The sequence below is a fragment of the Janthinobacterium sp. PC23-8 genome (assembly GCF_002250505.1).
GTDB lineage: Bacteria > Pseudomonadota > Gammaproteobacteria > Burkholderiales > Burkholderiaceae_D > Janthinobacterium.
Genome location: NZ_NJGY01000001.1, coordinates 3,002,986 through 3,060,656, shown reverse-complemented (window position 1 = coordinate 3,060,656; position 57,671 = coordinate 3,002,986). Strand labels below are relative to the sequence as shown.

Annotated in this window: 47 protein-coding genes and 1 tRNA gene (1 of these 48 running past the window's edge); 13 read left to right on the top strand and 35 right to left on the bottom strand. The window is 63.1% G+C overall.

All coding sequences use genetic code 11. The features are described 5' to 3' along the window. The 3 genes in view from CD932_RS13150 to CD932_RS13140 are tightly spaced (at most 1 nt apart) and all read right to left on the bottom strand, a layout consistent with a single transcriptional unit that may run on beyond the window. Positions 1-287 carry the 5' end (the start) of an alpha/beta fold hydrolase gene (locus CD932_RS13150; RefSeq protein WP_094443016.1) on the bottom strand. It extends 940 nt beyond the left edge of the window, so the window shows 287 of its 1,227 coding nt (coding positions 1-287); the start codon lies at positions 285-287; its stop codon lies off the left edge, out of view. Beyond that, the gene (locus CD932_RS13145) at positions 280-1,584 is read right to left on the bottom strand and encodes an LLM class flavin-dependent oxidoreductase (RefSeq protein WP_094443015.1); all 1,305 of its coding nucleotides are present in this window, start codon (positions 1,582-1,584) and stop codon (positions 280-282) included. The genes CD932_RS13150 and CD932_RS13145 overlap by 8 nt, the downstream gene beginning before the upstream one ends. Position 1,585: 1 nt before the next feature. Beyond that, positions 1,586-3,847 carry a TonB-dependent receptor gene (locus tag CD932_RS13140; RefSeq protein ID WP_094443014.1) on the bottom strand — a complete coding sequence of 754 codons (2,262 nt, stop codon included), beginning with the start codon at positions 3,845-3,847 and terminating at the stop codon, positions 1,586-1,588. A 210-nt stretch (positions 3,848-4,057) separates the two neighbouring features. Here CD932_RS13140 and CD932_RS13135 point away from each other — a divergent pair, with 210 nt between their 5' ends. Together CD932_RS13135 and CD932_RS13130 are read left to right on the top strand one after the other, a co-directional pair. Further along, positions 4,058-5,101: a LacI family DNA-binding transcriptional regulator gene (locus CD932_RS13135; RefSeq protein WP_094443013.1), complete on the top strand. Its 1,044-nt coding sequence runs from the start codon at positions 4,058-4,060 to the stop codon at positions 5,099-5,101. 16 nt (positions 5,102-5,117) lie between these two features. Beyond that, complete coding sequence (locus CD932_RS13130) at positions 5,118-6,059, top strand: aliphatic sulfonate ABC transporter substrate-binding protein (RefSeq protein ID WP_094443012.1); 942 nt, start codon at positions 5,118-5,120, stop codon at positions 6,057-6,059. On the opposite strand, the gene CD932_RS13125 is transcribed toward CD932_RS13130, so the two are convergent. The 6 genes from CD932_RS13125 to CD932_RS13100 form a co-directional block, all read right to left on the bottom strand. After that, the gene (locus tag CD932_RS13125) at positions 6,056-7,291 is read right to left on the bottom strand and encodes an RNA polymerase sigma factor (RefSeq protein ID WP_094443011.1); all 1,236 of its coding nucleotides are present in this window, start codon (positions 7,289-7,291) and stop codon (positions 6,056-6,058) included. The genes CD932_RS13130 and CD932_RS13125 overlap by 4 nt on opposite strands. A 2-nt stretch (positions 7,292-7,293) precedes the next feature. Next, positions 7,294-7,641 (bottom strand): YciI family protein, encoded by a 348-nt coding sequence (locus tag CD932_RS13120; protein ID WP_217907260.1) that lies wholly within the window; start codon positions 7,639-7,641, stop codon positions 7,294-7,296. A 92-nt stretch (positions 7,642-7,733) separates the two neighbouring features. Further along, on the bottom strand, positions 7,734-8,177 hold the full coding sequence (locus tag CD932_RS13115) for a gamma-butyrobetaine hydroxylase-like domain-containing protein (RefSeq protein WP_094443009.1): 444 nt from the start codon (positions 8,175-8,177) through the stop codon (positions 7,734-7,736). 11 nt (positions 8,178-8,188) lie between these two features. Beyond that, positions 8,189-8,638: an HIT family protein gene (locus tag CD932_RS13110; RefSeq protein WP_094443008.1), complete on the bottom strand. Its 450-nt coding sequence runs from the start codon at positions 8,636-8,638 to the stop codon at positions 8,189-8,191. Beyond that, positions 8,638-12,678, bottom strand: a complete 4,041-nt coding sequence (locus CD932_RS13105; protein WP_094443007.1) for a DUF3683 domain-containing protein — start codon at positions 12,676-12,678, stop codon at positions 8,638-8,640. Before CD932_RS13105 ends, CD932_RS13110 begins: the two co-directional genes overlap by 1 nt. 268 nt (positions 12,679-12,946) lie before the next feature. Then, the gene (locus CD932_RS13100; protein ID WP_094443006.1) at positions 12,947-13,438 is read right to left on the bottom strand and encodes a YqaA family protein; all 492 of its coding nucleotides are present in this window, start codon (positions 13,436-13,438) and stop codon (positions 12,947-12,949) included. A 196-nt stretch (positions 13,439-13,634) separates the two neighbouring features. Between CD932_RS13100 and ilvA the strand changes: the two genes are divergently transcribed. The 5 genes from ilvA (at position 13,635) to rapZ (ending at position 19,023) form a co-directional block, all read left to right on the top strand. Then, positions 13,635-15,170, top strand: a complete 1,536-nt coding sequence (gene ilvA, locus CD932_RS13095) for a threonine ammonia-lyase, biosynthetic (RefSeq protein WP_094443005.1) — start codon at positions 13,635-13,637, stop codon at positions 15,168-15,170. Between the two features lie 87 nt (positions 15,171-15,257). Continuing rightward, complete coding sequence (gene queF / locus CD932_RS13090; RefSeq protein ID WP_094443004.1) at positions 15,258-16,100, top strand: NADPH-dependent 7-cyano-7-deazaguanine reductase QueF; 843 nt, start codon at positions 15,258-15,260, stop codon at positions 16,098-16,100. Positions 16,101-16,444: 344 nt separating this feature from the next. Further along, positions 16,445-16,927: a PTS sugar transporter subunit IIA gene (locus tag CD932_RS13085; protein WP_094443003.1), complete on the top strand. Its 483-nt coding sequence runs from the start codon at positions 16,445-16,447 to the stop codon at positions 16,925-16,927. Between the two features lie 36 nt (positions 16,928-16,963). Next, the gene (gene hprK, locus CD932_RS13080; RefSeq protein WP_094443002.1) at positions 16,964-17,899 is read left to right on the top strand and encodes an HPr(Ser) kinase/phosphatase; all 936 of its coding nucleotides are present in this window, start codon (positions 16,964-16,966) and stop codon (positions 17,897-17,899) included. Between the two features lie 260 nt (positions 17,900-18,159). Next, complete coding sequence (gene rapZ / locus CD932_RS13075) at positions 18,160-19,023, top strand: RNase adapter RapZ (RefSeq protein ID WP_094443001.1); 864 nt, start codon at positions 18,160-18,162, stop codon at positions 19,021-19,023. Positions 19,024-19,105: 82 nt separating this feature from the next. Here rapZ and raiA read toward each other — a convergent pair whose 3' ends face one another. The 6 genes from raiA to CD932_RS13045 all read right to left on the bottom strand — a co-directional run bounded on the left by raiA (position 19,106) and on the right by CD932_RS13045 (position 24,064). After that, entirely contained in the window at positions 19,106-19,462 is a 357-nt protein-coding gene (gene raiA / locus CD932_RS13070; RefSeq protein WP_094443000.1) for a ribosome-associated translation inhibitor RaiA, read from the bottom strand. Between the two features lie 68 nt (positions 19,463-19,530). Beyond that, positions 19,531-21,009, bottom strand: a complete 1,479-nt coding sequence (locus tag CD932_RS13065) for an RNA polymerase factor sigma-54 (protein WP_094442999.1) — start codon at positions 21,007-21,009, stop codon at positions 19,531-19,533. 4 nt (positions 21,010-21,013) lie between these two features. Then, a complete protein-coding gene (gene lptB / locus CD932_RS13060) occupies positions 21,014-21,772 on the bottom strand; it encodes an LPS export ABC transporter ATP-binding protein (protein WP_094442998.1) in 759 nt (252 codons plus the stop codon). Then, a complete protein-coding gene (gene lptA, locus CD932_RS13055; RefSeq protein WP_094442997.1) occupies positions 21,772-22,374 on the bottom strand; it encodes a lipopolysaccharide transport periplasmic protein LptA in 603 nt (200 codons plus the stop codon). Before lptA ends, lptB begins: the two co-directional genes overlap by 1 nt. Positions 22,375-22,394: 20 nt before the next feature. Next, positions 22,395-23,000, bottom strand: coding sequence for an LPS export ABC transporter periplasmic protein LptC (gene lptC / locus CD932_RS13050; RefSeq protein ID WP_254926569.1), 606 nt, complete (start codon positions 22,998-23,000; stop codon positions 22,395-22,397). 53 nt (positions 23,001-23,053) lie between these two features. Then, positions 23,054-24,064, bottom strand: a complete 1,011-nt coding sequence (locus CD932_RS13045; RefSeq protein ID WP_094442996.1) for an SIS domain-containing protein — start codon at positions 24,062-24,064, stop codon at positions 23,054-23,056. Between the two features lie 108 nt (positions 24,065-24,172). On the opposite strand from CD932_RS13045, the gene CD932_RS13040 reads away from it, so the two are divergent. Then, on the top strand, positions 24,173-26,152 hold the full coding sequence (locus tag CD932_RS13040) for a monovalent cation:proton antiporter family protein (protein WP_094442995.1): 1,980 nt from the start codon (positions 24,173-24,175) through the stop codon (positions 26,150-26,152). A gap of 1 nt (position 26,153) precedes the next feature. On the opposite strand, the gene CD932_RS13035 is transcribed toward CD932_RS13040, so the two are convergent. The 3 genes from CD932_RS13035 to CD932_RS13025 all read right to left on the bottom strand — a co-directional run bounded on the left by CD932_RS13035 (position 26,154) and on the right by CD932_RS13025 (position 29,408). Beyond that, complete coding sequence (locus tag CD932_RS13035; protein ID WP_094442994.1) at positions 26,154-27,308, bottom strand: diguanylate cyclase; 1,155 nt, start codon at positions 27,306-27,308, stop codon at positions 26,154-26,156. 34 nt (positions 27,309-27,342) lie between these two features. Next, entirely contained in the window at positions 27,343-28,194 is an 852-nt protein-coding gene (locus CD932_RS13030) for an MOSC domain-containing protein (RefSeq protein WP_094442993.1), read from the bottom strand. A gap of 119 nt (positions 28,195-28,313) precedes the next feature. Continuing rightward, on the bottom strand, positions 28,314-29,408 hold the full coding sequence (locus tag CD932_RS13025) for a type II asparaginase (protein ID WP_094442992.1): 1,095 nt from the start codon (positions 29,406-29,408) through the stop codon (positions 28,314-28,316). A 162-nt stretch (positions 29,409-29,570) separates the two neighbouring features. Here CD932_RS13025 and CD932_RS13020 point away from each other — a divergent pair, with 162 nt between their 5' ends. Then, entirely contained in the window at positions 29,571-30,398 is an 828-nt protein-coding gene (locus CD932_RS13020) for a MipA/OmpV family protein (RefSeq protein ID WP_094442991.1), read from the top strand. Positions 30,399-30,464: 66 nt separating this feature from the next. On the opposite strand, the gene CD932_RS13015 is transcribed toward CD932_RS13020, so the two are convergent. Genes CD932_RS13015 through CD932_RS13005 form a run of 3 tightly spaced genes read right to left on the bottom strand, consistent with a single transcriptional unit; the run spans position 30,465 to position 37,501 of the window. After that, on the bottom strand, positions 30,465-31,076 hold the full coding sequence (locus CD932_RS13015) for a hypothetical protein (RefSeq protein ID WP_254926568.1): 612 nt from the start codon (positions 31,074-31,076) through the stop codon (positions 30,465-30,467). Positions 31,077-31,096: 20 nt separating this feature from the next. Beyond that, entirely contained in the window at positions 31,097-35,767 is a 4,671-nt protein-coding gene (locus CD932_RS13010) for an MBG domain-containing protein (RefSeq protein ID WP_094443623.1), read from the bottom strand. Between the two features lie 60 nt (positions 35,768-35,827). Beyond that, positions 35,828-37,501, bottom strand: coding sequence for a ShlB/FhaC/HecB family hemolysin secretion/activation protein (locus tag CD932_RS13005; RefSeq protein WP_094443622.1), 1,674 nt, complete (start codon positions 37,499-37,501; stop codon positions 35,828-35,830). Positions 37,502-37,828: 327 nt separating this feature from the next. Between CD932_RS13005 and CD932_RS13000 the strand changes: the two genes are divergently transcribed. Further along, positions 37,829-39,520, top strand: a complete 1,692-nt coding sequence (locus CD932_RS13000) for a PAS domain-containing hybrid sensor histidine kinase/response regulator (protein ID WP_094442990.1) — start codon at positions 37,829-37,831, stop codon at positions 39,518-39,520. A gap of 120 nt (positions 39,521-39,640) precedes the next feature. On the opposite strand, the gene CD932_RS12995 is transcribed toward CD932_RS13000, so the two are convergent. The 11 genes from CD932_RS12995 to CD932_RS12945 form a co-directional block, all read right to left on the bottom strand. Beyond that, positions 39,641-40,027 carry a type II toxin-antitoxin system VapC family toxin gene (locus tag CD932_RS12995; protein ID WP_094442989.1) on the bottom strand — a complete coding sequence of 129 codons (387 nt, stop codon included), beginning with the start codon at positions 40,025-40,027 and terminating at the stop codon, positions 39,641-39,643. Continuing rightward, complete coding sequence (locus CD932_RS12990; protein WP_094442988.1) at positions 40,024-40,269, bottom strand: type II toxin-antitoxin system Phd/YefM family antitoxin; 246 nt, start codon at positions 40,267-40,269, stop codon at positions 40,024-40,026. The genes CD932_RS12995 and CD932_RS12990 overlap by 4 nt, the downstream gene beginning before the upstream one ends. Positions 40,270-40,334: 65 nt before the next feature. Beyond that, complete coding sequence (locus CD932_RS12985; protein WP_254926567.1) at positions 40,335-40,877, bottom strand: thioredoxin domain-containing protein; 543 nt, start codon at positions 40,875-40,877, stop codon at positions 40,335-40,337. A gap of 170 nt (positions 40,878-41,047) precedes the next feature. Further along, entirely contained in the window at positions 41,048-42,139 is a 1,092-nt protein-coding gene (ychF, locus tag CD932_RS12980) for a redox-regulated ATPase YchF (protein WP_094442987.1), read from the bottom strand. Positions 42,140-42,332: 193 nt separating this feature from the next. After that, positions 42,333-42,917: an aminoacyl-tRNA hydrolase gene (gene pth, locus CD932_RS12975; RefSeq protein ID WP_065310111.1), complete on the bottom strand. Its 585-nt coding sequence runs from the start codon at positions 42,915-42,917 to the stop codon at positions 42,333-42,335. A 113-nt stretch (positions 42,918-43,030) separates the two neighbouring features. After that, entirely contained in the window at positions 43,031-43,642 is a 612-nt protein-coding gene (locus tag CD932_RS12970; RefSeq protein ID WP_094442986.1) for a 50S ribosomal protein L25/general stress protein Ctc, read from the bottom strand. 180 nt (positions 43,643-43,822) lie between these two features. Further along, the gene (locus CD932_RS12965; protein ID WP_094442985.1) at positions 43,823-44,773 is read right to left on the bottom strand and encodes a ribose-phosphate pyrophosphokinase; all 951 of its coding nucleotides are present in this window, start codon (positions 44,771-44,773) and stop codon (positions 43,823-43,825) included. Positions 44,774-44,923: 150 nt separating this feature from the next. After that, positions 44,924-45,000 (bottom strand) — tRNA-Gln (locus CD932_RS12960). 54 nt (positions 45,001-45,054) lie between these two features. Next, a complete protein-coding gene (gene ispE / locus CD932_RS12955; RefSeq protein WP_094442984.1) occupies positions 45,055-45,969 on the bottom strand; it encodes a 4-(cytidine 5'-diphospho)-2-C-methyl-D-erythritol kinase in 915 nt (304 codons plus the stop codon). Next, positions 45,966-46,589 carry an outer membrane lipoprotein LolB gene (locus CD932_RS12950; RefSeq protein ID WP_094442983.1) on the bottom strand — a complete coding sequence of 208 codons (624 nt, stop codon included), beginning with the start codon at positions 46,587-46,589 and terminating at the stop codon, positions 45,966-45,968. Before CD932_RS12950 ends, ispE begins: the two co-directional genes overlap by 4 nt. A gap of 97 nt (positions 46,590-46,686) precedes the next feature. Further along, on the bottom strand, positions 46,687-48,483 hold the full coding sequence (locus CD932_RS12945) for a tetratricopeptide repeat protein (RefSeq protein WP_094443620.1): 1,797 nt from the start codon (positions 48,481-48,483) through the stop codon (positions 46,687-46,689). A 154-nt stretch (positions 48,484-48,637) separates the two neighbouring features. Between CD932_RS12945 and mutM the strand changes: the two genes are divergently transcribed. The 3 genes from mutM to mutY are packed head-to-tail and all read left to right on the top strand — an operon-like array spanning position 48,638 to position 52,587. Continuing rightward, positions 48,638-49,471 (top strand): bifunctional DNA-formamidopyrimidine glycosylase/DNA-(apurinic or apyrimidinic site) lyase, encoded by an 834-nt coding sequence (mutM, locus tag CD932_RS12940; RefSeq protein WP_094442982.1) that lies wholly within the window; start codon positions 48,638-48,640, stop codon positions 49,469-49,471. Positions 49,472-49,481: 10 nt separating this feature from the next. Next, the gene (locus CD932_RS12935) at positions 49,482-51,404 is read left to right on the top strand and encodes a dynamin family protein (protein WP_094442981.1); all 1,923 of its coding nucleotides are present in this window, start codon (positions 49,482-49,484) and stop codon (positions 51,402-51,404) included. A gap of 19 nt (positions 51,405-51,423) precedes the next feature. Further along, entirely contained in the window at positions 51,424-52,587 is a 1,164-nt protein-coding gene (gene mutY, locus CD932_RS12930; protein ID WP_094442980.1) for an A/G-specific adenine glycosylase, read from the top strand. A 5-nt stretch (positions 52,588-52,592) separates the two neighbouring features. Here mutY and CD932_RS12925 read toward each other — a convergent pair whose 3' ends face one another. The 3 genes from CD932_RS12925 to CD932_RS12915 are packed head-to-tail and all read right to left on the bottom strand — an operon-like array spanning position 52,593 to position 57,637. Then, a complete protein-coding gene (locus tag CD932_RS12925; RefSeq protein ID WP_094442979.1) occupies positions 52,593-53,729 on the bottom strand; it encodes a deoxyguanosinetriphosphate triphosphohydrolase in 1,137 nt (378 codons plus the stop codon). A gap of 2 nt (positions 53,730-53,731) precedes the next feature. Beyond that, positions 53,732-55,402, bottom strand: a complete 1,671-nt coding sequence (gene aroKB / locus CD932_RS12920) for a bifunctional shikimate kinase/3-dehydroquinate synthase AroKB (RefSeq protein WP_094442978.1) — start codon at positions 55,400-55,402, stop codon at positions 53,732-53,734. A gap of 48 nt (positions 55,403-55,450) precedes the next feature. Beyond that, entirely contained in the window at positions 55,451-57,637 is a 2,187-nt protein-coding gene (locus CD932_RS12915) for an Ig-like domain-containing protein (protein ID WP_176460944.1), read from the bottom strand. Positions 57,638-57,671: the final 34 nt, after the last annotated feature.

The window sequence follows — 57,671 nt, the reverse complement described above, 5'->3', positions numbered from 1 at the left end:
AGCACATCGGTGTAGACGACGGCTTCGCGCTCGCCGGCGGCCAGTCGCGCCGGATACCACACCTCTACCGTCAGGGCACGGTCGTAACGGGGCGCCGGGTTGGCCGCCGTGGCGCGCAGGATATCAAACTGGTCGCGGTGCACCAGCGACTCGGTACGCACGCCCACCGGGTAGGCGCCGCGCGCGGCCAGTGCCGGCGCGTCGGGCCGCGCGTCGCCGACCACCCAGCCGGCGGCGGCCGGCAGCGATACCGCCAGCAGCGCCAGCGACAACAGCAGCTTACCCATGCGCCCTCCCCGGCTTCGGCAATCCCAGGTGAGCACGCAAGGTCGTGCCCGCATATGCGGTGCGGAACAGGCCGCGCCGCTGCAGTTCCGGCACCACGCCTTGCAGGAAGTCGTCCAGCCCGCCTTGCAGATGCGGCGCCATGAAATTGAAACCGTCGGCCGCTTCTTCCTCGAACCATTGCTGCATCCGGTCGGCCACCGTCTGCTTTGTACCGATCACGGTAAAGTGGCCGCGCCCGCCGGCGATGCGCTGGTACAGCTGGCGGATGGTCAGGTTTTCTCCCTGCGCGAGATTGGTCAATAATTGCTGGCGGCTGCGCTGGCCATCGTTGGTCAGCGGCAGTTCGGGCAGCGGCCCATCGACGTCGTAGCCGGACAAATCGAAATTGCCGATCATGCGACCCAACAGCGCCAGCCCCACCTCGGGCTGCACCAGCTCCTGCAGCAGGCCGAATTTATCCTGCGCCTCGGCTTCGCTTGCGCCTACCACGGCGAACAGGCCGGGCATGATCTTCAGGGAAGCTGGATCGCGCCCGGCTGCCGCCACGCGCTGTTTCAGATCGCGGTAAAACGCCTGCGCGGACGGCAGCGCCGGATGGGCCGTAAACACCACGTCGGCGGTGGCGGCGGCCAGCGCGCGGCCCGGCTCGGAACTGCCGGCCTGCACCACCACCGGATGGCCCTGCGCGCTGCGCGCCACATTGAGCGGTCCCGCCACCGAAAAATGCGCGCCCTGGTGGTCCAGGCGGCGCACGGCGCCGGGCTTGTAAAGCTGCCCGCCCGCCTTGTCGTTGACGGCGGCGTCATCCTCCCAGCCGTTCCACAAGCCGGTCACCACATCGTAAAATTCGCGCGCCCGCGCATAGCGTTCGGCGTGGCCCACATGAGCATCGCGGCCGAAGTTCTGCGCTTCGATGGCGTTGTCGGACGTGACCAGGTTCCAGCCGGCGCGACCCTGCGAAATCGCATCGAGCGAGGCGAATTTGCGCGCCACGTGATACGGCTCGTTGTAGGTGGTGGTCGCCGTGCCGATCAGGCCGATATGCCCGGTGACGGCGGCCAGCGCCGACAGCAAGGTCAACGGTTCGAGCGCCGGCACGCCGTTGGTCAACGCCACGCTGTCGGCGAAGAACACGGCGTCCAGGCACGCCTTTTCGGCCGCCAGCACCTGGCGCTTGAAGACCTGGAACACATTGCCTTCGAGGTCGGTATCGGGGTGGCGCCAGGCCGCCACATGGTGGCCGTGGCGCATCAAAAAGGCACCGATGCTGAGCTGGCGTCTGGAGGGTGCATTCATCTTAAAACTCCTTGCGTGCGGTGACGCCAACATAACGGCTGTCGTCGCGCGGCACGCCGCGCGTCACGTAAGCGGTGGAGGCGACCAGGTTGGTCGCATACGATTTGTTGGCCAGGTTTTTCGCCACCAGCGCCACGCGCCAGCCGCCGTCCGTCGACGACAAAGTCACGCCCGCGTTGAGCAGGCCATAGGCACCCTGGATCGCGTCCGGCGACTGGAACAGATCGTACTGCGTGCGGCTCTGGTAGCTGTAGTCGGCCGACAGGTCCAGCAGCAAGCCATGGTCAAGCGGGATGCCGTAATTGGCGCGCACAAAGCTTTTCCATTTCGGCGAAAACGGCAAGGTCTTGCCATTGAGGTTGCACGAGGCGGCAGCGGCGGCCGGGCAGTTGAACCGGTCGATCTGCGCGTCCGTGTACGCGAGGGCCGCGTTCAGGCTCAGTTGCTGCGTGGGGCGCGCCATCACGTCCAGTTCCAGCCCGCGCGTGGACACTTCGCCCGCATTGATCAAGCGCGTGACGACGGTGCCGGCCACCGTGTCGTAGAAATTGGCCTGGTAGTCCTTGTACGCTGTGTGAAAGGCCGCCACATTGACCGTCAGGCGGCGCTGCAGCCAGCTCGACTTCAGGCCCAGTTCGAACGCATCGGAGGTTTCCGGTGTCAAGGCCAGCGTGTCGCGCGCGAGCATATTGAAAAACACATTGTAGGCCGGCCCCTTGTAGCCGCGCGAATAGGTGGCATAGGTGTTGATGCCGGGCGCCAGATCGTACTGCAGCCCCACCCTGCCAGAGTAGCCGTCCCTGGCGACCGAACCGTCGCTTTGCACGGCCGGCTGCACGCCGGCAAAGGCGGTCGCTTGCGTCGAGGTGCGCGCATGGTCGTAGGACAGTTCATCGCGGTTCCAGCGCGCGCCCAGAATGCCGCGCAGCCCGGGCGTGAAGTTCAGCGTCGCCTCGCCGAACACGGCATAGCTGTCGTTCTTCACGCCATAGTCGGCGCGGCCGCTATTGACGGTGTTGGTCGTGACGATGCGCTGGTAGAGTTCGCGGTCCTTGCCGTGCAAATAAAAGGCGCCGGCCACGTAGTCGACAAAACCGTCCTTGGGCGAGGCCACGCGCAGCTCCTGCGACAGCTGCGAAAACGCCACCGTGCCGATATCGCGCGTGGCCGGATAGGTCGCCGTGATGCGCGACGTTTCGGCACTGTTGCCGATCGCCGAAGTGCTCGTGTACTGCGCGTTGTCCCAGTCGCGCGCGGCGCTGATCGAAGTGAACGTGTAGCCATTGACGCGCCAGTCGACCTGGGCCGACACGCCGCGGTTGGTGTCGCCAATATCGCTGGGCCGGTCGACATTGACGCTGCGGTTGTCGGGCCGTGCCACCACCGGCGCGATCGCCTGCGAAAACGCGGCACTGGTTGATTTAGACGCCGTGAAACTGGGCGAGCCGGTACCGCGCAGGTAGTCCGCAATCAAGACGATATCGAGGTCCTCGCGCGGCGTGATATCGACCCGCGCGCGCAGGCCACGGCGCTCGTAGCCATTGACCTGGCCTCCTCCCGCGTGCACGTTATTGACATTGCCGTCGTAGTCGGCATACAGGGCGTTGAGCGACGCGGCGATCACGTTCGGCACCAGCGCGCCAGAGACCCCGGCGCGCAGCCGTTTTTCATTGCCTTCGTAGTAGCCGCCGTCAACAAAGCCGGCCAGCTGCTGGCCCGGTTTGCGGCTGACCACATTCAATACGCCCGACGAGGCATTCTTGCCGAACAGCGTGCCTTGCGGGCCGCGCAGCACTTCCACCCGGTCGATGTCGAGCAGGTCCAGCGTGGCCTGGCCGGGGCGCGCCAGCACCACGCCGTCGATCACGGTCGAGACGGTGGGCTCGACGCCGGGCGAGGTGGAAATGGTGCCGATGCCGCGCACGAAAATGGTCGAATCCTTGTTGCCGCCCTGCTGGCGAAACGTGGCGCTGGGGATCTCCTGCACGATGGACTCGATGCTGTTGCGGTTGGCCTGTTCCAGCCGTTCGCCATCGATCACGGTAATGGCCAGCGGCACCGACTGCAGGCTGGCGTTGCGGCGCGTGGCGCTGACCGTCACGCTCGGTACTTCATTGCCAGCCTGGACCGCGCCGATGGCGGCGTCGCCCTGGTCGGGCGCATCGGCGGCATGCACGCCGCCAGCGAGCAAGACGCCGCTCAATAACAAGCCCTGTTTCAATGCCGCCTGGCTGGCGGTGCGCTTGCTGTGCTTCTGTTGCATGGATTACCCCTGTAGTGTGCGTGGCAGCTTTTTGCCGGACCGTTCGCCTTATGCGAAAAGCGTCGGTGCTGCGTCATGAAATCAACTTTGTCCTGCCCGGCAACTCTGCTAGACTTTTTATGGTACCGGTACCGTTTGAAGTGTCTTTGATGGCCAGATTGAAGTCAAAGAATTAAAAAAACCTTGGTTATGTCTTTTGGGAATAAGCGCATGGCGGATGAAAAAACAGCAGCAAGCACGCGCAAGCGGCGTGGCTCGGGCCGCGCCACCATCCACGACGTGGCGCGCCTGGCGCAGGTCGGTTCGATCACGGTGTCGCGCTACCTGAAGCAACCGTCGCAGGTCTCGGGCAAACTGGGTGCGCGCATCGCCGCCGCCGTGGCGCAGCTGCACTATGTGCCCAACCTGGTGGCCGGTGGCCTGGCCTCGACGCACAGCCGCATCGTCGGCATGGTGATCCCGAATATCTCGGGTCCGATCTTTGCCAATACCATCGAGAGCTTCAGTGACACCTTGAGCACGCACGGCTACCAGCTGCTGCTGGCATCGAGCTATTTTTCGCAGGAACAGGAAGAAAGCGCGGTACGCGCCTTTCTCGGCTGGTCGCCGGCCGCGCTGGTGGTCACCGGCCCCTTCCACAGCAAGGCGACGGAAAAGATGCTGGCCCAAGCGCAGATCCCGGTGGTGGAAACCTGGGATTACCGGCCCCGCCGCAAAGCCATCCAGGTGGGATTTTCGAATGTGGAAGTGGGCGTGCAGCAGGCGCGCTACCTGATCGACAAGGGGTACCGCCGCATCGCCTTTGTGCAAAACAGCGTGGCGGGGGATTTGAGCGCGCTGGACCGGCGCGACGGCTATGCGCAGGCGATGCTGGAAGCGGGCCTGAAACCGTGGACCTTTATTCCGACCGAGGCGGCGCCGTTCGATGCCGGCCGCCAGGCGATCGAGGCGCTGGCGCTGCGCAAGAAACCGGCGCACGCCATCATTTTCGCCAACGACAACCTGGCCGCCGGAGCGCTCCTGGCAGGCCAGCGCATGCCGCATCAATGCGCGTTGATGGGCTTTGGCGACTATGCGATCTCGCCGCTGTTAATACCCAGCCTCACCACCATCCGCCCGCCGGCGCGCGAAATCGGCGAGCTTGCCGCCCTGCGCATCCTCGAAGCGCTGGGTGCCGTGCCGCTCGACGGCAAGAACGCCAATGCGCGCCTGAACCGCCTGGCGTGCGCAGTGATCGCGCGCGAAAGCGCCTGAATTGAGAAGGAATACCATGAAACGCATCAAGATAGTCGGATTGACCCTTGCGCTGGCAGCCGTTTCGCTGGCCCATGCGGCAGAGCCCATCAGCATCGGCTTTCAGAAAGGCAGTGGCCTGCTGGCCGTACTGAAAGCCCAGGGCACGCTGGAAAAAACCCTGGGCGCGCAGCAGCGCCAGGTGCGCTGGATCGAGTTTCCGGCCGGGCCGCAAATGCTCGAAGCGCTCAATACGGGCAGCATCGACTTTGGCAGCACCGGCGCGCCACCGCCGGTGTTCGGCCAGGCGGCTGGCGTCGACCTGCTGTATGTGGCGGCCGAACCGGCGCCCGTGTCCAGCGAGGCGATTTTCGTGGCCAGGGACTCGCCACTGAAAAACCTGAAAGACCTGAAGGGCAAACGGGTGGCGTTCCAGAAAGGCTCTGGTTCGCATTTTTTATTGCTGGTGGCGCTGCAGAAAGCGGGATTGAGCATGCGCGATATCGTGCCGATCTATCTGGGCCCGGCCGAAGCGCGCGCGGCCTTTGTCAGCGGCAAGATCGACGCCTGGGTGGTGTGGGACCCGTATTTTGCCTCGGCCCAGCAGGCCTATGCCGTGCGCGTGCTGGCCGACTACCAGGGCCTGCCGCAAGCGAACGGTTTTTACCTGGCTTCGCGCAAATTCGTGCAGCAGTCGCCGCAGCTTTTGTCAACCATGCTGGAGCAGATCCGCGCCACCGGTCAGTGGGCGGCCAGCCACCCGAAAGACATCGCTGCGTTGATCGGGCCGCTGACCGGCTTGCCGCCGGAGATCGTCGCCACCTGGCAGGGCCGCACGCGCTACGGCGCCGTGCCCGTCACGGCCGACATCGTCGCCAACCAGCAGCGCGTGGCCAACCTGTTTTACCAGCAGAAGCTGATCCCGAAAGCGGTGACGGTGGCGGGCAATGTGTGGCTGTGGAAACCGAAAGCCCCTTAAACCTCGCGCATTTCTTCATGACGGCGCAGCAGGTAGCGCCGCTCGACCGCATTCGACGCCAGCGCGGCCGCCTGCGCGTAGGCCGCGCGCGCGCCGCCAATGTCGCCCTGGCGGCGCAGCAGATCGGCCCGGGCCGCGTGCAGATAGTGCGATCGCGCCAGGCTGGGCAGTGCTTCGAGACGCGTCAGCCACGCCAGCCCGTGTTCGGCGCCGTAGGCCATGGCGCAGGCGATCACGGCGTTCAGCAAAATCACCGCTTCCGGCTTGTGCCGCAGCAAGGCGCCGTACAGGGCGTGGATCTGGCGCCAGTCGGTCTGGCTGGCGGTGGCGGCCTTGGCATGCAGGGCGGCAATCGCGGCCTGCAGCTGATAAGGGCCAGACTTGCGCGCGGCCATTGCCTGCGCCAGCAATGCCAGGCCTTCGGCGATCAGGTCGCCATGCCACAGGCGCCGGTCCTGCTCTTCCAGGGTCAACAAATCACCGTCAGACGACAGGCGGGCGGCGCCGCGCGAGGCCTGCAACAGCAACAAGGCAAGCAAACCCTGCACTTCGGCTTGATCGGGCAGCAAGCTGTTCAACAGCCGCGCCAGGCGCAGCGCTTCAAAGCACAGATCAAAGCGCAGCAGGGACTGGCCGCCGCTGGCGCAATAGCCTTCGCTGAACACCAGGTAGATCACATGCATCACCTGCGCCAGGCGCAGCGGCCACTGTTCGCTCGCCGGCAACTCGAAGGCGATACGTGCTTCCGAGATTTTGCGTTTGGCGCGCAGCAGGCGCTGGCTCAGGGCCGACTCGGCCACACCAAACGCGCGCGCAATCTCGGCCGTGGACAGGCCACACAGGGTACGCAGCGCCAGCGCCACCTGCGCCTCGGGCGCCAGCGCGGGATGGCAACAAATGAACAGCAGGCGCAAACGATCATCTTCGATGGGCTCGGCTTCCTGCATCGGCAGCGCCGGCAAGTGCGACAGCACGGCCTCGGCGTCTCGCACGTTCTTGCCGGCACGGCGCAACTGATCGATGGCCACATGGCGCGCCACCGTCGCCAGCCAGGCCGCGCCATTGTCGGGCACGCCCAGCCGCGGCCACAGCTCCAGTGCCTTGCGGCACGCTTCCTGCAGCACATCTTCCGCCAGCGACAAGTCGCCAAAGCGCCGCGTCAGGCCGGCCAGCAGCCTGCCGCCGTCCTGGCGAAACACCTGCTCGACAGCAAGCTGAGCTTCGCGCGCCATGGCTAGGCAGTGACGGGCCGCACTTCGATGGTGCCCAGCGATGCAGCGGGACAGCGCGCGGCCCAGGCCAGCGCCTCGTCCAGGTGCTCACAAGCAATCAAATAATAGCCGCCCAGTTGCTCCCTGGTTTCCGCAAATGGTCCATCGGTGACGACGACCTGGCCATCTTGCAGGCGCACGCAAGTGGCGCTGCGCACCGGCGCCAGTTCGCCGCCGCCGCGCAGCACGCCGGCCTCCTCCAGTGACTGCGTATAACGGGCAAAGTCGGCCATCAGGCTGGCCATCTGCCCTTCGGGCATGGTTTCATGGCGCGCCTCGTCGGCGTAGATCAGGATCATGTATTCCATCATCTTCTCCAAAAGAAAAATGCCCGCAAGCGCGGGCATCGATATGACGAATGGGGCGGCGGCGATCCGACAGCTTACCGCATTATTTTTTCAGCTCAATGTTTATGACCACAGCTGGGGCCGTGAACATGGCCCGATGACTGCTTGATGGTCATGTCGGCTTTCGCATCGCGCCCGCTGTCGCCGGGAAAACCGGCCGCCGCCAGCCTGTCCAGATATTGCTGCCACAGGGTGGCCTGCTCGGCACCCAGCTTGTACAGATAATTCCAGGTGTACAGGCCCGAATTGTGGCCGTCGCTGAAGGTGGGCTGGACCGCGTAGTTGCCGACCGGCTCCAGGCTGGTGATGCCCACCAGGCGCTTGCCCAGTTGCAGCGTTTCCTGGCCCTTGCCGTGGCCCTGCACTTCGGCCGACGGCGAGTACACGCGCAGGTATTCGAAGGGCAGCGAAAAGGCGGCGCCGTCGTCAAAGGTGATTTCCAGCAGGCGCGACTGGTTGCGCACGGTAATGCCGACAGGCTGGGGAGATGTTGTGCTCATGGATACACTCTTTATGCGGTCAAACGGTCGATAATGGCGGCGCGCAGGGCGGGAAGCCGCGCGCGGCGCGCGGCCAGTACCTCGGGCGGCGTTGCGCGCTGTACCACGGCCCAGCTCGGATTCGGGAAATGCGCGTCGTCCAGGTAGCGCGGGATCACATGCCAGTGCACATGCGGCGTCATGTTGCCGAAGCTGGCCACATTGACCTTTTCCGGCTGCATCACTTCGCGCACGGCCAGCTCGACCTGCCACACCACTTCCATCACATAGTTGCGCTCGCCTGGCGTCAGGTCCGTCATTTCCTTGACATGCTGGTTCCAGATCACGCGGCAAAAGCCGGGATAGTTCGGCTCATCGACGGCCACCACCGACAGGCGGTCGCTGCGCCACAGCAAGGCGTCAACACCCTGGCGGCTGGCAAAGCCGTCGAGCAAGCTGCACAGATCGCAAGGCGTGGACATCACACCAGCACCCGTTCGATGCCGCCATCGTTGGCGCGTTTCACGTAGTCCGGCATCCAGTTCTCTCCCAGCAAGTGTTTGGCGATCTCGACGACGATATAGTCGGCGGTGGTGCCCGAATCGTCATTGTAGCGCGACAGGCCTTGCAGGCAGGACGGGCAGCTGGTGAGGATCTTCACGTCGCCCGTAAAGCCGTCGCCGCGCAGCTTGTCGGCGCCCTTGACCATTTCTTCTTCCTTGCGGAAACGCACTTGCGTGGAAATGTCGGGGCGCGTGACAGCCAGCGAACCCGATTCGCCGCAGCAACGGTCGTTCTTCTCGATCTTCACGTTGTCGACCGTGCTGATCAGGGAGTTGATGGTCTTGCCCGACTCCTGCAGCTTCATTGGATTGTGGCAAGGCTCATGGTACATATAGCGCGTGCCGTTGACGCCTTCGAGCTTGACCTGTTTTTCCAGCAGATATTCATGGATATCCATGATGCGGCAGCCCGGGAAAATCTTCTCGAACTGGTACGTGGCCAGCTGGTCGTAACAGGTGCCGCACGACACCAGCACCGTCTTGATATCGAGGTAATTGAGCGTGTTGGCCATGCGGTGGAACAGCACGCGGTTATCGGTCATCATCTTTTCGGCCTTGTCGAATTCGCCGGCGCCCCGTTGCGGATAACCGCAGCACAGGTAGCCAGGCGGCAAGACCGTCTGCACGCCCACTTCCCACAGCATGGCCTGCGTGGCCAGGCCCACTTGCGAGAACAGGCGCTCGGAACCGCAGCCAGGGAAATAGAACACCGCTTCCGTATCGGCGGTGGTCGTCTTCGGATTGCGGATGATCGGGATCACCTTGTCGTCTTCGATATCGAGCAGCGCGCGCGCGGTTTTCTTCGGCAGGTTGCCCGGCATCTTTTTATTGATAAAGTGGATCACCTGCGCCTTGACGGGCGGCTTGCCGGTCGATGGCGGCGGCGCCTTGGTCTGCTTTTTGGCGAATTTCTTCAGCAGGTCGTGACCCAGGCGCTGCGCCTTGTAGCCCCAGCCGATCATGACCTGGCGCGTGGCGTTGATCGTCACCGGATCGGTGGCGTTCAAGAACATCATGGTGGCCTTGGTACCGGGATTGAAACTTTTCTTTTCCATCTTGCGCAGCAGGTTGCGCATGTTCATCGACACGTCGCCGAAGTCGATATTGACGGGGCAAGGCGTGACGCATTTATGGCAGACGGTGCAGTGATCGGCCACGTCCTCGAACTCTTCCCAATGCTTGATGGAAATGCCGCGCCGCGTCTGCTCTTCGTACAGGAACGCTTCGATCAGCGACGAGGTCGCCAGAATCTTGTCGCGCGGCGAGTACAGCAAGTTGGCGCGCGGCACGTGCGTCGCGCACACGGGTTTGCACTTGCCGCAGCGCAGGCAGTCCTTGACGCTGTCGGCAATCGCACCGATATCGCTTTGCTGCATGATCAAGGACTCGTGGCCCATCAGGCCGAACGATGGCGTATAGGCATTGCGCAAGTCGGCGCCCATGCCTGGCAGGTTCAGCAGTTTGCCCTTGTTGAAACGGCCTTCCGGATCGATGCGCAGTTTGTAGCTGCGGAAGTCGCCGATCTCTTCTTCGGTCAAAAATTCCAGCTTGGTAATGCCGATACCGTGTTCGCCGGAAATCACGCCATTGAGCGAGCGCGCCAGTATCATGATGCGGCCCACGGCCTGGTGGGCGTCCTGCAGCATTTCGTAGTTGTCCGAGTTGACCGGCAAATTGGTGTGCACATTGCCGTCGCCGGCGTGCATGTGCAGCGCCACGAACACGCGGCTACGCAGAATGCGCGCGTGGATGGCCGTCGCTTCGTCGAGAATCAGCTTGAAGGCGGCGCCGTTGAAGATCTGGCGCAGCTGGGCGCGGATTTCCTGCTTCCAGGTCACGCGCACGGTGCGGTCCTGCACCACGTCGAACAGGGTGGCGTCAGGCTGGGTTGCCAGGCGCGCATCGAACACGGGCAGCAAGCGCTCCATGCCCAGTGCGGCCAGCTCGTGTTTCACGGCCGCCAGCGGACGGTCCAGCTGGGCCAGTAAATAGGTCCAGCGGCTGGTCACTTGCGCCAGCAACTGCTGCGCCTGCTCTGCGCGGTCGCCCAGCATCTCGGCGTCGTCCACGCGGTCGTCCGAGGCGTCGTCGCTCTTGCCGATCGGCAGGTTACCCTTGACCAGGAAATCGGTCAGGGCCGCGGCCAGCTGCAGCTTGTTCTTGATCGACAGCTCGATATTGATGCGCTCGATGCCGTCCGTGTATTCACCCATGCGATTGAGCGGAATGACCACGTCTTCATTGATCTTGAAGGCATTGGTGTGCCTGGCAATCGCCGCCGTGCGCGCACGATCGAGCCAGAACTTCTTGCGCGCTTCGGGACTGACGGCGACAAAACCTTCGCCGACACGCGTGTTGGCGATGCGCACCACTTCCGAGGCCGCTTGCGCCACCGCGTTTTCGTCGTCGCCGACGATGTCGCCAAACAGCGCCATCTTCGGCAGCACGCCGCGTTTCGACTTGGTGGCGTAGCCGACCGCGCGCAGATAGCGCTCGTCCAGATGCTCCAGGCCCGCCAGGCGGATCGTCGTGTACTGCTCGCCCTTGGCCGGCAAGCCGTCCAGGTAGTCCTTGATTTCGACGATCGAAGGAATCGCGTCGCGCGCCTGGCCGAAGAACTCCAGGCAGACGGTGCGGGCGAACTTCGGCATCTTGTGCAAGATCCAGCGCGCCGACGTGATCAGGCCGTCGCAGCCTTCTTTCTGGATGCCCGGCAGGCCGGCCAGGAATTTGTCGGTCACGTCCTTGCCCAGGCCTTCCTTGCGGAATTTACGGCCGGGAATTTCCAGGATTTCCGTCTTGAACGGCGCGTTCGGTTTTGTCGCGTCGCGCGTGCTCGGGTGGCGCCATTCGAGCTGGAAGCGCGCCAGCGCGATATCGTGGATCTTGCCCAGGTTATGGTCCAGGCGCGTGACGTCGAGCCAGTCGCCATTCGGGTCGACCATGCGCCATGAGGCCAGGTTGTCGAGCGCCGTGCCCCACAGCACGGCTTTCTTGCCGCCCGCATTCATGGCGACGTTGCCGCCGATACACGAGGCATGCGCCGAGGTCGGGTCGACCGCAAACACGAAACCGGCCTTCTCCGCCGCTTCCGACACTTTATTGGTGATCACGCCGGCGCCCGAATAAATCGTCGCGTATGCGTGCGTGAGGCCAGGCAGGACCGTCATTTCGACCGCGCCCAGGGTGATCAGTTTTTCCGTGTTGATCACGGCCGACATCGGCGTCAGGGGAATCGCGCCGCCCGTGTAGCCGGTGCCGCCGCCGCGCGGGATGATCGTCAATCCCAGCTCGATACAGCCTTTGACCAGGCCGGCCATTTCCTCTTCCGTGTCGGGCGTCAGCACGACAAACGGATATTCGACGCGCCAGTCGGTGGCGTCCGTCACGTGCGAGACGCGCGTCATGCCGTCGAAGCGGACGTTATGTTTTTCCGTGTAGCGGCCCAGCACCTTGACGGTGCGCTTGCGCAGGTCATAGGTCTTGCGGAATTCGTCGCCAAAATCGGCCACCGCCTTGCTGGCCGCCTTCAACAGCAGTTCGACATTGTGGCTGCGCGCCTGCGCCACGTCGGGCGATTCGCCGGAAGCGGCCACGTCGCCGCCGGCCGCGTCGATCGACAGGCGGCGCTTGTCGACCTCGGCCAGGCGGTGATGCAGGGCATCGATCAGGCCCTGGCGGCGCTTGGGATTGTCGAGCAGGTCGTCCTGCAAATAGGGATTGCGGCGCACCACCCAGATGTCGCCGAGCACCTCATACAGCATGCGGGCCGAGCGCCCCGTCTGGCGCGCGCCGCGCAACTCGTCGAGCAAACGCCACGAGTCCTCCCCCAACAGGCGGATCACGATCTCGCGATCGGAAAACGACGTGTAGTTATACGGGATTTCGCGCAGGCGGCTGGCTGCGGGGCCATTGGGCGTTTCTGCCAATAAAGCTTGGATGTGTGCGGGAGCGTTCATGGAATATGGTGACGATGAGGACTGGACCCTAAAGGGGCATTTTATCTTATTGCGTCGCACCATGCGGGAACAGCCTTAGACCGCCCAAGGTTTAATCAACATGACGACCACAAAAGCAAATACGGTCGAGCCTGCATTTGAATGAATAAAAGTTTCAGATGGCAGCATTTCCCGACGGAAAATGCCAACTTTTAGCGACTGCTGCAAATTATCAGGCCGCCCCACGCTGGGGCAATCCGGCGTTGCAAACGGCCCGGCTTGGCACGTTTCAGGACAGCATTTGCCCAATCCGGTGCCATACGCCATCGGGCACGTACAGCAGCAAGGTGGTCATGGTGAGATAGCGCGCGCACTTGCCCACCGCCATATAGGCCACGCTGGGCCAGAACGGCAGCTTGAGCCAGCCGGCCAGGGTGCACAGCGGGTCGCCGACGCCGGGCAGCCAGGCCAGCAGCATGGTCTTGGCGCCGTAGCGGGCCAGCCAGCGGAACCAGCGCGTGTCGCGTTCCCTGGCAAACGCCTGCTTGGCGCGGTAGCCGATCCAGTAATCGACGGCGCCGCCCAGGGTGTTGCCGACGGTGGCGACAAAGATGGCGGACCAGAACAGCGCGGGATTGGCCTTGATGACGGCGAATACGGCCGGCTCTGAGCCGAGCGGCAGCAAGGTGGCGGAAATAAAGCTGATCAGAAAGACCGATGTCAGCCCGACCTCCGGCGCCGCGATCAGTTGCAGCAGCCAGGTGATTGCAGATTCGATCATTGAACACTTCGGCATGGGCAAGGCTCTCCATTATAATGAAGAGCAGCTTGCGCGCCACAAGAACCGTGCGGCGCACCAGGGCTCACCGGCCCGCAGTTCCAAGAACATGCTGCCGCCCCGCTATCGGCCCGGGCACGGCATGCCGACGTACACGCTCCAGTGCACTTCCTGGCCCAGAATCACTCGCTTGCAGACTATGAACATCGACTACCTCAAGAAAATCCTGACCGCCCGCGTCTATGACGTCGCTTCCGAAACGCCGCTGGAACTGGCGCCGAACCTGTCGCAGCGTCTCGGCAACCAGATTTACTTCAAGCGCGAGGACATGCAAAGCGTGTTCAGCTTCAAGGTGCGCGGCGCCTACAACAAGATGGCCCATCTGAGCGAAGCGCAACTGAAGCGCGGCGTCATTTGCGCCTCGGCCGGCAACCATGCGCAAGGCGTGGCGCTGTCGGCCGCGCGCCTCGGTTGCCGCGCGCTGATCGTCATGCCGACCACCACCCCGCCGTTGAAAATCGAAGCGGTCAGGGCGCGCGGCGGCAACAGCGTGGAAATCGTGCTGCATGGCGACTCGTACACGGACGCCTACAACCATGCGCTGACCCTGGAACAGGAACAAAAGCTGACGTTTGTGCACCCGTTCGACGACCCGGACGTGATCGCCGGCCAGGGCACGATCGGCATGGAAATCCTGCGCCAGCACGCCGGCCCGATCCACGCCATTTTCATCGCCATCGGCGGCGGCGGCCTGATCGCCGGCGTGGCGGCGTATGTCAAACAGATACGCCCCGATATCAAGATCATCGGCGTACAGACGGTCGACTCGGACGCCATGGCGCGTTCGCTGAAAGCAAAAGAACGCGTGACCCTGCCCGATGTCGGCCTGTTCTCCGACGGCACGGCGGTGCGCCTGGTAGGCGAGGAAACCTTCCGCCTGGCCCAGCAATACGTGGATGAGGTGATCATCGTCGACACCGACGCCATCTGCGCCGCCATCAAGGACGTCTTTACCGACACGCGTTCGATCCTGGAACCGGCCGGCGCGCTGGCCATTGCCGGCGCCAAGGCGTATGTGGAACGGGCCAGCCTGACCAAGCACCCCATCGTCAACCAGACCCTGGTGACGATCGCCTGCGGCGCGAACATGAATTTCGACCGACTGCGTTTCGTGGCTGAACGAGCCGAGCTGGGCGAGTTCCGCGAAGCCGTGTTCGCCGTCACCATGCGCGAACAGCGCGGCAGCTTCAAGCGTTTCTGCTCGCTGATCGGCGCGCGCAATGTGACAGAATTCAACTACCGCATCAGCGACGAAAAAGACGCCCACGTATTTGTCGGCATCCAGATCGCCGACCGCCACGAGTCCGGCGCCATGGCCAAACGCTTCGAGGAACACGACTTCCGCGCCCTCGACCTGACCCACGACGAACTGGCCAAGTCGCATATCCGCCACCTGGTGGGCGGCAAGAGCCGGCTGGCGCAGGACGAGCTGCTGTACCGCTTCGAGTTCCCCGAGCGCCCGGGCGCGCTGATGCGCTTTCTCGACAGCATGGCGCCGAACTGGAATATTTCGCTGTGCCATTACCGCAGCCAGGGCGGCGATGTCGGCCGCATCCTGATCGGCCTGCAGGTGCCACCCGATGAGATGGTCGAGTTTGGCCGTTTTCTCGATACTCTGGGGTATCGGTATTGGGATGAGACGAGCAATCCCGTGTATAAATTATTCCTGGGATAAACGCATCCCTCACCGGCGGCAGGCTCGACACTCGCCGCCGGGGGATTTAGGCTACCATTCGTGCTTGACCGAATTGACGCCATCATCATGACCACTACCCTAGACCTCGCCGAACTGTCTCCCCTGGGCAAAAGCTCGGCCTACCGCAGCGACTATGCGCCGGAGCTGCTGTTCCCGATTCCGCGCCAGGGCAAGCGCGACGAGCTGGCATTGCACGGCACCTTGCCCTTCTTTGGCCTCGATATCTGGAACGCCTACGAATTGTCGTGGCTGAACCTGCGCGGCAAGCCGCAAGTGGCCATCGCCAAGGTCAGCGCGCCGGCCGACTCGCCCAATATCATCGAATCGAAGTCGTTCAAGCTCTACCTGAACTCCTTCAACCAGACCAAACTGGACGGTCCCGAAGCGCTGCTGGCCCTGCTGAAACAGGATCTGTCGGCCGGCTTTGGCGCGCCGGTGCGGGTGGAGCTGACCTTGCAGGAAGACTTCGGCAAGCTGAAGATGGGCGAATTCGACGGCGTGCTGCTCGACCGCCTGGACCTGGACATCACCGACTACACGCCGTCGCCGCAGTTGCTCAAAGCGGCGCTGGACGAGGCGCCGGTGGAAGAAAAGCTGGTATCGCACCTGCTCAAATCGAATTGCCTGGTCACCGGCCAGCCGGACTGGGGCAGCGTGCAGATCGAGTATGCGGGACCGCAGATCGACCAGGAAAGCCTGTTGCGCTACCTGATCGGTTTCCGTGAACATAATGAATTCCATGAGCAGTGCGTCGAACGCATCTTTGTCGACATCTTGCGCCAATGCAAGCCACAAAAACTGTCGGTCTATGCGCGCTATACACGCCGCGGCGGCCTGGACATCAACCCCTGGCGCAGCAACTACAGTTCCGGCAAGCTGCCGGGCAACCTGCGCAACGCGCGCCAATAAGTGCTGGTCATGGCCGCCGGAAGCGCGCAGAATAATGCTTTCTGGAACGCTGGCTGTGTTTTAAAACAACGCCAGCGTACATGCGGCAAGCAACACAAAACGCTGAAAAGTCGGAAAATCGGCATTCGGCAACGAAAAAACCGGCAGGAGATTCGTTTTCAATCAAGAAATAGCTAATTCCCTTTGACGTTATTTTTTTGATAAAATGCTTGCTTGCCCCGCCAGAGTGTCCACTGCGCCGGCAGCGAGCTTATACTGTTGAGAATTGGCGTTACAGGCCACAAAAACAGGCCTATAATTCGGCTCGCAAGCCCTCTGCGCATTGCACCATTTCATTGAGTGTCATGACTAATCTTAGCAAAATACTATCCCTCGAAAACGTCCTGCTGGACCTGGAAGTGTCCAGCAAAAAGCGCGCTTTCGAGCAAGCCGGCCTGATCTTCGAAAACAACTACGGCATCGCCCGCTCCACCGTGTCGGACAATCTGTTCGCCCGCGAACGCCTGGGCTCGACCGGCCTGGGCCATGGTGTAGCCGTGCCGCATGGCCGCATCAAGGGTGCCAAGACCTTGAAAGCGCCGCTGGGCGCCTTTGTGCGCCTGGCCGAGCCGATTCCGTTCGAGTCGCCCGACGGCAAGCCGGTCAGCCTGTTGTTTTTCCTGCTGATCCCCGATCATGTGACCCAGCAACACCTGGAAATCCTGTCGGAAATCGCCGAAATGTTTTCCGACGACGCCTTCCGCACGGCGCTGGCCACCGATCCGGAGCCGAAATCAGTGCACTCGCGCATCGTCAATTGGCAACCCAGTCTGCAAGCGGCGGGTTAAACTTCAGGTATTGATCCACTCCTGAAGAAAACTGCCATGTTGCAAACGCCGCTGACGATACAACGCCTGTACGACGACAATCGCGAAAATCTGCAACTGGGCTGGTTCGCCGGCTTTCCCGGCGGCGAACGCCTGATCTCGGGCGACGTCTCGTCGGCCGCCGACCAGGTCGGCCATTTGAACCTGATCCACCCGGGCCGCATCCAGGTGTTCGGTCACCAGGAAATCAATTACTATCAGCGCCTGAAGGTCAGTACGCGCACCCACGTGATCGGCGAACTGATCGCCGGCGGCCCGCCGGCGCTGATCATCGCGCAAGGACTGGAAACGCCGCCCGACATCCTCGCCATCTGCGACGAGCAGAATATCCCCCTGTTTTCCACGCCGCTGCCGGCCGCGCAAGTGATCGACTTCCTGCGCGTCTACCTGTCGAAAAAGCTGGCGCAGCGCATCATCATGCATGGCGTGTTCATGGACGTGCTGGGCGTGGGCGTGCTGATCACCGGCGACTCCGGCCTGGGCAAGAGCGAGCTGGGACTGGAACTGATTTCGCGCAGCCACGGCCTGGTGGCCGACGACGCCGTCGAGTTCTCGCGCATCGCCCCCAACATGATCGAAGGACGCTGCCCGCCCCTGCTGCAGAACCTGCTCGAAGTGCGCGGCCTGGGCCTGCTCGACATCAAGGCCATCTTTGGCGAAACGGCCGTGCGCCGCAAGATGCGATTGAAACTGATCGTGCACCTGGTGCGCCGCAACGCGCTGGAAGAAGAAGTCGAGCGCCTGCCCTTCCTGTTCCCCACCGAAGACGTGCTGGGCCTGCCCGTGCGCAAGGTCGTCATCCCCGTCGCTGCCGGCCGCAATATCGCCGTACTGCTCGAAGCGGCCGTGCGCAATACCATCTTGCAACTGCGCGGGATTGATACCTTGCAGGAATTTATGGAACGGCAACGACTCGCCATGAGCGGCGATTAATGTTGCCAGGGAGTTCGCCCTTGCAAGGGCGAACCGTTACGCAGGCACGAAGCGATGCTTCGTGAATTCCCTGCTACACCAACGACTCGCCATGAGCGGCGATTAGTCGGGGTCAGACCCTTCGGGCCTGCTTCCGGCACTTGCTTGGGGTAAAAGATTTGACATGAAATTGTTTAACCAGCACCACACAATCAATTGCAATAATTTGTAGACCAGGCTGCCACGGGGCGCTTACGCAGCCTTTATTGTATGATTGCCGCATGCATATCATCCTTATTACCGGTATATCCGGCTCCGGCAAATCCGTGGCACTCAAGGTGCTGGAAGATACCGGCTACTACTGCGTCGACAACCTGCCGCCAGCCTTGTTGCCCAGCCTGGTGCAAACCCTGCTGGAAGAAGGCACGGACCGCTTGGGCGTGGCCGTCGATGCGCGTAGCGCCGAGTCGCTGGCCAACCTGCCGCACAGTGTGGCGCTGCTGCGCGATCAGGGGCATGACGTCAAGGTGATGTTCCTGACGGCCACCACGCACTCGCTGGTGGCGCGTTTCTCGGAAACCCGGCGCAGCCATCCGCTGTCGCATGAATTGCGCCCTGACCAGAATCCGGCCAGCCGCCGCACGCTGATCGAATGCATTTCGGAAGAGCGCGAACGGCTGTCGGCGATCGAACAGCTCGGCCATGTCATCGACACATCAGAATTGCGAGCCAACAAGCTACGCGAATGGATCAAGGATATCCTCGCCTCCGAGCGCGCGCCGCTGACCCTGTTTTTCGAATCATTCGCCTTCAAGCTCGGCGTGCCGCTCGACGCCGACTTCGTGTTCGACGTGCGCGCGCTGCCCAATCCGTATTACGACCTGGCGTTGCGGCAGCTCGATGGCCGCGATGCACCCGTGATCGCCTTCCTGGACGCCCAGCCCAGTGCGGTCGAACTGTTGACCGACATCCGCAATTTCATCGAAAAATGGCTGCCGTCGTTCAAGTCCGACAACCGCAGCTATCTGACGGTGGCGCTCGGCTGCACGGGAGGGCAGCATCGTTCGGTGTATATGGCCGAGCATCTGGCGCAGTATTTTGCCGACCGCGAACGGGTCGTGCTGCGCCACCGCGAACGTAACTAAGCAGGAAAAAATGGACGCAAAAAAGGGCGCGAAGTGTACACAGCGCGCCCTTAGTTGATCACAACAATCCGCAGCGCAGGCCTCAGGCGGCGGCTTCTTCGGGACTGTTGTCTGGCAGATGCTTGATCGCCTCTTTACCGTGCCCTTGCACTTTGGTTTTGTATTTCATCACTTGCCGGTCCAGCTTGTCGATCAGGCTGTCGATCGCGGCATACAGGTCTTGCGCCAGGCTTTCCACGTAGACGGTCTTGCCGCTCAGTCGCAGATTCACTTCGGCCTTCTGGCGTTTTTCTTTCTCTTTGAGGTTGTCGACGGTCAGAATCACGGCAATATCGATTACATGATCGAAATGGCGTTTCACGCGCTCCAGTTTGGTTTGTACGTATTCACGGATGGCTGGTGTCACTTCGAGATGATGTCCGCTGATGGTGAGATTCATACACACTCCTAAAGATGATCGGGTTCGTGCGGTGTCCATCGTTCCGGCCCGCAGAGGAACCGAAAAAACTACAAAGACTTACGCAGACTCACTGGCGGTATTTTCAACGCTTCCCGGTATTTGGCAACAGTACGTCGCGCAATCACCATGCCTTGTTCCCCCAGCATGTCCGCAATCTTACTGTCGGATAAAGGATTTTTAGGGTTCTCTGCTCCTGTCAATTGCACGATCAAGGCCCGTATCGCCGTCGATGACGCCTCCCCTCCTGCTTCGGTGGCGACGTGGCTGCCAAAGAAATACTTCAACTCAAACATTCCATGCGGGGTCAGCATGTACTTTTGGGTTGTTACCCGCGAGATAGTACTCTCGTGTAAACCCAGTGTATCAGCTATTTCGCGAAGCACAAGTGGCCGCATGGCAACTGCACCGTGCGAGAAAAAATCCTTTTGCCGTTCTACTATCGCCTGCGCCACGCGCAGGATGGTGTCGAAGCGCTGGCGCATGTTCTTGATCAGCCACTTGGCTTCCTGCAGCTGCGCGCCCATGCCGCCTTCACCCTTGCCCTGCTTGAGCAGGTTGGCGTACATGGCGTTCACGCGCAGGCGCGGCATCACGTCATTGTTGAGCGAGACCTGCCAGCCATTGCGCGCGCGCTTGACCACCACGTCCGGCACCACATAGTCCGACACATCGGAAGCGAACACGGCGCCCGGATGCGGGTTGCACAGGCGAATCACGGTCTGCGCTTCGCGCAAGTCTTCGTCGTCGCAATCGAGGACTTTTTTCAGCTTGTTGAAGTCGCGCTGGGCAAACCATGTCAGGTGTTTTTCAACGATGGTCAAGGCCATGCGGCGCGTCACCAGCGCCACCTGTGGCAGGCGCCTGATCTGCAGCGCCAGGCATTCGGACGCATTGCGCGCGCCCACGCCGGCCGGATCGAAACTTTGCAGCAGCGACAGGGCCGTGCGCATCTCGTCGGCATCGACTTCCAGTTCCTCGGGCAGGCGCGCCAGGATATCGTCGAGCGGCTCTTCCAGATAGCCATTGTCGTCAAGCGCATCGATGATCAGTTCGACCAGCGCGCGGTCGCGCAGTTCCAGCACCGTCACGCGCATCTGTTCCATCAGGTACTCGCGCAGGGTGCAGTGGTGGGCTTCGAGTTGTGGGCGGGAATCTTCATCGTCGGGCGCCTTGCCGCGGCTCGCTTCATTCCAGTCGTTGTCGCCGCCCTCGGGCGCGGCCGTGCTCTCGCCGGCGTCGCCATCGAAGGTTTCCGCTTCGGCCGCCGGCGCCGGCGCTTCCTGGCCCGGCGGCGCCGGTGGCGCTTCAGCGGGCGCCGCCGTCGAACTCAGGGCGCCATCGGACAGCAGGCGCAGCGAACGGTCGAGCGGATCGTCGAGCCGCTCCAGCAAGGGATTGTCGGTCAGCAATTGCTCCAGCTCCTGGTGCAATTCCAGCGTGGACAATTGCAACAGGCGTATCGATTGCTGTAATTGCGGCGTCAGTGCCAGGTGCTGCGAAGTGCGCAGCTGCAGTGATTGTTTCATCGGCTTACATGCGGAAGTGTTCGCCCAGATAGACCCGGCGGACCGACTCGTTGGCGATGATGTCGTCGGGCCGGCCCGACGCCAGCACCGAGCCCTGATTGATGATGTAGGCGCGGTCGCAGATGCCCAGCGTTTCGCGCACATTATGGTCGGTGATCAGCACGCCGATATTGCGTTCCTTCAAAAAACGCACAATGCGCTGGATTTCGATCACGGCGATCGGATCGACGCCGGCGAACGGCTCGTCGAGCAGCACGAAACGCGGATCGGTGGCCAGCGCGCGCGCAATTTCCACGCGGCGGCGCTCGCCGCCGGACAGCGACAGCGCCTGGTTTTCGCGCAGCTTTTCAATCTGCAAGTCGGCCAGCAATTTATCGAGCCGTGCTTCGATTTCGGGTTTTTTCAGGGGCCGGCCATCGACGGTCTGGATTTCCAGCACGGCGCGGATATTATCTTCCACCGTCAGCTTGCGAAACACCGACGCCTCCTGCGGCAGGTAGGACAAGCCCATCTGCGCGCGGCGGTGGATCGGCAGGCTGGAAATATCGACGCCGCTGATATCGATGGTGCCACCGTCCGACGGCACCAGGCCGACGATCATGTAGAACGAGGTGGTCTTGCCGGCGCCGTTCGGCCCCAGGAGGCCCACCACTTCACCGCATTCGACTTGCAGCGAGACATCATGCACGACTTGCCGCTTGCCATAGGTTTTCTGCAGCCCACGCACGATCAGGGTGCTGCCACAACGTAAATTGTTATCCATTATTTCTTTCCTGGCGTGGGCACTGGCGTGGGCACCGGCGCAGGCGCGGCGGGAGTTTTCTCCGCCGCCGGCTTGTTCTTCGGCTGGATCACCATGCGCACGCTGCCGGCGCCCGGGGCGCTGGTGCCGCTGTCACTGTTTTCCATGTTGAATAATTCATTGCGGCTGTCATAGGAAATGAAGGCGCCGTTAGCCACGTCGGTCGGCTTGCTGCCTTGCAGGCGCGTGAGCTTGGCCTTGGAAAACAATTTCACCACTTCCGTCTTGTTATTGTATTCAACCCGCTCCGCCTCGCCTTCCACCCACAGGTCGCCAGCGCCATCGCGCTTCTGGCGGAAGGTGGCCAGCTTGCCCGCCTCGCCCCAGAAAGTGATGAACTGGTAGCCCTGCGGATCTTCGGTGATCAGGGCGCGGCCTGCCTTCATGGTCAGGGTGCCCTTGACCAGCACCACGTCGCCGGTCAGGGTGCGGATTTGCTTGATGTCATCGACCTGGCCGCGCTGGGCGGTGATGACGGCTTCCTTTTCCGAGTCGGCCTTTTCGGCATGGGCCGCGCCCATCACGGCCAGGGAAAACAAACTGAGCAGCAATATTTTTTTCATGTTGATAGTGTCCTCTTTATTTATTTGGCCGGCGCGGCTTTGCGCGGCGGAATCACGATGCGTACCGAATTGGGCACTTCCACCACGCTGGAGGCATTGTCGGCCTTCAGGCCCACGCCGGTCACGTGCGAACGCCCCGACACCAGGTCGACCGGCACGGCTGACTCCATCCGTTCTTCATCGGGAAAGATCGTCAACGCCTCGGTTTTCAGCGTCATGTTCTGCGTTTTGGGACCGGCCACGCGGTCGATCACGACATTGCGCGACAAGTGCAGCCGCGTATTGCCCTGGTCGATATGGGCCAGCTCCGCCGTCATGTTCAGCGGCGGCACGTCCGGGCTGATCTTGCGCACGAAGGGCTGGTCGATATCGGAAGAATCGTCGGCCGGATAGTGCGTGAGCTTGGCGCCGGACACGATATAGCTCGGCTTGCCCTGCAAGTCCATGCGCACCAGGCTGAAATTGGTGACGAAGTAATCGGGTTCGTCCAGCTTTTTGGCGCCATTGACGTCCAGGCTGCCCTTGTTTATCAATTCAAGCAGCCAGAAGCTGCCCAGCGCCACCGCGACGGCGCCCAGCACGGTAAAGATCATGCGCCAGCGATGGGCGCCTTCTGGCTTACGCATAGGGTTTCACTTTCAAAAAATAGGGCCGCCACCCAGGCCTGATGCAGCGGGCATCAGATGACCTTGGCCTGCGTCAGGTCATGGATATGCAAGGCGCCGACCAGCTTGCCATCAAGGTCGACCACCAGCATCTGGTTGATGCGGTGCTGTTCCATCACGGCCACCGCATCGACTGCGAGGCGTTCGGGCGCGATGCTGCGCGGGCTGGCATGCATCACGTCGCGGATCGCCACTTGCGTGAAGTCCTGCACGCGCTCGAACATGCGGCGCAAGTCGCCATCGGTAAACACGCCCACCGGGCGGTTCTGCGCGTCCACCACGGCCGTCATGCCCATGCCCTTCCTCGTCATTTCTTCCAGCGCCTGCAACAACGACGCCTCGAGCGCTACTTTCGGCACCTGCTCGCCGCTGCGCATCACGTCACGCACATGCGTGAGCAGGCGGCGGCCCAGGGCGCCACCGGGATGCGAACGGGCAAAATCTTCTTCCTTGAAACCACGCAAGTCCAGCAGCGCCACGGCCAGCGCGTCGCCCAGCGCCAGCGTGACGGTGGTGCTGGCGGTCGGCGCCAGGTTCAGCGGGCACGCTTCTTTTTCCACAGAAATATCGAGGTGCACATCGGCCAGTTGCGCCAGGCTCGATTGCGGCTTGCCCGTCATGGCGATCAACAGGCCACCCATGCGCTTGACGACCGGCATGATGGCCATCAGTTCGGCCGATTCGCCCGAATACGAGATGGCGATAAAGGCATCGTCCGAGGTGACCATGCCCAGGTCGCCATGGGCCGCTTCGGCCGGATGCACGAACATGGCCGGCGTGCCGGTCGAGGCCAGGGTGGCGGCGATCTTGCGCGCGATATGGCCGGACTTGCCGATACCCGACACCACCACGCGGCCCTTGCATTCGAGCAGCAGGGCCACGGCGCGGCCCACACTGTCGTCCGTTGCCAGGCGTGCGTGCAGCGCAACGATGGCGTCCGCCTCGATCCGCAAGGCGGTGCGCGCCAGCGCCACGGCGCGCTCGCTTGTGGCTTTCATGTCACTTCGATCAAAAGCTTTCTGCATTGTTTTTTCATGGGTTACACTCATGCCCAAAGTATAAACGAATTAGGAAAGCAAAAAACTTGCCAGTCACAACAAACAACGATTTCCACTGACCACCCCGGGCAACCCATGTTTTCCTCGCTAGAACTGACCCTGATGTTACTCGGCAGCGCCGTGCTTGGCGTGGTCGCTTTCAGAATGTTGCACTTGCCCCCCATGCTCGGCTACCTGGCCGTCGGCATCGTCATCGGCCCGCATGCGCTGGGCCTGGCCGCCGAGAATGAAGCAAGCCATACCCTGGCCGAATTCGGCGTCGTCTTCCTGATGTTTTCCATCGGGCTCGAGTTTTCCCTTCCCAAGTTTCTCGCCATGCGGCGCATCGTCTTCGGCTTGGGGCTGGCGCAGGTGGTCACCACCATCGTCGCCACCGTCGTTTTCGGGGCGCTGGTGGGGCGCTATCTGTCGGCCTACTTTCACCTGAGCTGGCAGGCCGCGTTTGCGCTCGGCGGCGCGCTGGCCATGTCGTCGACCGCCATCGTGTCAAAAATGCTGACAGAACGGCTCGAACTCGAAAGCGAACACGGCCGCAAGATCATCGGCATCCTGCTGTTCCAGGACCTGGCCGTGGTGCCGCTGTTGATCCTGATCCCGGCGCTGACCAAAGACTCGGAGAACCTGGCCGAAACGCTGGCCTGGGCCGGCGCCAAGGCGGTCGTCGTATTGATCCTGCTGCTGTTCCTCGGGCAAAAAATGGTGCGCGGCTGGCTGACCATCGTCGCCAAGCGCCGCTCGCAGGAACTGTTCATGCTCAACCTGCTGTTGATTACCCTGGGTGCGGCCTGGATCACCGAGCGCGCCGGCCTGTCGCTGGCACTGGGCGCCTTTGTGGCCGGCATGCTCATTTCCGAGACCGAATTCAAGCACCAGGTGGAAGAGGATATCAAACCTTTCCGCGACGTGCTGCTGGGCCTGTTTTTCATCACGGTCGGCATGCTGCTCAATATCCGCGTGGTGTTTGAGAACTGGTGGCTCGTCTTGCTGCTGCTGTGCGCGCCCGTGCTGCTCAAATTCGCCCTGATCGCCGGCCTGGCCCGGCTGTTCGGCGCCTCCCAGGGGGTGGCCCTGCGCACCGGGCTGGGACTGGCGCAGGCCGGCGAATTCGGCTTCGTGCTGCTCAATTTGGCCGGCGGCATCAAGCTGATGGACCCCTTCGTGGTGCAGGTGGTGCTGGCGGCGATGGTGCTGTCGATGCTGATCGCGCCGCTGATGATCGCCAAGTCCGACGCCATCGTCATGAAGCTGGCCGCCAACGACTGGATGATGCAGTCGCTGGCGCTGACGAAGATCGCCACGCGCACCATGGCGGCCCAGAGACACGTGCTGATCGCCGGCTTCGGGCGCAGCGGGCAAAGCCTGGCGACCCTGCTGACGGAAGAAAAGATCGAATACCATGCGCTGGACCTGGACCCGGAACGGGTACAGGAAGCGCAACTGGCCGGCGCCCATGTCTCGTATGGCGACGCAGGCCGGCGCGAAAGCCTGGTGGCGGCCGGCATTTACCGGGCCAGCGCCGTGGTGATTACCTACGCCAACACACCGGCGGCCCTGCGCTTGCTACATCTGGTCAATGAACTGGCGCCGACGCTGCCTGTCATCGTGCGCAGCTACGACGACAGCGACCTGGACCAGTTGCGCGACGCGGGCGCCACCGAAGTGGTGCCGGAATTGATGGAAGGCAGCCTGATGCTGGCCTCGCACGCCCTGATCATGATGGGCGTGCCGCTGCGCCGCGTGGTGCACCGGGTGCAGGCCGCGCGCGAAAAACGCTACGCCTCGCTGCGCGGCTATTTCCATGGCACCAGCGACGCCGGCGACGACGCCGAGCTCGAACGCCTGCATTCGGTTACCGTCGGCGACAGCGCGCGCTGCATCGGCGTGGCCTTGAGCAGCATCGACATGGCAGGCTGCGGCGCGCAGGTAGCCAGCATCCGCCGCGGACGCAGCAGCCTGGCCGTCACGCCCGAGCTCGAATTGTCGAGCGGCGACGTGGTGGTGCTGCGCGGCAGCGCCGATGCGGTGGCGAAAGCGGAAAACCTGCTGCGCAAGTAAGTCAGCCCACTGCGCTGACCACCCGGTTGCGCCCGCCCGCCTTGGCCTGGTACAAGGCCTGGTCCGCATGGGCCACCAGTTGCTGTGCCACCACGTCGATCGGCAACGCGTTCGCCTGCGACGGCAGGCTGGCCACGCCGATCGACACGCTGACCGATGCCTGCACGGCGCCCGGCAGGTCGAACGGCGCGTCGGCGATGCTGGCGCGGATGCGCTCGGCAACAACCGTAGCGCTGGCCAGGTCCGCATCGATCAGCAGCACGACAAATTCCTCGCCGCCAAAACGCCCCAGCGCATCGGAGCGGCGCAATTCGTGGCGAATGCGCGCCGCCACTTCGCGCAGCACCTCGTCGCCGCCCTGGTGGCCGTGGGTGTCGTTGACGCGCTTGAAATGGTCAATATCGATATACATGCAGGTGATGCAATACTGCTGGCGCCGCGCGCGGGCGATTTCTTCGAGCAGGCGCCGGTCGATATAGCGGCGGTTGTAGACGCCCGTCAGCGCATCGGTCAGGCCGATATATTTGAGCATTTCATTGCTGATCACGTTTTCCAGGCAGATCGCGATAATCGAGGCCATGTGCTTGATGAAGTCGGTGCCCAGCGCCGGTGTAAAGCGCGCGGCATCGCTGCTGGCCAGGTTCAGGCTGCCGATCAGCCGCCGGTTGCGCAGCAAGGGCACCAGCGCCACGCTGCGCAGCACGACGTCGCTGGCCGGAAAGCGCACGCCATGCACGGCCGCATCGAACGGACCGAGCAGCGGCAGGGGCGGCGCGCCTTCGGCGGCCGGCATGAAGCCCAGTTCGCCGGGACCATGCACGAACAGCATCTGCGGAAAGGCGCTGAAATCGACGCCCAGCTTTTCCATCACCACCAGGATATCGTCGCCCTCGTCAACCAGGCTCAGGGTCACGCCGTCGAGCCCGGAGACCACGGGCAGGGTGCGAAAGATAGTGCCGATCAGTTCGGGAAAGGTCGAGGCGCCGACGATTTCCAGGTCGAACGCCTGGTGGCGGCCCATGATGTCGTGGTTGCGCTCGAGCTGTTCGGTCAAATACGCCAGGTGCGCGCGCAAGGCCTGGTTTTCCGCTTCCAGGCGGGTGATGGCCGCAGCCTGGCTGGCGGGGCCTGACCCTGACGATATCGGTTGACTCATAGACACCTCAAACCCTTCTGTGCGGCCACCACGCTTAAAACGCCAGCTCGAAACCAACTTCCTGGCCTACCACGATGCGTTCGTCGCCCCCCTGGATGACGATGGCGTTCATGCCGAAGCAGATCGCGCCGTCGAGTTCAGGCTTGGCGCGGTAGCCGTGCATGACATCGAGCGGGTCAGGTCCCGGCACGCCCGTTTCCTGGTCGACCGAGGGAATCGGGCAGCGCGGACACGGCTTGACGGGTTTCAGGGTGGTGGCGCCGAACTGCAGCGCTTCGGCATAATCTTCCTCGAAAGCGCCGATGCCGTCGAGTACCAGATTGGGCCGAAAACGGTTCATCGGCAACGGCGCGCGGCCGGCCGCGCGCAGTTTCTCGTTCACATCATCGAGCGAGGCCACGCTGGCCACCAGCAGCGGATAACCGTCGGAAAACAGGGTGGGCGCGGCAATGCCGCCGGTCCAGGTAGTGCCGGTGGTGCGCACCACATCCGGATGAAAGCGTACCAGCCGGCATGGCGTGCCGATGGCGTTGGAAAACCAGGCCGCCGTCACGTCGTCGCAATCATAGGCGCGCACCTGCTCGTCCCACAACTGGACTTCCTGCATGGGCGAGCGTTGCGGGTGCGGCAAGCCCAGTTCGATTTCCAGGCGCAGCATGCCGGGCGCGCGCACTTCCAGGGTGCTCGCCTTGATGGTGGGCACGATCAGCGCCATGCGCGGATAGTCGCGCTGGGTCAGGAAGCGGCCATCGGCGTCGACCACCATCCACTCGCGGTCATACACGTGTTCGCTCATCAGGCCGCAGTCGGTCAGCACGGCCTCGCGCAAGGCGATGCCGGCGCACGATTTGATGGGATAAAGGGTAATGCCGGACAGGATAGCCATGCGCCATGGGCAGCGCCGCAGCCGCTGCCGATTCATTGTTCAGAGGCGCAGTATGGCAGCAAAGCGGGCCAGCGTAAATCTGCCTGATGAGGCAAAAAGCACGCCAGCGCGCAGCAGCATCAGTAGGTGTAGAAAATACGCTGGATTTCTTGCGTGCTATTGGTCTTGGTCAGGGCCAGCATCAGCAGGATGCGGGCTTTTTGCGGGTTCAGCGTATCGGACACAACGCTGTCGAGTTCGTCGTCATTGGCTTCGCCATTGCGCGCCACGATGCCCTGGCCTACGCGGCTCGAACGCACGATCAGCACGCCCTTCTGGCGCGCCTCGACCAGTGCCGGCTTCATTTGCGCGGCCACGCTGCCGTCGCCCACGCCGGCGTGGATGATGCCCTTGGCGCCAGCGGCGATAAAGGCGTCCATGCCCACCCGGTTCATGTTGGCGTAGCCATAGACGATGTCCACTTGCGGCAGGGAATCGAGCTTGCTGACGTCAAATTCCGCTTCCAGCGTGTGCTTGCGCGTCGACTGGCGATAAAAGAAGGGTTTGCTGCCCTGGATATAGCCGAGCATGCCCAGTTCGGTCGACTTGAAGGTGTCGGTGGTCGAGGTATTGGTCTTGGTCACTTCGCGCGCGGCATTGATCTGGTCGTTCAAGGCCACCAGCACGCCCTTGCCGACGGCTTCCTTGCTGCCAGCGAGCAGAACCGCGTTGTACAGATTGATCGGGCCATCGGCCGAGATCGCCGTCGATGGCCGCATGGCGCCCACCACCACCACCGGCTTGTTGCTCTTGACGGTGAGGTTCAGGAAGTAGGCGGTTTCTTCGATGGTATCGGTGCCGTGCGTGACGACCACGCCATCGACGTCTTGCGAAGCGAGCAGCACATTGATGCGCTTGGCCAGGGTCAACCAGTGTTGATTGGTCATGCTTTCGCTGGCGATCTGGAATACCTGCTCGCCTTTCACGTTCGCCACTTTCTTCAGTTCCGGCACGGCGGCGATCAGGCGCTCGACGCCCACGGTGGCCGAGGTATAGCCGACGGTGGTGGTGCTGTCGGCGCCGCTGCCGGCGATGGTGCCGCCGGTCGCCAGGATCACCACGTTCGGCAGTTTGACGGCCGCCTGCTGCGCGCGCGCGGGCGCGGTGGCGACAAAGCTCATCATCAAGGTGGCCAGCATCAGCTGTGCACAAGATTGGATTTTGCGTGAAAACATGGTACTCCTGTCTGGTGATATGGTGAAAATAACAAAGTGTTCGACAAATTATATGTCATCAAACCACCATCGCAGGATGATTTATTGCATGGGCGCCATGCGCGAGGCGTGCGTGCCCGATACTGCGCTACAGTAGCCTGCTCAATCTTGCGGAGCACAAGCATGAACACCATCAAATTGCTGGCCACGGCCGGTATCGTCCTGGCGCCGGCGTGCGCCGCCGGGCAGGCCCTGCCCTTGTGGGAAGCGGGCGTGTTCGGCGGCACGGCCGTGACCCCGTCTTATCCGGGCTCAAACGAGCGCTCGACGCGCACCCTGGCCCTGCCCTTCCTGATTTACCGCGGCGAGGTGCTGCGCGCCGACCGCTCGGGCGTGGGCGCGCGCCTGCTCAATACCGACCAGGTGGAACTCGACGTCGGCTTTGCGCTGTCGCTGCCAGCGCGGTCGAGCGAGGTGCCGGCGCGGCGCGGCATGCCGGATTTGGGTTCCCTGGTGGAATTTGGCCCGCGCGTCAAGATCAAGCTCTTTGATCCCTCGCCGAACAGCCGTGTACGGCTGGAACTGCCGCTGCGCGCCGTGATCGAAGCACGCGGCGGCCTGCGCCGCCAGGGCGCCACGTTCGAACCGCGCCTGGCCTACGCCCTGGCCGACCCGCAAGGGCGCTGGCATATGGAGACTTACGCCAGCGCGGTGCTGGGCAACGCCACCATCAACGATTATTTTTATGGCGTTGGGCAAGCCTATGCCACGCCGCAGCGCCCCGCCTACGCGGCCAGAAGCGGCTTGATGCTGACCCGCCTGGGCCTGGGTGGCTCGTATCTGCTGCACCGCGACTGGCGCGCCTTTGCCTTCTTACGCTACGACAATTACGCCGGCGCCGCCAACCGCGACAGCCCGCTGCTACGCCAGCACAGCGGCACCTCGGCCGGCATCGGGCTGATGTGGACGTGGCGGCGCTCGGGCCAGGCAGCGCGCAGCGGCGAGGAGTGATTTACAGATAGTCGTCTTCCAGCTGGTGCCGCACGGCCAGTAGCGTCACTGTCCGCGCTTTCTCCATCATGGTGAACCAGGAAAGACCGTACTGGCCGGCCGGGTTTCTGGAAGAATATACACGATGCCGTCCGATTGCTTGAACGACGGACTGACGACGCCCTCATAAAACTTGGGCGGCACATTGATGCAGCCATATGAAATCCGGTTGTCGAGCGGCGTGGCGCTGGCCAGGCGCTGCAGCCGCTGTTCCCGCGGATTGCTGGTGACCACCGGATGCAGGGAGATGGCGGCGTCGTAATCGACCCACAAGATTTCGCCGCCGTGCAAATTATGGCCCAGCGACGCGACAAAACGGCCAGCCGGCGTGGTGCGCTCCTCGGGCCGGATGTCGGCCAGCTTGCGCGTGCCGATGCCAGGCACCGAATCGTCTCCCGACGACTGTCCCAGCAAGGCGGCCGAGGCGCCGCGCAGGACGCCGTCGGCATTGAATACAAACACCTTGGCGCCGCGCTTGTCGACGATGACAAACGGCAGCCGACCGTTATCGCCGGAATCGACGATCCAGTCCGCCAGCTTGCTCGTTTCGGCAGAGGCCGGCTCCAGCTTGAAGTCGGCCCGGCCCCCGGCCGCCAGCGCACAAGGCGCCGCAGCCAGGGCGCTCAGGGCCAACAGCATACACCCCAAACGCGCAACCATCAGTTGCGATCCTGCTTGCGCGGATGCGCTACCGGCACGTAAGGCGCTGGCGGCGCTTCCACCGGGGTGACAGGCGGCGCTGGCGGCACCACGACTGGCACCGGCGGCAACACCGGAGGTACCGGCGGCGGCAACACGAATGGCGTACCAGGCGGCAAGGCCGGCGGCACCACCACCAATGTCGTGATCGGCGGCGGCAAAGGCGTCACGTTATTGGGCGGCACGACCACTGGCGGTACGTCCCGTGGTGGCACCAGGACTGGAGGTATCACCACGACGGGTGGCACGACCACCGGCGGCACTACCACCACGGGTGGCGTCACCACGGGAGGAACGACGACCACCGGCGGCACCACAGGTGGCGTCACCACGGGCGGAACGACCACCGGCGGCACCACCACGGGCGGAGTCACCACAGGCGGCGTCACCACGGGCGGAACGACGACTGGCGGCACCACCACGGGTGGCGTCACCACGGGCGGAACGACCACCGGCGGCACCACCACGGGTGGCGTTACCACGGGTGGAACGACCACCGGCGGCACCACCACAGGCGGAGTCACCACAGGTGGCGTCACCACGGGCGGAACAACCACCGGCGGAACAACCACAGGTGGCGTCACCACGGGCGGAACGACGACCGGCGGCACCACCACGGGCGGCGTCACCACGGGCGGAACGACCACCGGCGGCACCACCACGGGTGGCGTTACCACGGGTGGAACGACGACCGGCGGCACCACCACAGGCGGAGTCACCACGGGTGGCGTCACCACGGGTGGAACGACGACCGGCGGTACCACCACGGGTGGCGTCACCACGGGCGGAACAACGACCGGCGGAACAACCACAGGTGGCGTCACCACGGGCGGAACAACCACCGGCGGCACCACCACAGGTGGCGTCACCACGGGCGGAACGACGACCGGCGGCACCACCACGGGTGGCTCGACGACCGGCGGTACCACCACAGGAGGGACAACCACCACTGGCGGGACAACCACGGGCGGTACCACCACGGGTGGGTCAATCACCACCGGTGGCACCACCACGGGCGGCACGACCACGGGCGGATCAACCACCACCGGCGGGGCGACGATCACCGGCGGCACCACCACCGCAGGGGTCACGACCAATGCACCAGGCATATAGGTAATTGCATAATTCGACGGCATGAAGGTGCCGCCTGCGGCATTGCTGGGCATAATCGCGTACGGTCCGGGCGCGGCGGCGTCCGCAGCGGCGCCGGGGCTGGCGCCGGTGACGCGGCCGATGCTCTCGCCATTTTGCAGCGCGCTCGAGGTAAAGCCGCTCAGGTCCGGCGTCTCGCCGTAAGCCTTGGTGACGTTATTGGCGGTGATGCTCAACGGCGCCGGCGTCACCGTCAGCGCGCCATTGAGATAGGTAATCGCATAGTTCGATGGCGTAAAGGTACCGCCCTTCGCATCGCTTGGAATGATGGGGTACGGCCCCGGCACCGGCGCGGTGGCCAGTGTGCCGGTGCTGGTCTCGGTGACGCTGCCGATGGTCTCGCCATTTTGCAGCGCGGTGGAAGTAAAGGCGGACAAGGTCGGCGTCTGGCCATAAACCTTGCTCGCATCCGTCGCCGTGATCCTCAGCAGCGCCGGCGTCACCGTCAGCGCGCCATTGACATAGTTGATGGTGTAGTTCGATGGCGTGAAGGTACCGCCCTTCGCATCGCTTGGAATGATGGGGTACGGCCCCGGCACCGGCGCGGTGGCCAGCGTGCCGGTGCTGGTCTCGGTGACGCTGCCGATGGTCTCGCCATTTTGCAGCGCGGTGGAAGTAAAGGCGGACAAGGTCGGCGTCTGGCCATAAACCTTGCTCGCATCCGTCGCCGTGATCCTCAGCAGCGCCGGCGTCACCGTCAGCGCGCCATTGACATAGTTGATGGTGTAGTTCGATGGCGTGAAGGTGCCGCCGCCGGCAGCGCTCGGCACGATGGCGTACGGTCCGCCGGCGACCGACGCGGTGGTGGCGGCGCCGATGCTGTTTTCAGTCACATTGCCGACTGTTTCGCCGTTTTGCATGCCCGCAGCATCGAACTGCGTCAGCACCGCCGTCTGGCCGTAGACCTTGCTGACACTGGTCGCCGTCACCGTCATGGGAGCCGGCGTGATATTGGCGGCGGTGAACGCGGTCGCATTGACCGTGTAGTTGCCGGCGCTCGCCCCGGTCAGGCCCAGGCCGGTGCCCAGCACCGCCTTGTTGTTGCCGGCATTCTGGTCGGCAAAGGCGGCCGAGCCGCCGGTGTAGCTGACGGTCGCCGCATCGGCCGCCAGCACGCCGTTCAGGCTGCGACTGGTGATGACGGCGCTCTGCTTGCCGTCGTAGACCTTGTTGGCGGCATTGATCGAACCAACGATGGCCAATGCGGTAATGTTGGCCGAACTGCTGCCGCTGCCGTTGCCGAACAGCGCGAAGCGCGCCACATCGGCGCCGCCCAGGTTATAGCCGCTGTAGGCAACAGCCTTGCCGACACCCACATTCTTGTCGCTGAACGTGGCGATGCCGGGTACCAGGGTAACGTCGCCGCCGGCGCGCGGATCGGCAATGAAGCCCAGGCTGGCGCCATTGGTGGCGTCGTACACCTTGTTCTCGGCGCGGGCGAAAACCCAGGCGCGCGCGTCGAGCGCACCGACCACCTTGGTGCCGTAGGCAGCGATCTCGGCGGCCGTGTTGGCATAGCCGTTCGGGTTGAACAGGATCACCGTGTTGGCGCCGCTGACCTTGCCGATGCCGGCAAACACCACGGTGCCGCCGGATACGCCGGGGCCGGTGCCGTCATTGTCGGCACGCAATGTTACCAGGCCGCCATCGGCGCTGACCGCGCTGTTGATGGTGATGGTCTTGTCGGCGATCAGGCTCAGGGCGCCGCCGCCATTGGCGCTGAGCGCGCCATTGATATCGATATTATTGGTCGCGCGCATGGCCGTCGAACCGCCGCCGTCGGTCGTCAGCGCGCCATCGATGACGATGTTGCGCCCGGCGTCCAGGCTGACTTTCGAACCGCTGCCGCTAGCCGTGATGGCCGCCGCCGAATTGAGCACCACATCGTTGAGCGCAATGAGCTTGAGGCCGGAACCGGCCGTGCTGGCGGTAATCGCCGCATTGATCAGCACATCGTGGCCGGCGTTCAATTCCAGCGTTTGCGGGGTGGTCCAGGTCAGCGCGCTGCCCACCGTGATGTCATTCGTCGCGGTGATCTCGCGGTTGCTGCTGGCCAGGCTCTTGGCCACCTGCGCCGGCGTTTCGTCGCCGCCAGCCAGTGCGATCGTGTAGTTGACCGGATCGAGCAGCCAGGTGCCGGTCTTGCCTTGCGGCGCCAGCGTGTTGACATAAGCGTCCGCGCCGCGCACCACGGTCTTGCCCGAGGTCTCAATCAGGCCGCCATTGCCGGAGCGCGCACCGCCGCGCGCCGTCAGCGTGCCGCCGAAAGTAGTCGTGCCATCGGACCAGACGACGATCTGGCCGCCATTGCCCTGGCTGACCGCATCGGCGTGGACCACTGCGCCGCTGTCGACGCTGGTCGAGAGCGCGTGCGCTTCGGCACCCTTGCCCTGGTAATTGCCGCCGATCAGCACCGTACCGCCGCCGGCGTCACCGGCGGCGTCGATGGCCGCCGTGCCGGTCAGCGCGATGTGCTGGCCCAGCACGGTCACCTGGCCGCCGCGTTCGCCCGCGCCACGGCCCGATGCATCGAGCGTGCCGGACTGCGTGACGCTGCCGCCGGCCGTATCGCCAAGCAGGCGGATCACGCCATTGTGGTTTTCCAGCGTACGGGCGCGTATCACGCCGCTATTGTTGACGGCGCTGCCCAGCAGGCTGCCGGCGCCTTGTGCGCTGAGCATGACCTGGCCGCCATCGGCCTGGATCAGGCCGCCGTTTTGCGCCAGCGCACCGAGGGCGCCGCGATCGACCGTGACATTGAGCAACTGCCCACCCAGCACATCGAGCGTGACGGCGCTGCCGGCGGCCAGCGCCACCATGCCGCGGTTGGCGACGATGCTGCCCTGGTTATCGACCTTGCCGCCGACCAGCGCCACATAGCCGCCATCGGCCGCGATCGTGCCCTGGTTGACGATGGCGCCATTGGCATTGCCGCTGAACTGATAGCGCCCGGCCATGAAGTCGCCGTCGCTCAGGCCCAGGGTCGAGCCGACCAGGCCGCCGACATTGACCGACGCGCCCTTGCCGAACAGGATACCGTTCGGGTTGATCAGGAAGACCTTGCCGTTGGCGCTGAGGTTGCCCAGGATGCTGGACGGATCGCTGCCGATGACGCGATTGAGCGCCACCGAATTGCTGTTCGGCTGCACGAATTGCACGCTTTCGCCAGCGGCGATATTAAAACTCTGCCAGTTGATCGCCACGTTCTGCGTCGACTGATTGATCACCATGCTGCCTGGCCGGGTGGTGTTGATGGTGGCGCCGCCGGCAGTCACGGTGCCGGCGGGCGGCAGCGCATACACATTGGCGCCCAGCGCCAGCATCAGCGATACCGACAAGGTCTTCAGGGCGAACAAGGCGGCGCCGGCGGTGCTGCCGCGCACGGAGGAGCTGGCCTTGCCGGCACTGCTGGTGTTTTCGGAAACGGCGACATAGGCGCCGGTCTTTTCATTCCATATCGAGCGGTAAATGTGGTTCATTGTTTCTTTCTGTTCTGTGTCGGGCGTGATGGATGGGACTGTGCGTGGATGGCCGCAGGCTTAGAAATACTTCACCGCCTGGATCCAGAAGCGGCCGCCCTTGTCGGGTGCCGAGGTGGCCATGGCGCCGCCCAGCTTGTGTGCGTAATACGTGCGCACCACGAAATCGTTGTTGTTGGCCCAGGTCAGGCCAATGCCGGCGCCACTCAGGGTGCGCTTGTTGTCGCCTGCCGCCCATTGGTTCTTGTTCAGCGATACGGTGCCGGTATCGACAAAACCGATCAGCTGCATCTGCCCCGGCATGCTGGCCGGCAGCGGCGGCAGACGCAGCCGCGCTTCCAGGTTCAGCACATAGCCCTGGTCGGCATACGCCTCGCCTTCGGGATAGGCACGCACGCCGTTGACGCCGCCAAGCTCCATGCGCTCGGACACATCGAGGTTTTTCGACGCCAGCTGGCCATTGATCGCCGCATACAGCGACACCGAATCGCTGACGCTTTGCAAGCGCGACGCATTGAACGCCAGCTTGCGATAGCCGCCATTGCTGCGCGCCGTCAAGGCGTCAAACGCGCGCACGTCGGCCGTGCGCAGATCGACGTCGCCGCTGGTCAGCGCCAGCGCATAGTTGCTCATGCCACCGCCGCCGAGATTGTCGCGATGGTCGCCGACCAAGCCAACGGTGACGGCGCGCACTTTCTTGTTATTGACGATGGAGGCTGCCCGGACCTTGTCCTGGAAGGTCTTGTCGTCGTACGACAGCTGTGCATACAGATTGCTGTCGCGCGAACGGATCAGCGGATAACTGCCATAGACGCCGGCAATTTTCGCCGTGCCGCTGGCGTCGAGGCTGTCGAATTCCTTGCCCAGCTTGTAGTCGAGCCGGCTGTACGCGGCGCCCACCGTGGCGCGGCCCACCTGCAGCTGGTACGAGGCGCGCGCATATTTCAGGCCGTCGCCGGAAGTGAGCACGCGCAGGCTGGCGACGTCGCCAAGGCCGAACGGCTGGTTCAGGTTGACGGTCGCGCCGACACGGTACTCGCCCGTGTAGCGGCTGCCGGCATTGTCGGCGTCGACGCTGCCGGTGACTCTTTGACCGGGCTGGACATCAACCAGCAGGTCGGACGTGCCGGGCGTGGCGCCAGGCGCCAGGGTCGACTTGACGATGACGCCAGGCAAGTCCGACAGCAGCAGCAGGCGCTGCTCCAGCGGTTCGCGCATGACCGTGTCGCCGCTTTCAATGCCGGCCAGCAGCGCACCGACCCTGCCGTCGGACATACTGGTCTGGTTCTTCAGGCCGATCTGGCCATATAGCCCTTCCAGCACCACGATGGTCACCTCGCCCTGCGCGATATCCTGCGCGGGCAGGTAGGCCTGAGCGACAAAATAGCCGTTGCGGCGATACTCCTGTTCGATGGTCAAGGCCATGGCGTTCAGTTCGGCCACCGTCAGCGCGCTACCAGGCTGGAATCCCGTCAGGGCCAGCAGCGCCGCTTCCGGATAGGCCACGGCCCCGGTCACGCGCAAGCGCCTGACCTCGATGCTGGCGCTGGACGCTGGCGCGGCGGCCACCGGCTCGGCGCTTTGCTCGACGCGCAGGCGCGGCAGTTCCTGCTGCGGCGCCGGCGCTGGCGGAATCTGGCGCAGCTGGCTGCCGGCGCTCGGTACCTGCTGCGCCAGGGCGATGCTCTGCGTCAGTGCCAACACGGCGAATGGTAAAAATTTGATATGGGACATGCTGGCCTCGATTTGGATGTTCTGTAAACGATAAAATTTCATGAGGCTGATATTGCCTATTAGAAAAATGAACATCTGCCGGTTACCGCACATAGGGATTTTTTGCGTGATGCGGCAGAAAACCCCCGCTGAACGAGGCCAGCTGGCCCTCCTGGGCCTGCCAGGCGCGCGCGGCGGCAAAAAAAATTTTGCTAAAATGTCGTTTGTCATGTGATTTTGCAACATAGACAGCAGCGTCTTTCACCAGACAACAGCGCCTGTCGCTCAACAATGTGCAGCCCGCCCGATCTGACCAGAAACGGCCGTTGCGAACCAAGGGCAGTAAGCATGAACGACATCTACCGCGCCGGCGCCGCCGCGCGCGCAGCCCATCCTGCGCTCCTGCAAGCGGACGTGTTGCAAGAAGCGATCTTCAGCAGTCCCTATTTTTCCTGCATCGCCACCGATGCCCAGGGCGTGATCCAGTTATTCAATGTCGGCGCCGAGCGCATGCTGGGCTATCAGGCGGACGATGTGATCAACCGCATCACGCCGGCCGGCATTTCCGATACGGCCGAGGCCATCGTCCGCGCCGCCGCCCTCTCGCAACAATTCGATACGCCGATCAGCCCCGGTTTCGAGGCGCTGGTCTACAAGGCCTCGCGCGGCATCGAAGACAGCTATGAGCTGACGTATGTGCGCAAGGACGGCAGCCGCTTCCCGGCGATCGTGTCGGTCACGGCGCTGCGTGATGGGAGCCAGGCCATCATCGGCTATCTGCTGATCGGCACCGACAACACCGTGCGCAAGCATGCGGAGCAAGAGCGCGAGCTGCTCAATCGCGTGCTGAGCGACAATAGCGTCGAGCTGGAAAATGCGCGCGCGCAAGCGGACAAGGCCAATCGCGCCAAGTCCGATTTTCTGTCGAGCATGAGTCATGAACTGCGCACGCCGCTCAACGCAGTGCTGGGCTTTGCCCAGCTGATGGCGTCGGACACGCCGCCACCGAGCGCCTCGCAGCAGCGCTCGCTCGACCAGATCCTCAATGGCGGCTGGTATCTGCTACGCCTGATCAATGAAATTCTCGACCTGTCGATGATCGAATCGGGCCGGGTCGCCATGTCGCGCGAAGCGATGGCGCTCACCGAGGTCTTGCGCGACTGCCGCGCGATGATCACGCCGCAGGCGCAAAAGCGCCACATCACGCTGAGCTTCCCCTCGCTCGCCCAGCCGTTCTACGTGCATGCCGACCTGACGCGGGTAAAACAGGTAGTCATCAACCTGCTGTCGAACGCCATCAAATACAACCGCACCGGCGGCAGCGTGCAAGTGGAATGCAGACTGCATGGCGACAGGGTGCGCCTGAGCGTGCGCGACACCGGCAACGGCTTGAGCGCCGAACAACTGCAACAATTATTTCAACCATTTAACCGGCTGGGACAGGAAGCCGGCACCGAGGAAGGCACCGGCATCGGCCTGGTGGTGACCAAGCAACTGGTGGAGCTGATGGGCGGCACGCTGGGAGTGGAAAGCGAAGTCGGGGTCGGCACCATGTTCTGGATCGAACTGGCGGCCTCGTCGGCGCCCGAACTGCAGCTCGGCGAGCATGCCGCGGACCTGGACCGGACACCGTCGGGCGACGCATCCTGCGACGCGCCACGCCGCAAGGTGCTGTATGTGGAGGACAATCCGGCCAATCTGATCCTGGTCGAGCAATTGATCGCCCGCCGCAGCGACCTGGACATGCTCAGCGCCGTCGATGGCCACCTTGGCATCGCGCTGGCGCGCCAGCATCAGCCCGACCTGATCCTGATGGATATCAACCTGCCCGGCATCAGTGGCACCGAGGTGCTGGGCTTGCTGCGCGCCGATCCGCTGACGGCGCACATTCCCGTCATCGCCCTGTCGGCCAACGCCCTGCCGCGCGATGTGCGCAGAGGCCTCGACGCCGGCTTCCTGCGCTATCTCACCAAGCCCATCAACGTGCCCGAGTTCATGGAAGCACTCGACACGGCGCTCAGCCTGACGGCCGCGCCATAGCCTGCCCGATACGCCAGAAAAAAAACCTCGCCGACTGCGAGGTTTTTTTGTGCCTTGAAAAGCACCTGGCGCATCAGCGTGGCGTTGCCGGCGTACTGATGAGCAGAAGATGCGGATGGTTCATACCCTGCGCACAGGTCCTGGATATTGCGCAAGCAAGGCGTCAGCCGTCAGCAAAGTGATGCCTTCGACCGTTGCCTGGGCTACCAGCATCCGATCAAACGGGTCTTTATGGATAGGCGGTAAGCCCTCGATGGCGACGGCGTGCTCACTGATGATGGGCAACTCGCTATAGCCATTGTCCAGCAGCGCGCGGCGCAATACCCGAGGGTCAGCCTGAAAGTCGACACGGCCCAGACCATGTTTGATCGAGATTTCCCACAGACTGGCGGCGCTGAAAAACAGCTCATTGCCAGCGTCTTCGATCAAGGCCAGCGCAACTGGACTCATACGGCCTGGATCGCCTGCCGCCCACAGCAGCAAGTGCGTGTCGAGCAACAACTTCATGCATCACCGCCGAACAGCGAGGCAATTTCCACGCTGCCCATCGTGTCGAAATCATCCGGCACGGTGATCTGGCCGGCAAGAAAACCAAGCCGCTTCTTCTGACCCGCCGCTGGCGCATCGAGTGCCATGACCTTGACCAAGGGCCGGCCCGCCTTGGCGATAATAAACGATTCACCGTTGGCAGCTTGTTCGATGAGCCTGGACAAATGCGTTTTGGCCTCGTGTATATTGACTGTTAACATCCTGAACCTCAATCAAACTAAGTTCACTTAGTCTAGTCATCTTCCATCAGCAATGCAAGTTTCTTTCAGCTATCGCCCAACGCGGCGCGCACCGCCCGCTCGAGTTGTTCCAGCCCGAACGACACATCGACCGGCTGATCATTGAGGAAAAAACTCGGCGTGCCGCGCAGGCCCAGTTGCACTGCCGCCGCATGGTGCTCGCGCACCCGTTGCAGATAAAGATGGTCGTTCATGTCGGCCTGGTAGCGCGTCATGTCGAGCTCGATTTCTTCGGCGTAGCGGCTCAGCGCGGCTTCCTTCAGATGCTGGGGCTGGCGAAACAGCGCCGCATGCATCGCCCAGAACTTGCCTTGCGCGGCCGCCGCCTCGGACGCTTCGGCCGCCAGCTCGGCATGCGGATGGGCGGCGCTGTCGGGAAAGTGGCGGAACACGAAGCGCAGCCTGTCCCCATAGGTGGCCACCAGATGGCGCGTCAGCGGCTCGGCCTGCGCGCAGCGCGGGCATTCGAAGTCGCCGTATTCGACCAGGGTCAGCCTGGCGTCAAGGTTGCCGGTGGCGTGCTCGGCGGACGACAGTCCGGCAATATCGGTATCAGTATTGGTCATCATGGTTCTCCTGGCTGCGCGGGGCGGCCTGTCGGCGTGGGCAAGTTTATTCACTATAAACCCATGCCCATCAGAAGGTCGCGCCGTACAAATGTAACAATGCCTGCCGACGCGAAGCGCGGGCAGGCATTGTGATCCAGGCCGGTGTCAGGCGGCGCCCGACACCGTCGTCATCAGACGTTGAACAGGAAGTTCAGCACATCGCCATCCTTGACCACATATTCCTTGCCCTCGGCGCGCATCTTGCCCGCTTCCTTGGCGCCGGCTTCACCCTTGTAGGTGATGAAGTCGTCATAGGCGATGGTTTGTGCGCGGATAAAGCCGCGTTCGAAGTCGGTGTGGATCACGCCGGCCGCTTGCGGGCCGGTGGCGCCGACGGGGACGGTCCAGGCGCGCACTTCCTTGACGCCGGCGGTAAAGTAGGTTTGCAGGCCCAAGAGCTTGTAGGCGGCGCGGATCAAACGGTCCAGGCCTGGCTCTTCCATGCCCATGTCGGCCAGGAAGGCGCCCTTGTCGGCGGCGTCCAGGTCGGCGATTTCCGCTTCCATCGAGGCGCAGATGGCGACGATGGGAGCGTTTTGCGATTGCGCGTAGGCGGTCAGCTGGTCGAGCAGCGGGTTATTCGTAAAACCGCTGTCGGAGACGTTGGCGACGAACATGGCCGGCTTGGCGGTGATCAGGCACAGCGGCTTGATCAGCAGCATTTCTTCGGCGTCGAGACCCATCGCGCGCACCGGCTTGGCGTCGTTCAGGTACGGCATCATGCGTTCCATGATGGCCAGCAGCTTGGCCGCGTCCTTGTCGCCCGAGCGGGCTTTCTTGCTTTCGCGGTGAATCGCTTTTTCCACGGTGCCCATGTCGGCCAGCGCCAGTTCGGTCTGGATGACTTCGATATCGTCGAGCGGGTTGATCTTGCCGGCCACGTGGATGACGTTGTCGTCTTCAAAGCAGCGCACGACGTTGACGATGGCGTCCGTTTCGCGGATATGCGACAGGAACTGGTTGCCCAGGCCCTCGCCTTTCGAGGCGCCAGCCACCAGGCCGGCGATATCGACGAATTCGACAATGGCGTTGACCATGCGTTCCGGCTTGACGATGACGGCCAGCGCATCCATGCGCGGGTCCGGCACTTCGACCACGCCGACGTTTGGCTCGATGGTGCAGAAAGGATAGTTTTCAGCCGGGATGCCGGCTTTCGTCAGCGCATTGAACAGGGTGGACTTGCCGACGTTCGGCAAGCCGACGATACCGCATTGGAGACTCATGAAAAACCTTTAATTATCAAAGCACAGTGCTCAAGGCACAGCCGTCGATCGGCGTGCTGGCGGTGCTGTTTTGGAAAAATGGTGGTCGTGCGACGATTCCGGTGGTTTGGACAACGACATTCAGAACGTCATTGTACCCCTGCCCGCTGCGCGGCAACAGCTTTGCCACGCCGGCGGCCACGTGGCCGCAACATCAGGCCGTATGCAGCTTCATGGTGGCCGCTTCAAACTTGCCGTCGACAATCTGCGGCATGACCAGCAGGGATTTGTCGATCGCCTGCTCGATCAGCTCCTGGTCTTCGCGGCGCGGACGGTGCAGCACGAAGTCGGCCACCTGCTGCTGCAGGTTCAGGCTGCGCGGATGACCGATGCCAAGGCGCAAGCGCCAGTAATCCTGGGTGCCGAGCGCGGCCGTGATGTCCTTGAGGCCATTGTGGCCGCCGGCCGAGCCGCCTTTTTTCAGGCGCGCGATGCCGGGCATCAGGTCGAGTTCGTCGTGCACCACCAGCACTTCGTCGGCGGCGATCTTGAAAAAGCGCGCCAGCGCGCCGACCGACTGTCCGGAGCGGTTCATGAAGGTCAGCGGTTCGAGCAGCCACACGTCCTGGCCGTTGATCGAGGTCTTGGCCAGCATGGCGTTATAGCGCGAGTCGCGCTGCAAGCGCGTGCCGGGCAGGCTGTTGGCCAGGTTGTCGACCAGCCAGAAGCCGGCATTGTGACGCGTTTGTTCGTATTCGGGTCCCGGGTTGCCGAGGCCGACGATCAGGCGGATGGGCATGGCGATGTCTGTGGTAAAAAGAACGATTATCGGTGAAAACAGGCAGAAAAAAACCCGCCGGAGCGAGCCAGGCGGGTTTTTTCTGCGACTGCCGCCTTGCGGCGGCGGCACGATTACTTCTTGTCGGCTTCGACAGCAGCAGCAGCTTCGGCTTCAGCGGCAACGTGGCCAGCCGGCACCGATGCGGTAACGATGGTCTGGTCATCGCCGTGACCAACAACGGTCACGCCTTCTGGCAGCACCAGGTCGCTCACGTGCAGCGAGTGGCCGACATCGAGGTTCGACAGGTCAACGGTGATGAATTCTGGCAGCTTGCCTGGCAGGCACGATACTTCGATTTCATTGGCAACGTGGCTGATGGTCGCGCCGTGCAGTTTGACTGCTGGCGAAACGTCGGCGTTTTCGAAGTGCAGCGCCACTTTCACGTGGACAGCTTGCTTGGAGTCAACGCGCTGGAAGTCAGCGTGCAGCACCAGCTGTTTGTATGCGTGGACCTGGAAGTCGCGCAGCAGCACTTGTTGGGAAACGCCGTCGATTTCCAGTTCCAGGATCGACGAGTGGAACACTTCTTTTTTCAGCGCGTGGTACAGGGCGTTGTGATCGAGCGAGATCAGGACCGGGGCTTCGGCACCGCCGTAGACGATACCAGGGGTCTGGCCGGAAATGCGCAGGCGGCGGCTCGCTCCGGAACCTTGCAATTCGCGTTTGAATGCGATAACTTTCATGTGAAACTCCAAAAAGAACAAGACTCGCGTCTTGTGTGATGAAGACTCCCGCGACCAGGAGACTTCGGAAAATGGGTGCGGACGCACCCCGAAAACCACTAAAGCAGCGGCGCGGCCGGTCAGAAACCAGTCGCGCCGCCGATATTACGTTTGTTTTTACGTCTGTTGCTACTTATCGAATCAATCGATAAACAAGGAGATAACCGAATCGCCCTTGATGATGCGCTTGAACGTTTCGGCCAGCAGCGGCGCGCACGTCAGTTGACGGATCTTGCCGCAGGCCAGGGCCGCTTCGGACAGGGGAATCGTATCGGTCACCACCAGTTCATCGAGCGACGACGCCGAAATACGGTCGATCGCCGGGCCGGACAGCACCGCGTGCGTGCAATAGGCTACCACTTTCTTGGCGCCGCGCTCCTTGAGCACTTCGGCGGCCTTGGTCAGGGTGCCTGCGGTGTCGACCATGTCATCCATGATCACGCAGTTGCGGCCTTCGACTTCACCGATGATGTTCATTACTTCGGACACGTTCGCCTTCGGGCGGCGCTTGTCGATGATGGCCAGGTCGCAGCCCAGGCGTTTTGCCAGGGCGCGCGCGCGCACCACACCGCCGACGTCCGGCGACACCACCAGCAGGTCCTGGTAGTTTTTCTTTTGCAGGTCGCCCAGCAAAATCGGCGAAGCGTAGATATTGTCGACGGGAATATCGAAGAAACCCTGGATCTGGTCGGCGTGCAAGTCCATGATCAGGACGCGCTCGACACCGGCTTTTTCCAGCATATTGGCTACCACCTTGGCCGAAATGGCCACCCGCGCAGAGCGTGGACGGCGATCCTGGCGGGCATAGCCAAAATACGGAATCGCTGCGGTAATACGACCGGCCGATGCGCGTTTCAGGGCGTCGACCATCAGGATGATTTCCATCAGGCTGTCGTTGGTCGGGGCGCAGGTGGATTGCAAAACAAAAACATCCTTGCCGCGCACGTTTTCGTTAATCTCGACCATTATTTCGCCGTCGGAGAATTTTGAAACGTTTGCCTTACCGAGAGGGATGCCGAGATTTTTTGCGACCCCCTCTGCTAACGCTGGATTCGCGTTGCCGGTAAAAACCATCAGGTTTTCGTAAGCCATGGGAGTCCCAAGAGGTGATATAGAAGTCTTGAAAAGCACTAACCGGGCATAAGCCCGGTCAGTCTGTGTTGTGCATGTGCCGCGTGACGGCCCATTTTTGCTTCCCGTACTGGACGCCAACTTCGCATCGACAGACTACGGTGAAACGGGTGGCAGGGGAAGAAGGATTCGAACCTTCGCATGCTGGAATCAAAATCCAGTGCCTTAACCAACTTGGCGACTCCCCTACGCAACTGACTGCTTGCTGTCATGTTGGCCGGTATTATACCGACTTTTTGAAGCTAAGCAAAATCTTTTTTTGCTACTTGCAACATCGTGAGCAGTGGATGATGGCTCAACGCTTTTGCCTTCCAGGCTGACCAGACGGCAGGCACATTACTGAGCACTGCATCGGCTTCTTCCTCGGTGGAAAACGCGCCAAACACACAAGCACCGGAACCAGTCATCCTGGCCTCACCGTAAGCACAGAGCCATTCTACCGCATCTGCTACCGGCTTGAAAAGACTGCATGCTACTTGCTGTAAGTCATTCTTTCCAAACCCGTTCGCGCTATTGCTTTCTGCGATGTGCCTGGAAAAGTCCGCTATTGTGACGGCTTCGGTATCCCTCGTCAAGCCTTCCGCGCAAAAAATTGCTGCGGTCGCTACTTGCACGCCCGGCTCGATCACCACATACCAGCAATCCGGCGTGGCGACCGGCCGCATCGCTTCGCCCACGCCTTCGGCAAAGGCATTTTCGCCAAAGATAAAAAACGGAATATCGGCGCCCAGCGGCAGACCCAGCGCCATCAGTTCCTCGCGGCTCAAACCGCCCTGCCACAAGGTGTTCAGGGCCATCAGGGTGGTGGCCGCGTCGGACGAGCCGCCGCCCAGGCCGCCGCCCATCGGCAGCACCTTGTCGATGGCGATATCGACGCCGCGCGGCATGGCGCCCGTGCGGCGCACCACTTCGGCCTGCAGCAGCCTGGCCGCGCGGATGATCAGGTCCTGCTCCTGCGGCACGCCGGGCAAGTCGGTTGTGCGGCGAATCTGCTGGTCATCGCGCAGCGCAAAATGCAGGGTGTCGCCGTGGTCGACCAGCTGGAACACGGTTTGCAGCAGGTGGTAGCCGTCGGCGCGGCGGCCATTGACGTGCAGGAACAGATTGAGCTTGGCGGGCGCCGGGCAGTTATCGAGGGCAGTGAGCAGTGTGGTCATGGCGCGGCAGTGGAAGAAACGGGATCGAGCACAATGCGCAGCGAGACGGCGTCGGCCTGGGCGCTGGCAGTGCGTTCGGCATCGATGCGCCGCGGCTGCGGCTGCGCACCGGGGGCGCCATCTTGCCACGAGACATAGCGCAAGCGCCAGCCATCCCTGGTCGTCACATGGTCATTTTGCGGCGAGGCAACAAAGCGCTTGCCGTCTTCGCCCAGCGCGTGGCCCTGCAGCCAGTCGCGCAGGCCCGACACGGGCAGCGACCAGCCGAGCAGGCGCGCGCTGAGCGTATCGACATCGGGCGCGCTGCGCGGCGGCTTGCCGCTTTGCGTGAGCACCGCTTCCTGTGGCGTGACGGCAATCATGGCCAGGGTGCTGCCAACCGGCGAAAACAGGGTCACGTCGATGCGTTGCGCCGTTTGCTGCCAGGTGAAATTGACGGTGGCCGATTCGGGCTGGTCATTTTTCTGGTACACCACGTTCAGGCGGCCAGACAGCTCGACCTGGTCGCGGTAGGGCGCGACGGCTTGCGACGAAGGCGGCTGGCCCGAAGTGAATGGGAGCGTGGAACAGGCGGACAGGGCCAGGCAGAGGGTGGCGAGGGGGAGTAGTTTTTTGGACATGGGAATTTGGAGGAATTAACCCAAGTGCAAAGGCTGGGGTCAGACCCGGCGGGTCTGACCCCGGTCCTCCCCCGCCACTTGCCATGGGGTTTAAAAATTACAAGCTGACATTCAAGCGCGCCAGCGTGTTTTTCAGCGCATCGTTTTCAGGATCCTTCGCTTGCGCTTCGCGCCACAGTTTTTGCGCGCCCTCCTTGTCGCCCTTGTGCCACAACACTTCGCCCAGGTGCACGGCGATTTCGGGGTCGGGGCGCACGGCATAGGCGCGGCGCAGCGCGTCTTCGGCGGCGGGCAGGTTACCCATGCGGAACTGCACCCAGCCCATGCTGTCCATGATGAAGGGGTCGCCCGGCGCCATCTGCAGCGCGCGCTCGATCAGCGCCAGCGCTTCGGGCAGGCGCACATTGCGTTCGGCCAGGGAATAGCCAAGCGCGTTGTAGGCGTGCTGGTTGTCGGGCGCGAGTTGCATCACGCGGCGCAGGCTCGCCTCCATCTGTTCGAGCTTGTCGAGGCGTTCGGCCAGCAAGGCGTAGTCGTACAGCAGTTCGGGATTGTCGGGGAAGCGCACCAGGGCGTTTTCCAGCACCGTGTAGGCGCTTTGCACATAGCCGGCGTCGCGCAGCAGCTGCGCGTCGACCAGCACGATCTGGCCCTGGGCGGCGGGGTCGTCGACCTGCGTCTCGGCCAGACTCTTGCGCGCGCCGTCGAGGTTGCCGCTGCGCGCCATCAGTTGCGCGCGGCGCAAACGGGCGTCCAGGTAGCCGCCGGACTCCCTGCTGTCGACCTTGTCCAGCCAGGCAATGGCGCCCGGCAGATCACCGCGCGACTCGGCGATCTGCGACAGGATCATCAGCGCCTTGAACGGATCGCGCTCGTCGCCGGGTTTTTTCTCGAGCACGGCCAGGAAACGCTTGAAATACTGCTCGGCGCCCTTGGCGTCGTCCAGCTGCAAGGACACGATGCCCAGCGCATACAGGCCGGCCACGTTATCGGGCTGGCTCTTGAGCAGCGCGAGGAACTGGGTGCGGGCAGCTTCGAGCTGCTTCTGCTCGACCAGCAAGCGCGCATAGGCGGCGCGCACTTCGACCGCGTCGGGGTTTTTTGCGAGGAAGTTGGCCAGCGCCTGATTGGCCGCCTGCGGCTCGCCCGTCACTTGCGCCAGTGTCAGCACGGCCAGTTCGGAGGCCGGCTTCATCTGCAGCGCCTTGTTCGCTTCGGCAATCGCACGCGCGCGCTCGCCGATCGACAGCGCGCCCTGCGCCAGCACCAGATGCGCTTCGAACATGTCGTGGTAGGGCTCCATCAGGCGCACCAGCATGGCATAGGCATACAGCTTGTCGTTGGCGCGCGACAGGATCTGCTGGGTCTGGAACAGCGCCACGCCGCGCGAACCGGGTGGCGCCGCTTCGATGCGCTGGGCAAAGATCGGTTCAGCTTCTTCGATCTTGTCGGTCAGTACCACGAAGCCGAGGAAGAACTGGGTCGCCTCGTCCGACTCCGGCGCCAGCTCGCGCCACAGGCGGATCGCCGCCAGCGCTTCGCCGCCCTGCTTGGCGGCCAGCGCCATTTCGGAGGCGCGGCGCGCCAGGCGCGGATCGCGCGTTTGCTGGGCCGCCATCATCATGGTCACGTACGGACCCTGCCACTGGCCGTTCTTGAATTCCATCTCGGCCTTCGTCAGCTTGTACAGCAGTTCACTGTTCAGCTCGACATTGGGCAAACCCTCACCCCTGGCTTGCGCCTTGGCTTCCGCCTTGGCGCCGGCCTCGGCGTCAGGCCGGGCTTCGGCCGCAGCGGGGCTGGCCGGGGCGTCCGCCGGGACGGCGGACGTTTGCGCCATGGCATGCGTAGCCATCAGGGCGGACAAGGTTACAATGGCGAAAGCGTTTTTCAAAGGCTGATCCTGGCTGAACGGCAAAGTTTGATTCTACGCCCAACCCGTGCTTTGCGTGCTTCACGCATGTAACGAAATATATTCATTTGGATCGTCGCGCCCAGCCGGGTGTGCCGTCAGCCAGCCAGCGCCCCTGTTTTCACCAGCGAGCCTTATGCCAGAATTGCCAGAAGTCGAAGTCACGCGGCGCGGTGTTGCGCCCCATATCGAAGGGCGCGCCGTGCGCGCGGTGGTGCTGCGCCGCGACGGCCTGCGCTGGCCCTTTCCCGCCGCCCTCGGCGAACAGTTGTCGGGCCAGACCATCGGCCTCACCGGCCGGCGCGGCAAATACCTGCTGATCCACTTCCAGCACGGCACCCTGATCATCCATCTGGGCATGTCGGGCCACTTGCGCGTGCTGCCGCCGGGCACCGAAGCGCTCAAGCACGACCATTTCGACCTGGTGGTGTCGGGTAGCGACGGCGACCAGGTGCTGCGCCTGACCGATCCGCGCCGCTTTGGCGCCGTGCTGTGGCATGACCTGGCCGACGGCCCGCTCGACACCCACGTGCTGCTGCGCGGCCTGGGCGTGGAACCGCTGGAAGGGGCGTTTACGGGCCAGTTGATGTTTGAAAAGACGCGCCAGCGCAATACCAATATCAAGCAGGTGCTGCTGGCCGGCGATATCGTGGTCGGCGTGGGCAATATCTATTGTTCCGAAAGCCTGTTTCGCGCTGGAATCAACCCGAAGACGCCGGCCAGGCGCATCGGTCTTGCGCGCTACGACAAACTGGCGCAGGCGATCCGCGACGTGCTGGCCGAAGCCATCGTCCAGGGCGGCAGCACTCTGCGCGACTTCCTGCATGTGAACGGCCAGTCCGGCTACTTCCAGCAGACGTATTTCACCTACAACCGGACCGGCCAGAGCTGCCGCGTGTGCGGCGCGCCTATCCGGCAAATCGTGCAGGGACAGCGTTCCACGTTTTATTGCGTGAACTGTCAAAAATAAGGAAGCGTGCATGGTCAGGGACTTGCAACAATACAGCGCCTGGCGCCAGGATGTGCTGGCCGCCCTGCGCGCCTGGCAGCAGGCGGCGCAAGCGGCCGGCCTGGTCGACGGCGCCTCGGCGCTGCGCCTGGCGCGCTGCGTGTCGCGGCTGGCGGACGACCGCCTGTCGGTGGCCTTCGTGGCGGAGTTCTCGCGCGGCAAATCCGAACTGATCAACGCCATCTTCTTTGCCGACTATGGCCAGCGCATCCTGCCCTCGGGCGCCGGGCGCACCACCATGTGCCCGACCGAGCTGCTGTACGATCCTGCGTGGCAGCCGTCGATCCGCCTGCTGCCGATCGAAACGCGGGCGCAGAACCTGTCGACCAGCGACTACCGCGAGCTGCCCGGCGCCTGGACGGTGCTGCCGCTGAAGCTGGAGGCGGGCGACGACATGCAGGACGCCATCCGCCAGGTCAGCCTGACGCGCAAGGTCAGCGTGGAGGAAGCGGCGCGCTACGGCCTGTATGACCTTGATGACGCCGATGCGCAAGCCATGCTCGATGAAGACGGCCTGGTGGAAATTTCGATGTGGCGCCACGCCATCATCAATTTTCCGCATCCGCTGTTGAAGCAAGGCCTGGTGATCCTCGACACGCCCGGCCTGAACGCCATCGGCACCGAACCCGAACTGACCTTGAACCTGATCCCGAACGCGCACGCGGTGCTGTTTATCCTGGCGGCCGACACCGGGGTCACGCGCAGCGATATCGACGTATGGCGCAACCATATCGGCGCCGATGGGGGCAGCGGCCGCCTGGTGGTGCTCAATAAAATCGACAGCATGTGGGACGAGCTGCGCGGCGAGGCGGAAGTGACGCAGGCAATCGAGCGCCAGCAGGCCAGCGTGGCGCACCTGCTCAACCTCGACGCCGGCCAGGTGTTTCCGGTCTCGGCGCAAAAGGCGCTGGTGGGCAAGATCAACCACGACCAGGCGCTGCTGGAAAAAAGCCGCCTGCTGCCGCTGGAAGCGGCCCTGTTCAATGAGCTGATCCCGGCGCGCAAGAGCATTATCCGGCGCCAGCTGGACTTCGACCTCGAGGCAATTGAAGCGGCGCAGCAGGTGCAGTACGGCGCGCGGGCGCGCGCCATCGCCGAACAGCTGCACGAGCTGCACAGCCTGCGCGGCAAGAACCAGAGCGTGATCGCGCACATGATGCGCCGCGTCGATATCGAGAAAAAGGAATTCGACAGCAGCCTGTTCAAGCTGCAGGCGACAAGGGCCGTGTTTACCCGACTGTCGACGGAACTGTACACCAGCCTGGGCATGGAAATCGTGCGCGACGATATCGACGCGGTGCGCCTGGCGATGCAGCGCAGCCGCTTTTTCACGGGCCTGCGCGACGCCATGCGCCAGTACTTTGAGCGCATCGGCCAGAACCTCGAGCGCTCCGAACGCAAAACAAACGAGATCACGGAAATGATGCAGGTGATGTACCGCCGCTTCGCCACCGAACATGGCCTGGCGCTGGCCCTGCCGATGCCGTTTTCGCTGGCCCGTTACCGCCAGGAGATCGACGCCATCGAAGCGGTGTATCACAAGCAGTTCGGCACGGCCACCCTGCTCACCACCAGCCGCGTGGTGCTGATGGAAAAATTCTTTGACACCATCGCCTCGCGCGTGCGCCGCAGTTTCGCTGCCGCCAATGACGACGCCAGCGCCTGGCTCAAGGTCATCATGGCGCCGCTCGAAGCGCAGATCGTCGAATACAAGGAACAGCTGAAACTGCGGCTGGCCTCGATCCAGCGCATCCACGACGCCACCGACAGCCTGGAACAGAAAATCGCCGGCTTCGAAGCGTCGCTGGCGGCGCTCGAGCGCGACAAGGCACAACTGGCGCAGCGCATCGACGCGCTGCACGCGGCCATCGCCGCCTCAATACCGACACATTGACCCCTTACCGGAACCCTGCATGAAACGTCTGCCGCATCCGCTGTCGCCCGAATCGGGCGTGGCACCTCTTGAAAACTACGTCGATCCCACTTTTTCCGCCACCGTCATCGCCTGGCAAAAACAGCACGGCCGCCATGCGCTGCCATGGCAAAACACGCGCGACGCCTACCTGATCTGGCTGTCCGAAATCATGCTGCAGCAAACCCAGGTGGCAGCCGTGCTGGCCTATTACGCGCGCTTCCTGACGCGCTTTCCTACCCTGCGCGAGCTGGCGCAAGCCCCCGTCGAAGACGTGATGGCGCAGTGGAGCGGCCTGGGCTACTACACGCGCGCGCGCAACCTGCACAAGTGCGCCCAGCGCGTGCTCGCCGAATACGACGGCGTATTCCCCAGCGACCCCGCCTTGCTGGCCGAGCTGCCCGGCATCGGCCGCTCGACGGCCGCCGCCATTTCGGCGTTCTCCAGTGGCACGCGCGCGGCCATCATGGACGGCAACGTCAAGCGCGTGTTCGCCCGCGTATTCGGCATCGACGCCTATCCTGGCGAAAAGCGGGTCGAAGAAGCGATGTGGCGGCGCGCCGAAGCGCTGTTGCCAGAGACAGGGATCGAATCGTATACACAAGGGCTGATGGACCTGGGCGCGACGCTGTGCACGCGCAGCAGTCCCGATTGCGGCCGCTGCCCCTTGCAATCGCGCTGCGTGGCCTGGGCCACCGGCCGCACCAAAGAGCTGCCTGTACGCAAGCCGAAAAAGACCAGCCCCGAAAAGCACGCCGTGATGCTGGTGATCGTCGACCAAGGCCAGGTATTGCTGCAGCAGCGCCCGGGCGCCGGCATCTGGGGCGGATTATTGTCGCTGCCCGAACTCGATGGCCATGTGCTGGCCGACGACGCCATGCCACGGCTGATCGACCAGCCGGCCTTGCTGCGCGCGGTGGCGCCGTTCGGCGAGATCGAGACGCAAGAGTTGCTGCTGCCGATCGTGCACGTGTTTACCCATTACAAGCTGCATATCGTGCCCTGCCGCATCACCCTGTCGCGGCACCATCAGCTGGTTGCCGAAGCGGGCCATGTCTGGCTGGACGGCGCAAAGGTGGCGGACGCGCCGCTGCCGGCGCCGGTCAAGAAACTGCTGCTGGGCCTGCTGGGCGATGCGCGCGCGGCGCAGCGCAGCATGTTTTGAAGAGGCTATAGCTCGTCGAGCGAATACAGCCGGCGGTGCTCGCGGATCGCATAGCGGTCCGTCATGCCGGCGATATAGTCGGCGATCTTGCGCGCCTGCTCGGTGGCGCTGCCGTTCTTGAGCTGGTAGTCGGGCGGCAGCAGGGCCGGTTCGGCCATGAAGCTGTCGTACAGTTCGCGCACGATGCGGCTCGCCTTGACGCGCATGCGGTTGACCTGGTAGTGGCGGTACAGATTGACGCGCAAAAACCGTTTGAGTTCGGTGGCGTCCGCGCGCATGGCGTCCGAAAACCGGATCAGGGGCGCGCTGGCGCGCACTTCGTCAACGTCGCGCGGGGCGCAATCGCCGATCAATTGCGTGGAGGTGGTGATCAGATCGTCGGCCAGCGCCGTGATCAGGCGGCGCAGGGTTTCATAGATGGCGCGCCTGCCCGACAGGCCCGGATACACGGTTTGCACCTCGCGCCACAGGCGGCCGAAAAACGCCACCTGTTCCAGCTGTTCGATGGTGATCAGGCCAGAGCGCAGGCCGTCGTCGATATCGTGGCTGTTGTAGGCGATTTCATCGGCCAGGTTGGTCAGCTGCGCTTCCAGTGTCGGCTGGGTACCGTCGATAAAGCGCTGCGCCACCGGTCCCAGCGCGCGCGCATTGCTCAGCGAGCAGTGTTTCAATATGCCTTCGCGCGTTTCGAACATCAGGTTCAGGCCATCGAAGGCGCCGTAGTGTTGTTCCAGCGTGTCGACCACGCGCAGGCTTTGCAGGTTGTGTTCAAAACCGCCATGGTCCGCCATGCATTCATTGAGCACGTCCTGGCCCACGTGACCGAACGGCGTGTGGCCCAGGTCGTGCGCCAGCGCGATGGCTTCGACCAGGTCTTCGTTCAGGCGCAGGTTGCGCGCGATCGAGCGGCCGATCTGCGCCACTTCCAGGCTGTGCGTGAGCCGCGTGCGAAACAGGTCGCCCTCGTGATTGAGAAAGACCTGGGTCTTGTATTCGAGCCGGCGAAACGCCGATGAATGGATGATGCGGTCGCGGTCGCGCTGGAACTGGCTGCGCGAGGCGTGCGCCGTCTCGGCATGGCGACGCCCCTGCCCCTGTGACGAACGGGCCGCGCCAGGAGCGAGGAAGTCTTCCGGCGTCATGCTCAGGCGACGCCGGCGGCCAGCGTGGCCAGCACCAGTTCGTGCGGGGCGGCCGTGATCAACGGGCTGCCCAGCGGTTTCAACAGGATGAACTTGATGGCGCCGCCCTCGTTCTTCTTGTCCACTTCCATCAGTTCCAGCCAGCGCGCCACGCCCAGATCCGGCGCCTTGACGGGCAGGCCGGCGCAAGCGACCACCGTGCGCACGCGCTCGACGGCCGCCTGATCGATATAACCCATGCGGCACGACAGGTCGGCCGCCATCACCATGCCGCAGCCGACGGCTTCGCCGTGCAGCCACTGGCCGTAGCCCATGCCCGCCTCGATGGCGTGGCCGAAGGTGTGGCCGAAGTTCAGGATGGCGCGCAAGCCGCCTTCGCGTTCGTCCTGGCGCACCACGTCGGCCTTGATTTCGCACGAGCGGGCGATCGCATACGCGAGGGCGCCCTTGTCGCGCGCCATCAGCTTGCCCATGTTCGCTTCGATCCAGTCAAAGAAGGCCGCGTCGATGATGGCGCCATGCTTGATCACTTCGGCCAGACCTGCCGACAGCTCGCGCGCCGGCAAGGTTTCCAGGGTCGAGGTGTCGGCGATCACGGCGCGCGGCTGGTAGAAGGCGCCGATCATGTTCTTGCCCAGCGGGTGGTTGATGCCGGTCTTGCCGCCGACGGACGAATCAACCTGGGCCAGCAAGGTGGTCGGCACCTGCACGAAGCCGATGCCGCGCATGTAGCTGGCGGCCGCATAGCCGGTCAGGTCGCCGATCACGCCGCCGCCCAGCGCCACCAGCGTGGTCTTGCGGTCGCATTTGTTGGCCAGCAGCGCATCGAAAATCTGCATCAGGCTGGCCCAGTTTTTGTATTCTTCGCCGTCCGGCAGCACGATGCTGATCACTTCGCGTCCATCGCTCGACAGCGCCGCCTGCAGGCGGCCCAGGTACAACGGGGCGACGGTGGTATTGGTGACGATGGCCACCTTGTGGCCGCTGACATGGCGCAGCAGCGCATCGGCGTCGGCCAACAGGCCGGGGCCGATGGCGATAGGGTAGCTGCGTTCGTCGAGGTCTACGCTCAACAACATTTTGGATTGCTCGTTCATCGAAGGCTCTGCGTGAATGACGCAGTTGGGCGAAGCCTCGCATTCGAGGCTGGCCAGCTGCATCAGGATAGTCTGGACCATCGATTGTACGTTAGGACGGCCAGTATCGATGACTATGTCGGCCACTTCCAGGTATTGCGGCTCGCGCTGCGCGGTCAGGTTTTCCAGCATCTTGCGCGGATCGGCCGTTTGCAGCAGCGGGCGGTTCTTGTCATGGCTGGTGCGCGCGAGGATGTTGCTCACGCTGGCGCGCAGGTAGATCACCGTGCCCCGCTCTTTCAGAAAAGCGCGGCTTTCGGCATTCATCACGGCGCCGCCGCCGGTGGCCATGACCAGGCCCTGCTGGGCGCTCAGGTCACGAATCACCTCGGCTTCGCGCCGGCGAAAGCTCGGCTCTCCCTCGATCTCGAAGATCCACGGGATCGACGCCCCGGTACGGGCCTCGATCTCATGGTCGGAATCGACAAAGCGCAAGCCCAGCTTGCGGGCCAGGATGCGCCCGATCGTGGTTTTGCCTGCGCCCATGAGGCCGACAAGGAAGATGTTACGGTTAGAAGTTTCGGACACTATTTGCATTTCACTCAGGCAATAGCTCGATATTTCCGCTATCGCCCTGTGGCTCCATTATTGGCATGTGAACGTCAGTTTAAACGGATAGCTTGTTGTTAGTAAACGTGGGCTGATCACATTGACATTGAAGGTTGCCGTTTTCGCACTACACGTTTCGGCCGGTGCATTGACCGTCACGATATGGCTGGTGCCCTGATCCGCGTCGTTCGGCACCGTATTGTCAGGGAACACTTTTTGTACCGTCGGTGGCGAAACACCGCTGCTGCTTGCATTGCTTATATTGGCCACTTCAATGCGTGTGCCGCTCGGCATCGGGTTGCCGTTGATATCACTGATGCGCAAAGTGAATACTTTGGGCACCGTCCAGCTGACGATGCCGAGGTCGTTCACGACATTTTTTTCAACGACCTGGGCATTGTCACGCAATACCTGCGCAGGTTCGCTGCCGCTGATGAAAAAGCTGATGCGGGCAAAGATGGGCACGGCCGTACCATCGCTGGTGCTGGCGCAGATGGTGCCAACCCCACGGCGGGTACTGTCATCGGCAACACGATTGCAGACGGTTGCGGGCAGATTGGGAACCGGTGCGCGTGGCGCCTGCGAACGGAAATCGACCGAGCAGGCGCCATTGACCGAAGTACAGCCGCCGCGACTGGCGCTGCCGACCACGCCGACATTGGACTGGAAGACCACCGGGGTGCCATCGGCCACCGGGTTGCCGAATTTGTCGCCCATGGCCACGGTCACTGTTGCCGATGGCGCACTACCATTGGCATCGACATTGAGGCCCTCGACATTGCTGTCGCTGATACCCAGGGAGAATGCTTTTTGTACCGGCGTGCCGGTCGACACCACAATGGTATCGGACAAGGTGGAAATCTCGCGTCCGGTTGCCGTCGTGAACTTTGAGCGGATACGGAAAGACAATGGCGTATCGCGCGAACTGACACTGGTCGTCACCTCGCCGTTGGCATCGGTCGACGCCAAGGCCGGCGCCAGATCAACCTGGGCGTTGATATCGGCTTTTTCGAACGTCACCTGCAAGCCTTGCAAGGGATTGTTGAAGGTGTCAAAAGCACGGAATTTCAAGGTCGCGGTTTCGCTGCGCAGCAAGCCACCCTGGCCCCGGATCACGATGGATTTGTCGCTAGGTATGGCAGAGGTAAATTGGATCGATGCCGGTTGTGGTGGCGCAATGGCCAGCGTTGCGTTGCGACCGCCGGTGACACCGCTGGCAGTGGCAGAGATAAGATCATTGACGCCGCAGCCCAGGTCACGATAGGTGGCGCGCGCCGTGCCGCCCGCCGTTTGCACGGCAGTCGCGAAGGTGGCCTTGCCGGCAGCCACGCAGGTGGAACTGAAATTGACGGCGATGCTCTGATCGGTGTATTTCACGCCATTCGACAGCACGTCCAGCGACACCAGGGTGGAGCCGTAGGCATCCAGCGGTGCCGTTTCAAAAGTAATGTTGCCGAAAGTAAGCGAGGTCGCACCGACCGCATAGTTGATCGTGCTGGTCGTGGTGGCGCCATTCAAGACGACGGCCGCCGTCAGCGTGCCTGCGCCGGCGGCGGCAAGACTGACCGGGCGCAGCGTGACGCGTGCCTCGCCGTTCTTGTCAGTGAGTACCGTGCCGCTGGACGGTGCAAGCACCGCCAGCGCATCATTATTGGTGGCAAATATCACCAGTGCATTGGCAAGGGCGGCACCGTTCTGATCCCTGACCTGCGCCACGCCCGTCAAGGGACTGGCGCTTGACAAGGTATTGCTGTTGCTGCCTGCGGCACTCAATAGCGCAACGCTGATGCTGGCCTTGGACGCCGCTGCGGCGGAAACCTGATAATTGGCCTCGCCGCTGATGGTGGCGGTACCCTGGGTGATGGTGGCGACCAGTTTGCCGGCGCCGCTGGCGGCGGTAGTGGCGGGGCGCAGGGTCAGCACCGCGACGCCCTTGGCATCCGTTAGCACCGCGCCATTGACGGGCGTGAGGGCGAGCAGCGTGGCATCGGCCGCGAACGTGACCAGCGCGTTTGCAACGGGTGCGCCATTCTTGTCGAGCACCACCGCGCGGGCAGTCAAGGTGGCACTCGCACTGACGGTGTTGCTGGCGACGCCATCGGCGCCCTGCAGGCTGACGCTCACCGTCGCCGGCACGCTGCCTGTGGCTCCGCCGCTGCCGCCATCAAGGGCCGGATCACCGCCGCCGCCGCCGCACGCCGCAAGCAAGAGCCCGAAGCTCATCAACATCAGCCAATTGCATGCCTGACTCCAATAA

Excerpts from the sequence above, each read along its gene's own strand:
- CD932_RS13145 (WP_094443015.1), bottom strand. The coding sequence starts at position 1,584 with ATGAATGCACCCTCCAGACGCCAGCTCAGCATCGGTGCCTTTTTGATG.
- CD932_RS13140 (WP_094443014.1), bottom strand. The coding sequence starts at position 3,847 with ATGCAACAGAAGCACAGCAAGCGCACCGCCAGCCAGGCGGCATTGAAA.
- CD932_RS13135 (WP_094443013.1), top strand. The coding sequence starts at position 4,058 with ATGGCGGATGAAAAAACAGCAGCAAGCACGCGCAAGCGGCGTGGCTCG.
- CD932_RS13130 (WP_094443012.1), top strand. The coding sequence starts at position 5,118 with ATGAAACGCATCAAGATAGTCGGATTGACCCTTGCGCTGGCAGCCGTT.
- CD932_RS13125 (WP_094443011.1), bottom strand. The coding sequence starts at position 7,291 with ATGGCGCGCGAAGCTCAGCTTGCTGTCGAGCAGGTGTTTCGCCAGGAC.
- CD932_RS13120 (WP_217907260.1), bottom strand. The coding sequence starts at position 7,641 with ATGATGGAATACATGATCCTGATCTACGCCGACGAGGCGCGCCATGAA.
- CD932_RS13115 (WP_094443009.1), bottom strand. The coding sequence starts at position 8,177 with ATGAGCACAACATCTCCCCAGCCTGTCGGCATTACCGTGCGCAACCAG.
- CD932_RS13110 (WP_094443008.1), bottom strand. The coding sequence starts at position 8,638 with ATGTCCACGCCTTGCGATCTGTGCAGCTTGCTCGACGGCTTTGCCAGC.
- CD932_RS13105 (WP_094443007.1), bottom strand. The coding sequence starts at position 12,678 with ATGAACGCTCCCGCACACATCCAAGCTTTATTGGCAGAAACGCCCAAT.
- CD932_RS13100 (WP_094443006.1), bottom strand. The coding sequence starts at position 13,438 with ATGATCGAATCTGCAATCACCTGGCTGCTGCAACTGATCGCGGCGCCG.
- ilvA (WP_094443005.1), top strand. The coding sequence starts at position 13,635 with ATGAACATCGACTACCTCAAGAAAATCCTGACCGCCCGCGTCTATGAC.
- queF (WP_094443004.1), top strand. The coding sequence starts at position 15,258 with ATGACCACTACCCTAGACCTCGCCGAACTGTCTCCCCTGGGCAAAAGC.
- CD932_RS13085 (WP_094443003.1), top strand. The coding sequence starts at position 16,445 with ATGACTAATCTTAGCAAAATACTATCCCTCGAAAACGTCCTGCTGGAC.
- hprK (WP_094443002.1), top strand. The coding sequence starts at position 16,964 with ATGTTGCAAACGCCGCTGACGATACAACGCCTGTACGACGACAATCGC.
- rapZ (WP_094443001.1), top strand. The coding sequence starts at position 18,160 with ATGCATATCATCCTTATTACCGGTATATCCGGCTCCGGCAAATCCGTG.
- raiA (WP_094443000.1), bottom strand. The coding sequence starts at position 19,462 with ATGAATCTCACCATCAGCGGACATCATCTCGAAGTGACACCAGCCATC.
- CD932_RS13065 (WP_094442999.1), bottom strand. The coding sequence starts at position 21,009 with ATGAAACAATCACTGCAGCTGCGCACTTCGCAGCACCTGGCACTGACG.
- lptB (WP_094442998.1), bottom strand. The coding sequence starts at position 21,772 with ATGGATAACAATTTACGTTGTGGCAGCACCCTGATCGTGCGTGGGCTG.
- lptA (WP_094442997.1), bottom strand. The coding sequence starts at position 22,374 with ATGAAAAAAATATTGCTGCTCAGTTTGTTTTCCCTGGCCGTGATGGGC.
- lptC (WP_254926569.1), bottom strand. The coding sequence starts at position 23,000 with ATGCGTAAGCCAGAAGGCGCCCATCGCTGGCGCATGATCTTTACCGTG.
- CD932_RS13045 (WP_094442996.1), bottom strand. The coding sequence starts at position 24,064 with ATGCAGAAAGCTTTTGATCGAAGTGACATGAAAGCCACAAGCGAGCGC.
- CD932_RS13040 (WP_094442995.1), top strand. The coding sequence starts at position 24,173 with ATGTTTTCCTCGCTAGAACTGACCCTGATGTTACTCGGCAGCGCCGTG.
- CD932_RS13035 (WP_094442994.1), bottom strand. The coding sequence starts at position 27,308 with ATGAGTCAACCGATATCGTCAGGGTCAGGCCCCGCCAGCCAGGCTGCG.
- CD932_RS13030 (WP_094442993.1), bottom strand. The coding sequence starts at position 28,194 with ATGGCTATCCTGTCCGGCATTACCCTTTATCCCATCAAATCGTGCGCC.
- CD932_RS13025 (WP_094442992.1), bottom strand. The coding sequence starts at position 29,408 with ATGTTTTCACGCAAAATCCAATCTTGTGCACAGCTGATGCTGGCCACC.
- CD932_RS13020 (WP_094442991.1), top strand. The coding sequence starts at position 29,571 with ATGAACACCATCAAATTGCTGGCCACGGCCGGTATCGTCCTGGCGCCG.
- CD932_RS13015 (WP_254926568.1), bottom strand. The coding sequence starts at position 31,076 with ATGCTGTTGGCCCTGAGCGCCCTGGCTGCGGCGCCTTGTGCGCTGGCG.
- CD932_RS13010 (WP_094443623.1), bottom strand. The coding sequence starts at position 35,767 with ATGAACCACATTTACCGCTCGATATGGAATGAAAAGACCGGCGCCTAT.
- CD932_RS13005 (WP_094443622.1), bottom strand. The coding sequence starts at position 37,501 with ATGTCCCATATCAAATTTTTACCATTCGCCGTGTTGGCACTGACGCAG.
- CD932_RS13000 (WP_094442990.1), top strand. The coding sequence starts at position 37,829 with ATGAACGACATCTACCGCGCCGGCGCCGCCGCGCGCGCAGCCCATCCT.
- CD932_RS12995 (WP_094442989.1), bottom strand. The coding sequence starts at position 40,027 with ATGAAGTTGTTGCTCGACACGCACTTGCTGCTGTGGGCGGCAGGCGAT.
- CD932_RS12990 (WP_094442988.1), bottom strand. The coding sequence starts at position 40,269 with ATGTTAACAGTCAATATACACGAGGCCAAAACGCATTTGTCCAGGCTC.
- CD932_RS12985 (WP_254926567.1), bottom strand. The coding sequence starts at position 40,877 with ATGATGACCAATACTGATACCGATATTGCCGGACTGTCGTCCGCCGAG.
- ychF (WP_094442987.1), bottom strand. The coding sequence starts at position 42,139 with ATGAGTCTCCAATGCGGTATCGTCGGCTTGCCGAACGTCGGCAAGTCC.
- pth (WP_065310111.1), bottom strand. The coding sequence starts at position 42,917 with ATGCCCATCCGCCTGATCGTCGGCCTCGGCAACCCGGGACCCGAATAC.
- CD932_RS12970 (WP_094442986.1), bottom strand. The coding sequence starts at position 43,642 with ATGAAAGTTATCGCATTCAAACGCGAATTGCAAGGTTCCGGAGCGAGC.
- CD932_RS12965 (WP_094442985.1), bottom strand. The coding sequence starts at position 44,773 with ATGGCTTACGAAAACCTGATGGTTTTTACCGGCAACGCGAATCCAGCG.
- ispE (WP_094442984.1), bottom strand. The coding sequence starts at position 45,969 with ATGACCACACTGCTCACTGCCCTCGATAACTGCCCGGCGCCCGCCAAG.
- CD932_RS12950 (WP_094442983.1), bottom strand. The coding sequence starts at position 46,589 with ATGTCCAAAAAACTACTCCCCCTCGCCACCCTCTGCCTGGCCCTGTCC.
- mutM (WP_094442982.1), top strand. The coding sequence starts at position 48,638 with ATGCCAGAATTGCCAGAAGTCGAAGTCACGCGGCGCGGTGTTGCGCCC.
- CD932_RS12935 (WP_094442981.1), top strand. The coding sequence starts at position 49,482 with ATGGTCAGGGACTTGCAACAATACAGCGCCTGGCGCCAGGATGTGCTG.
- mutY (WP_094442980.1), top strand. The coding sequence starts at position 51,424 with ATGAAACGTCTGCCGCATCCGCTGTCGCCCGAATCGGGCGTGGCACCT.
- CD932_RS12925 (WP_094442979.1), bottom strand. The coding sequence starts at position 53,729 with ATGACGCCGGAAGACTTCCTCGCTCCTGGCGCGGCCCGTTCGTCACAG.
- aroKB (WP_094442978.1), bottom strand. The coding sequence starts at position 55,402 with ATGCAAATAGTGTCCGAAACTTCTAACCGTAACATCTTCCTTGTCGGC.
- CD932_RS12915 (WP_176460944.1), bottom strand. The coding sequence starts at position 57,637 with ATGAGCTTCGGGCTCTTGCTTGCGGCGTGCGGCGGCGGCGGCGGTGAT.